Source organism: Nitrososphaerales archaeon, assembly GCA_032906765.1.
Taxonomy (GTDB): Archaea; Thermoproteota; Nitrososphaeria; order Nitrososphaerales; family Gagatemarchaeaceae; genus DASPPF01.
On sequence record JAJTZB010000007.1, the window covers coordinates 1 to 55,617 of the forward strand.

Genomic DNA, 55,617 nt, shown 5'->3' on the forward strand with positions numbered 1-55,617 from the left:
GCCGGGGTCGCCTAGCTCGGTAGGGCGCAGCTCTCTTGGGAGCGCAAGCCTGGAATCCAGCGAGCAAGCAAGCCTGTCTTGCGAAAGCGGGTCGAGGGTTCAAATCCCTCCCCCGGCGCTTTTTTACTAGTAATGCTTATAACCTCGGCAAGGTCACAGAGCTTGGATTGGTAGTCTCAAAGCGGCACCTGAAGGAGAGGGCGATCTACGTCTACCTCCCGTCGGTCGCATTGGCAAGCAAGTGGAAGAAGCTCGCTGCGAAGTCCGGCACCCCCGTCTCGAAGTTCGTGGTCGAGCATGTCGAAAACTCGCTCAGGCAGGAGGAAGGAGAGGAGGGCTTCAAAGCGCGCAGCGAGCTGGTTCGCGAGCTCAAGCAGCGGGATGAGGAGGTTGCTAGGCTGCAGACAGAGGTGAGGCTGGCGAGGGAACTCGCGGACAGGCTGGACAGGGAACTCAGGAGGCACCGGGTCCAACCATTTCTGGACGAGTCCTTCCAGGGCGTCAGGGCGTACGAAAAGCAGCTCATCGAGCTCTTCAGGAACGAGAAGGTAGTCGACAGCGACGACCTGCTCCGGAAACTCGGGATCGACCTGAACGAAGAAGAACTGATCAAGGCGATCGATAGGCAGATCTCCGGTCTGGAGGCATACGGGCTCCTTGAGGCCACGGCGAGGGGGTGGAAGTGGAAGGGTTGACGCAGGAACTTCACGCCGAAGAGAGGGTGGAACCGGCCCAACTTGCCCTTGCGTTCGTCCAGGACTGCAGGGACAGAAACCTCGCCCCCGGTACCATAGAGAGCTATTCACTCGCCGTCAAACACTTTCTCGAATTCCTCGAGCAGATGCGTGTCCATCCGTTCGAGGTCGACCGTTTCACACTTAAGGAATACCTTCGTCACAGGCGGTCTCAGAGCCTTGACCACAAGACGCTGGAGAACAACTTCACTGCCCTGTCGACGTTCTACGGATTCCTCGCCTTCGAGGGGCACGTCGGAGGGAATCCCGTCCTGATAGTCAGGAAGAGATTTCTCGCAGAGTACAAGGAGGGGACCAGCGACGAGTCGTCCCGTAAACTAATCTCCGTCGAGCAGATGTCGGCCCTCATCCACTCTATCCTGAATCCCAGGGACAAGGCAGTGGCGATCCTACTTGCCAAGACCGGTCTCAGGAGAGGGGAGCTGGTCTCTCTGAACGTCCAGGACATCGATTGGGCCGATGGCGCGATAACCCTAGAGAAGAAGAGGTTCAAGAAGAGAAGCGGAAGGATCGTCTTCTTCGACGACGAGTGTGCCGTTGTCCTGAGACGGTGGATATCGATAAGGGAGACTATGCAATTGCAGACCGACGCCCTGTTCGTCGGGGAGACCGGCCGGAGGCTGATGAGGAGTGGTATTTACAACATGATGGTGAAGTACGCAGAGAGGGCCGGGCTCCATAACTCGAAGTCCGCCAGCATCGAGGACCATTTCTCGACCCACAACTTCAGACACTGGTTCACAACGCACCTTCGGAGAGCGGGTATGTCAAGAGAGTTCATTCAGATACTTCGGGGCGACAAGAGGAGGGACGCGATCGACATCTATGACCACGTTGACAAGGAAGAGCTGCGCAAGGCTTACCTCACCTGCGTGCCCAAGCTCGGCATATAGAGACGCTGCGACTCATGGAAAAGTAGCAAAAGTAACAGATGTAGCAAATGCTTATGATGTCTGTTACTTCTGCTACTATCGTTCCGGCATGGAGAAATTGTTCTTCTGCCCCGCAACCTTTAACTTGTGGTAGGGCAAGCAACTTGTGGTGGAACAAGTAACTTGCTCTTTGACCAGAGGCCCAAGGACAACAAGAGAGACCTGTACGACACAGAGGAGGAGCTAAAGTCTCTCATCTCCGCCCTGAAGAAAGGAGTGCCGCTGGTGACAATCATCGGTCTGAGAAGGACCGGCAAGACTTCCCTTCTCCTGACAGCCTTGAATCAGACTGCTCAGCCTTCCATCGTGCTGGATATGCGTGCTCTAGCGAGCAAGCCCTATGCTACCAAAAAGGATCTGATTCAGGAGATTGAGCGCACTCTGAACGAGTTCTACAAGGCGCACCTGAGTTCCGGAAGGAGGCTCTTCAACTGGCTCAAGCGCGTGCAAGGCGTCGGCGTATCCAACGTTGGTTTGAGCATAAGCTGGGGAGGCAAGGAGCCCGCCCAACTCTCCACCCTGTTCGACGAGCTCAACGCCTGGGCCAAGCACGAGAAGACGAGGATGATCATATCCTTCGACGAAGCGCAGGAATTGAAGAAGGTAGCAGGTGTTGACATGGCAAAGCTGATCGCTCATGTCTACGACTACTGCCGCAACATTACCGTCGTCCTAACCGGTTCTGCTGTCGGCTTGCTCTACGACTTCATTGGGAGTCAGGACGCCAAAGCGCCCCTCTATGGAAGGCACATCACCGAGATACGTCTCCACCGCCTTCCCGAAGGGATGGCGAGAGACTTTCTTATGCGTGGATTCAAGCAGGCGAAGATGAAGATTGAGGAGGGGGTTATGGATGCCGCTGTGAAGAAGTTGGACGGAATAATTGGCTGGTTGACCCTCTTCGGCATCACGAGCATTAAGGCAGGCGCGATGTCAGAGAGTGCCATCGACCAGACTGTCGAAGTGGGCAAGTCGCTGGTCAGGCAGGAGTTCAGGAACTTTCTGAAGGGCAGGGAGGTTGGCACGCAACGTTACGAGGCAATCATCCGGCATCTGGCCAGAGCTCAATCTTCATCGTGGTCGACGACAAAGGGAGCCATGGAAGCCGCTGAAGGCAGGACCATCAATGACAGAAACATTACGGAGCTCCTGACCAATCTGGTCAAGGCAGGTTTCGTCGAGAAGGAAGGCGAGTCCTACAGTCTGACTGACCAGATGCTCGCTGAATCGTTCAGGCAAGGAGAATAGTAATCGCCGGTACAGATGGTATCTTGCAGCAGTACCGTTTGGGGAGTACGTCAAGGCGAGGATGTCAACCTAACCCAACAACTGTAGTCGTCTGTAGCAGTGTGAGAATGCGGACGATAATCAGCTTCGTGATTGATTGGCGATGGTTCGCCCTTCTTTCTTCTGCGTCTCCTTCTTGCCAGCCAACGCGCCGAGGCACTCCCGAAGAATCTCGCATGTTCTCTCCAGGGTACTCTTCACTTCCATGAACCTTAGCGCGTCCTTGAACGGTTCGCCCTTTGGAGCTTCAAGTCCGCCGACCACCCCCATCGCGCCGTCATACATCTTCAGGGCATGATTCACGGAGTCATTCCAGCCCTTCAAGGTCGCCTCCATCAGGTAATCCTCCGGATAGTTGCCCACCCCTGCGGGCGTGTACTTCAGCTCCGGGTCGTACTCGGGCAGCTCCATCCCTTCCTTCGACAGTCTCTCGGCCTCCCTTTCGGAACCTGCGAGCGGGCTCCACCCGGTCCCCTTCCTGTACCTTATCTCGTAGCGCCATCCTGGCCCGAAGACTTCACCAAGGAATTGATGGAGGTCGTTATCCAGCTGGACCAGGGCGTCTGACTGATGGGACAGTTCGGCGAACGACTCCCCCAGCTTCTTCCACTGGCCAGTCCTCCTCCACCGACTGACCTCCGCGTTGTACGAGCTCGTGACCCACGACAGGCCGGGGTACAGATGGATGAGGTACTTCTTCACATCGATCTGAATGGGGTCACACTTCGACGCCAGTTCGAGGACCGTCTCGAAATGCGTCTTCTTCCTTTCGCGAGAGGGCGCCTCGCGCCCCCTTTCGGTCAGCACATACCTGCCTTCGCTGTCCTTTGCAATCAGTCCCTTGTCCGACAGGTCGTTGAGCAGCTCGAGGAGCCTCTTCGGCGTGACGTCCGTCGCTCTGAGCAGGTCTGTCCAGCGCCGAGGGGACTTCGCCGCCTCGAGAATCTTGTCCCTGGCATTGCCTGCAGTAGTTCTCACGGCAGTATAGTAGGGGGGTAAACTATATAAGCGTCACGAGTTCCATAGTTTAGGGTGGGGCTAAAGTAGAGTGAACTCCAGGCAGACGGAAGATGGCGGGGGCGGTCGGGTCACTAAACCTGTCGATGATTCACCGGAAGCGGAGCAGCTCACGGCAGACCTCAAGGTCACCTCCATCCGCGAGCTGTCGGAGGTGGTAGGGAAGCTCATTGCCGTAAACAGGAACGGCGTGGCAGTCATCGAAGCCAGGCGCAGGTTCGAGATTCCGGTGGAAGGAGCGCCCAGCTCGCTCAGGAGCGCGGTGGGGAAGGTGGTGGGCGTCATGATCATCGACGGACAGGTCAGGTGGAGGCTTGTGAACGTCTCTACAAACCGAGGCCCAGGTGACAATGGACCAAATCCGTAGAGCGACGACCATTCTCGGGAAGGAGCGAAGTAACGATGGGTGTTGATCTATTCCTGTCCCCGATAACGTTCGGGGCTTTTCTGGCATACTTGGTGTGGGAAGTCACCACACAACTGACGAAGAAGAAGGCGGAGGAGATGGGCAGGAGGGTCCTTGCGATATCAGTGGGCTTCGTCTTTGCCACCTTCTCTCTGTCCACACTTTTTGCTCAGATTTCAGGTCTCGTGTCTTCGCCTTGGTTGGATGGGCCTGTCCTGTCCGTGATCTGGCTGGTTTCGATCTATCTCTATTTCAGTTGGGCGTTGGAGCTCTATGACCTGGCTGTTGCCCACTCGAATCGTGGCGAAGAAGCCGAAGCGAGCGTGGTTGACTACGCCCTGAAGCAACTCGAGACCCGTCTGGGGCCGTTAACGGGTGCTATCGCGACCGCGCAGGCGTCTGTCTCCGAACTTTCGGGCAGGGTCACCGAGTTAGGTGAGGAGACCGGCGAAATGGTCTCCATCGTAGAGAGCCAAGGCAAGGCGGTAAGGGCACAGACCCAAGTCGTAGAGAAGATTAGCAAAGATGAGGAACTCAGAGAGTCGGAGTACAAACGAACGGTGGCCGAGTACTATGATTGGTTTGAGAAGCGAGGCGAGTCGGCCAGAACAATCGCCGGGCTGATCAAGGGCACCGAGGGCATACTGGAGAAGTTCGCCATACTTTCGGAGCAAGTCGATGAGTACCTTGGTTCCCTTGCGCGAGGGCGTGAATCGCCGAAAGAACAGAGAGAGGACGCAGGTAACGGAGGCGATGGTGCTCAGGGACAGAAGGCAGCTCAGGAGGTCCCGAAGTCGCCCGCGGAGGTCGAGGCCCCCGCCCCGCAGACCGGCGGGAAGCTGACGAGGGAGGCGGGAATTGCAAACAGAGACAAGGGGAACCGCGCCCAACTCCAGTTCTCTGAGAACACGCTCCGGAATGCGGGTAAGATGCATACGTCCAGCTTGAAGGAGGGTGAACCAGACTTCATCTTCTACGGTTCTCCCGACAATGTGGTGAAGGCTGTCGGTGCCTTCAAGGCGTTGACCCTTTCTGAGGCCGGAACGAGGCAGAGATGGATACCCAGAGGGAAGCTCTTGGCGGAGCTCAAGACCGCGATAAAGTACGGCGTACCCCTAATCCTCTTCATCCTAAACCTGGCGAACGGCAGGATTTGGGCGAAGGTCATAGCGGTGGAAGAGGGGAAGAAGTTCGAGGGGATGACGACCCCGCTGATGTTGATTGGAGGTGACCCTGCCTCGGATAAGACGTGCAAGGAGACGCTGGATATGGCCCTAAAGCTCCTGTGAATGGGGGCCTTGCCATTAGCTCGCTATTGTCGCGCTAGAGCTGGAGTGCGCAGGACTGCACGGCGCCGCACCGCAGCGCACCTTTCTTATCATAGTGCCCTTGCCTTTTTCTTGAACGATTCTCTGCGACTAGCACGCTAGTCGCGTAACACAGCCAGTAAACAGCCACTCTGGTAATGGTTCTCGCTTCGGCGAAGTTCGTCCCCTAGTTTCTCCCTGCGAGTCAAGACGCCCAGGTCACCTCCAATGCCGGTTTCCGACGATGCCTCAATCTGCCTCGATGTCCATCCCCAGTTTTGATGCCTTCGACCGAGGCCGATCATTCCGCCGTTCACCACTTGAAAGCCTTTGACATTGTGGATGAAGGTTCGCGCACCTCCTGCAAGCCTTGAGCACTGACCCATCGGGTTCGATATCAACTATGTTCGCTAGGGTAACCTTCCCGGCCTGGTCCTCCGGCTTCACCACCTGCCCGCAGTACCGACACCTGTAGGTTAGCGGTCCCAGCGGGCTCGGTGAAGGAGGCTCATCTTTCTCCTGGTCTCTAGTCTCCACGGATATACACAAGCCCTTGCCTCATCGAAGCGAGGTCGCCATGAAGCTCCGCGATGCTGTGAGAGAGCCACGGTCGGTGGCGCTCTGTTGATTGAGGCGAGGGCCTCCAGCGTCACTTCGAGGCCTGAGCGAATGGAAGAAGCTGCGGATGTTCCGCCGACGTAATGACATCCTCGGACCTCCAAACATCGACCTTGAAATGGTCTCTCGAGAGATTTGCTCCGCACTTCTTGCACCTGAAGCCCAACGGCTTCAGGACGTCCGCTGGGTTCCTAATGCCAAACCCGGAGTAGAGTGTGCAACCGCACGCTGAACATGCAACCTGATATGTCAAGCCAGAATCGGCAAGGAAAATCAACCCGAACACGATATTAAGTGTTCCGAGCGAGCTCGATTGACCCGTAAGTAGGTCAGCAAGGACGGGAGACCAAGAAATCACGAATAACTGAAAACAAGGATTTCCCGCTGTCTGTCAAGCCAAGGGAGAGCGGCATGCAAGAAGTTTCTCGACGCCGAACTCGGTTTGGCTTGGGGGTCTACTATCAAGGGGAGGGTGGATGAGCATCCGCAAGGGTTCGTTCCGTGGCCGGAGGCAAGCCCACGCAGTACGTCCGCTCCTGCGCGGGCTCATGGATACTCCGAGGAAGAATTAGACGAGTTCGACGTCCTCGTGAGGCCAGTCACCGTTCTTAAGGAACCTTTGACGCCGAAGATCCCGCGAGAGCGAGGTACAGGACAGCGTGCGCCGAATGTGGTCGTGAGATTGAGGTGGGCCAGCGCATAACAATGTACAAGGACAAGTCGATACACGAGAAGTGCAAGCCGCTCGAATAGGCAACGATGGGCCCCTGTGGAATTCTTATAGGCGAATCCCGAGGGAAGACCCACGGAAATATATCAACCCGATGACCTGAGTTGACACGACTGCTCGTGTTTGTGAATATCTTCGTAGAGTCTCCATTGATGGACGAGGTGGTGCAGGCCCTTGGTAAGCTTGACGATCTCGTGGCGCTCTACGAGGTGACAGGCGAGTTCGATATCGTCACCCTCTTCTCGGCTTCAGATGTCGAGGAGTTCAGGGACGTCCTCGAGAACAAGATAATGAAGATACAAGGCGTGAAGCGCACTGTGAGTTCTATGGTGCTGAAGGTGCACAAGCTGCCAGGTAGGTAAATAGGCGCCGCCGAAGCAACCGCGAAGCACGGATGCGGAAGGGTTACCTCCAGAGCAGCCGGTCCAGTTATATTCGACGAAGGTGATACGCAGGGTATGAGCGCAGGCTCGTCACAATACGACCCCCAATTTGGCTGCGCTAAAGCTCATTAGTGGCTGTCGGGTCTCGTCACGAGCCAGGAGATAAATGAGCCGAATCTGCGTGATGACCGCCGACGGCAGGGCATACTACACCATAGTCTCGAAGCTGAGAAGCGCTGGCCTGCCGTTCCTGAGCCTCGTGCCCGGGGACAGGAGCGAAGAATGCGAGCTGGTGCTCACGACGAGGGCAGAGGCGGGGCTGTTCCACACACCCACGATGGCCTTGGAGGACTTGGATGCGAACTCCGACGTCGCCTCGGGCCAGATACTCGCCCGGCTGTCGGAGGGAGACAGGATGCTGCTGGTCGGGCTCGACCCGGGTTCAAGGATAGGGATGGCCGCCTTCCTCGGCGAGACGAGGATTGCCTCTCAGACATTCAACTCCAAGGTCTACGCCTGCAACGGAGTCATCAAGCTGGTGGAAGGGGTCTCCGTCAGAAGGTCTTTCGTGAGGATCGGCGACGGCGACCCAGTCATGGCGGCGTGGCTCGCGGACAACCTAGCGGCCAGGCTCCCGACGACCGTCGTGGAGGTAGTGGACGAGTCAGGGACGTCTAGGAACTTGCGAGTGAAGGGTCTGCAGAAAGATCAGGGCTCGGTCGCGAAGATAGCGTTCCGCAAGGGCTCGCCCTTTACGCATGACGACCGGACCTCAAGAAGTCCCTGACGATTTCTTGGACCTCCTCGGCCGCGAAGTCGCCGCTCCTGACGTCTTTCCGCAGCCATGAAGGCATCAGCTCTCTGACGAGGTGAGCCTCAGGGGGAAGTCCCCCACTTTCAGGACGGCCGAGGGCAGCCTCCTCTCGTAGGTGATTGACCTCCATGCGGCAGTTGAGCACGCGTTCAGAGCGAAGGTCAGGTTCTGCAGCCAGACTCCGCCGTGCTCCTCGGCTATCCTCCTGATGAGGGAACCCCTGTCGATGTACCATCCACCCGCCCTTCCCATCGCCGCTTCGACCTCCTGCTTGAGCGTCCGCAGCGAAGAGGCGGCCTCGTCCATCAGAAGGGTGTCCGCTTCGCTGATTGCAGCCTTGCCGTTATCTTTGCCGGTGACGCTTGGGCCGCTGTCTGAGGATTCTGTATTAGCGACTCCAGCTGCTTGACCGTCTGGTCGATCTGATCTCTCGGACGTCTCAACTCTTCGAGCGTGAACTTGACAGCTTCTTCGTTCACTTCCTCTTCGGTCATACCCGCTTCATCACGTCCACCGCCAACCTTTCAGTTTTACTTTCCACCTGTGGGCGCGGAGGGATGGTTGGAACCATGCCTGACGAACCGATCTTCCTTCCCTCCCTCCTGCTCGAAGGTGCTTACCCCAACATAGTCGTAGGCTGTAGTAACCTAATGGCTTTCTACACCCTGCCAACCAGTAGTTGAGAGCTAGGTCGCCGCGATAATAGTGGGCGCGACCCCTGCCACCCTCGATGCTTATCTAAGGCGAGAAACCACTTGGCATGAATGAATTACACCGAACCATACATCCCGACTCCGGAAGACATCATACCGAAGATGCTCACCTTGGCTTCTGTGATGCCAGATGAGACGGTGTTCGATCTCGGCTCGGGCGACGGCAGAATGGTGATAGCAGCGGCCAAGGACTTTCATGCCAGAGTGGTGGGGGTGGAGGTTCGGAGGCGCCTCGTGAAAGAATGCCGCAGAAAGGTGAAGGAGATGGGACTGTCCCGTCAGATCATGATATCGTGTCGCAGCTTCAAGAAGGTAAGCTTGAGAAAGGCCGACGTCCTTGCCATGTATCTTTCGAGCTATACCTTGAACTTGATGGCGCCCAAGTTCATGAAAGAACTGAGGCCTGGTGTCAGAATCGTAAATTTTGACTACCCGATTCCAGGTTGGACGCCTGCGCGTGAGATAGAGGTCACGCCTGCGGGCTGGAGGAAGCCTCATCCGATATACCTGTACGTGATGTGAACCGGACCGACCCGTCAGTCCTTGAGTGCCGGATGCAGCCAGCTCAGTGGCGGGTGGCCGAGCGCGGGCATCGGGAAATAGGTGAGGACACGAGTTGGACCTGAAGTTGTGCGTCCTCCCTATTTTACCGGCAAATTCAGGCGAGAATCCCATCCTCACTTTTAGGTTAAAAGCTGGAGTTTAAGGAAATTATCGTTCCCTTCTAAGGGGGCGCATTTCTGGTCAGCTACTACAAACCCAGCATTTTGTTAGAAGTGGGAGTTGTTGTCCTGGTGTGCAATTCGAAATGCTGACCTAGCGCAGGCAAGCCGCGATTCCCAAGTGATTCTAATAACTCTTCGGCGTTTGAGGATCATTTGAGATGCGCCTCATCTACCAATCAAGCCTTGCATGACCCGGCATGTTATCGGACCATTCCCGCCGCCATTAATGTCCTATATAGGCTGTCGAATCTTCACGCCTCCTCAATGCCCCAAACGAAGGCGATAGTAAGCATTGAGAACGTTGTCGCCTCTGCCTCGATAAATCAGAGGGTCGACCTCAACCTGATAACCAAGAACTTTGTCGACGTCGAGTATCATCCCGACCAATTCCCTGGACTGGTCTTCAGGCTGAAGAGCCCAAAGACGGCTACCCTGATCTTCAGCTCGGGGAAGATGGTCTGTACTGGCGCGAAATCGGAGGAGCAGTCAAGAAAGGCCGTGCAGGAGGTCGTCAGGAGGTTGAAGAAGGGGGGCATCCCCATCAAGAACGAGGCAGAGATAGTGATACAGAACATGGTGGCATCGGTGGACCTTGGAAGAAAGATTCACCTTGAGGAAGCGGCTAGACAGTTACCAAAATCGATGTACGAGCCGGAGCAGTTCCCCGGTCTCATACACAGAATGGCCGACCCGAAAACGGTGTTCTTGGTGTTCTCGTCGGGAAAGCTTGTCTGCACCGGAGCGAAGAAGGAGAGCGAGGTTTACAGGGCCGTGAACAACCTGCACGTGATGCTCGAGGAAAAAGGGCTCATGGTTTACTGACCCTTCCCGCGACCAACCTGACTGATGATGGCCTTCCTCTCTTCGACACCAATCGTCTCCTTGAAGTAGAGGATTTCGGTAACTTCAAGAATGTCAGTCAGCGAGTGAAGCGAGACGCCATTTCTCCAAGATTTTTTCATCTTTTCTGGCGCCCTCGAGTCTGTCGATCAGGACGATAGTATCCTCCACCTCGCCTCCCTCCGACCTAATCGCGCTTATCGCGGCGGTCGTCGAGCCTCCCGTTGCGATCACGTCATCGATCACCACGACGTTCCGGCCAGGTTTGATTATGCCGTCTTTGGTCTTCTGTCGCCCCTCGTCCTTGGTCTCCTTCCTGACGTAGATCATCGGCATTTTGTGGCCGATGCAACGCTCTAAAAGAGAATGGAGCAGGGAGAAGGCAGAGTCATCACACTACGATTACGAGCTTGGTCTTGACGCTGGGCTGAAAAGAATGAGTAAGGCGCTCTAAGTAGTCAGAATGATCTCTACCTTCACGTCCTCGGGAATCTCCAACCTCGTGATCTGCCTCAACGTCCTGTCGTCCGGCTGGACGTCGAGAATCCTCCTGTGAATCCTTAGCTGCCAGTGGTCGAAGGTGTGTGTGCCCTCTCCGGTCGGCGCCTTGCGGGTGGTGATCCTGAGCCTCTTAGTCGGAAGAGGCTGCGGGCCCTTTACCCTGACGCCCGTCTTTTCTGCGATCTCCCTGATGCTCTTCGCCACCCTCTCGAGCTGCTCCAGGTTCGCGCTCGTGAGCTTGATTCGGGCGTACTTCGGCGTTATTCTTCGTGGGCCGCTTCTTGACTGGATACTTAGGGATTCACTTACAGAAAACTGCTAATTCTTCTGTCATGCCGGAGGTATCCATCAATGTGGCTGCAGAAAAGGTGGTAGTTGCAAAGTGGAAGCTAGATGTCCAAGTGAAGAAGCAGGCGTCTCCAGATGATGGGTGAATCTAGTTGAAAACATCACGATGGAAACTGAAGCTGGGCGGTCACGCTGACGAGGTATGTCCCAGTGGTTCTGGTCGACCTCGGAACCAGGGACGTGCAAAGCCCGCCCTCTGGTGAACGCCACTCTCTACTGCGTCATCCCCTGCCCAGAGTCTGTTCCTTGGCCAAGACGACGGTCCCCTGGGGAACGCCGGTTTGCGCCAGCTCGTCCGCCGCTCGCCGTGTCGAATCAACTTTCTCCACCTTCCTGTCGTTCACAACGGGCCCATTCTCGACAAGAAGGTTCTTCTGGTAAGGGTCTCTAGGGTGTCTCTGCCCGCGACCTCTTCTCTTCGGCCGGCCATCGAATCGGCGTACTTTGAAGGCCGTAAGTTCTACGTGCTTCCTCTAGGAAAGATTGTCCTTGAACTAGTGCCGTACTCAGCTTGATGAACAAGTACATTCACCGGTGTAATTATTACAACCAATACAAACCAAAACAGGGCTTCCTTCAGTTCTCATCTCCACCGCTTTTTTTCTACATTTACTACAAAGAACCAACTCTACCACGCACCGCTTTACTGCCTTACCTGTAGAAAGGCACCCCGACCTACATCGCGAGTGTACGCCTCGAGAACCTTAAGCTGGACCTGCTGCTGGCTCGCGCCTTTATCACTGTCAGACAATCCTTATCTTCCTGTACCAATCATGAGTCGTCTCCATCAGATAGGTGTTGCTATGGTGGGCTTGCGAGTGCTAGCCTAGATGACATCTTTCATCGGTGCTAACTTGACGGACGTTCTAACTTAGTCCTAACCTTCGTGTCATGCTTAAACGTCTTTAGAAATTCAACCAGGTCAACGAAATCTGGGTTGTCATCTGCTTTGCGAAGTCGCACGCGGATGTCTTCCTTTCCCAAGTTCACCATGAACTCAGATTGATATGGAATCTTGGTGAAGAGAACAGCGGAGTAGTGTACCCTTCCCTTGAGCTCTTCTCGCACGATATCCTCCGTGTCTGGGAAATGTAATATTGTAAAGGCTATTCCGTCGATCCAATTGACGGTAGGGATGACTGGAATTTCTTTCGTCAGTATTTGCTTCACGACGTCTTCAAAGAAGATTATCTTGTTGTCGGACTCCAAGACTTGATGAATGACGACTTCCTCTGTCGGCATGTATGTAATCTTAGCCAAGTCTAACGTCCTCTCCTAACAGAACGAATTCTTGTCACTCTGAATTAAGGCTATCTGCTTATTCAGGAGACCAATCTATCTGAAAGACATAATTATGGCGCGACGACCTCGTTTCCGAAGTTGTCCGATTACGCGACAGAAGAAGAGAAACTGAGGAAGCTGTACGACCAAGCGCGCGCGCAAGGAAATAAGAAGAAGAAGAAGGAGTACAAGGAAAAGATTGCCGAACTGAACCGACTCCGCAAGTCCGTTCGGCGAGAAAGCAATAGGTCGAAAAGCTAGGGATTCGAACCTTCTAGTCTAGTCCTACTAGACCATGGGTCGCCTGCAGTACATGTTCACCACTCGCAGAGCGAGCCAAGGCTCAACACCGACGCGCATTTGCTACCGACGTTTCTGGATTGGAATTTGAGACTAGGCGCCCCGGCCGGGCCTTGTCAGTCTGTGTAGGCTCCCCTATGTGTGAGTGGAACCCGCGGGCGCAGCGGGTCTGACGGGAGTCGACAGGAAACCGTGCCAGAGAAGTAGACGAACTCATGCTTGTTGAATCGCGTAGGCGCAAACAAAGCGAGCACCCGCCCTGGGAAACCCATCTAAGAAGCGGACAGAAGCTCCGACAGCCTCTGAGTGAGCCTGCGCCGTACAGCCTTCCGTCGCTGTGACTTGCCCGCTATAGGTCGCCGCAACCGTTCCTGCAGCTCCCTGACCTCGGCAGCTCTAGACACGTCAGCCTCCTCGCTCTCCACCTTCACCTCGCGCTCCTGCTTGCGCATCAGCTTCCGACGCTCCCTGGAGTTGGGGAAAACCCACTCGTCGTGCAGCCGGCCGTTCTTATTAGCCCTTCGCAGGAACTCGTCTCCGTTCCTCTCCCAGTACTCGTTCCCATAGCGCTCATGGACACGGCTCTCGATGCCCATTAATGATGCCTCCGGTCAAGGCGAAGAGCAAGGACGATCCGAGCTCCTCACTCAGATGCAGCCAGCGGATCCGGAATCCATCCTCCCGGAGGGCCACGTCACGACGTAGCTGGATGGTCGACCACAATTGACACAAGGTCGTTGCTCCCCCGTCCAGATGAAAAGATGACATGGTTTGTCACGCTCTGGTTCGATTTGTCCCCTTCAGACCCTTTGTCCCCGCAATCAACGATGAATGGGGATTGCCAGTTGAAAAGAATTTAAGCAACGTCGAAGGTTACAATCACATGGCGAAATTGAAGAAGGTCAAGAAGAAGGCTACTAAAGGAAAGGCAACAAGGAAGGCGGCTCCTGCTACTCCTCAACCTGCAACCAAATAAAGCGCCCTTCAGGCGAGCACAACGACATCCCAGGGTTGAGAGCGGGCTGGTCCGCCTCCTACTTTTGTTACGTAGGAGATCATTACTCTCAGTCACCGCATTCCCCTCCTCGTGAGCCCAAAAACTCGGGGCGGTTAATACCTTCGTCAAAGTGCAAACTCGCGAATGGCATGATTAATGGGGCTGCTAAAGGTTACCAGCTTCGATCCGCCTCAGAGCTACTTGGCAACTCTTTCTACGCGGAACCTCTCGGTTCCCTCACGGGGCCTGGCTCGTTGAGCTTATAGCCATCTACCCGCCACATCGAGAAAGGGCATTCAGAGGGGATGAATGTGAGCGTCAAGAAGGAACGGCGGAAACAAAACAAGGCTACTGACGACTTGAGGGAAGAGGTCGAAATGCTCAACATCATGCTCTCATCATTGGTTGATGTTCTCGAAGAGAACCGAATCGTTGGCCATAAGGAATGGGAGAACAGAATAAAGGAAAGGCCGAGTTCGAAGTAAAGGGCGTGTCCTTGTCTGCGTCCCCGTACCTCACGTACTTCATGAAGCGCTTGATCACCATCTTGAAGTCGGCCACCGTCTCGGCCGAGTAGTGGCACCTGGTTTCGCCGTACGTTCAAAACAGGAGGAACGTCTGAAGGCGCAAGCCAATTCGCCGTCAGTCAAGAGAAACGTGTCGGCAGGAGTGCCGTGCCCTGGCTGCCTGTACCACGAATTGAAGCAGGGGCTCATCACATTGCGAGGGGGCCAGTAGAAGAAATTGGGGGCCTAACTAGAACTTAACAGTAGATTCTACTTAGGGGCATACCTTGTGATAACTTTTCTTCATTAGAAATCCTTTCCTTACTTCCTGACCCGCAGGAATTTCTTTACCACATTTTGCACAGTTGACCATCGCAATCGTCTCGGGTGACGAAGTTGCTTGTATTAAATCTGCTCATTAGCGCCTAATCGAGCTCTTTCGAGGCTTTAGCTCCTTATCGCCTAAACTTTGGCAGATTTCGCTTTAGCTACTGCTGAACCTCTTTTGTCCTGCCGTCTGATTGTCCGATGCCCCTTTACCCCTGCTCATGACACCCACAGTTGAATATCCGACCGAGGCAACATCGTCTCTTCCCGCATTCAAGGACGTGTTCAGCGGGCCTCAGATGGAGAACTTCATCAGCTACTTCACGGAGGCTTGATTCAGGTAGGCGTCGAAGTTCTTCAGGATGTCGTGGGGGCCTTTCCTTTCGGGTCGAGCGTAGAGGCCCCCGTAAGACCAAGCTCCGCGAGGGCCGTCCTAACGATTACCTCAGACTTCGGCATCATCTTGTCCCGAATTCCCCCCACAAGAGCGTAAACATCAAGCTCTTCGGTCGGCAATCCTCATGCGTTGCCCTTGATGGCCGTTTAAACATGAGCCGACGCTTGACGGAGGAGTCGGTGAGCCGCTATCTTGATAGTTCCTGCAGAACAGAGCGTATTCGGGTCAGAGAATTGGTGGAATCCGCTATATCTCCAGATGAACCTGAACCACGCGGTCGATCTGCTTTCCCGCCTTGGCCATCTTGAACTCTATCAGGAATATAGCTTTACGCACCTGAACGGAGTGATGAGGAGTAGTACGTATCTGGCGTTCGGTCTCTCCTCGATATGTCACCTTGACCCCTGACTTGGATTCGGTCTTCGACTTTATGGCTGCCAGACAGAGGCCATAGACGGTTCCTCTTGAAAAACCTAGTCTTTGATCAAGATATTCGAGGTATTCCTTTGAAGTCAGGTGTTCCTTCCTTGCGTCGGAGCTGTAACTCATATCTCCACGACTGACCTCTTCTTCTCGCTGCTGTTGGCTTTTCTTTCGCTAGTCAGTCTGAGGTAAAGCTTTGATGCTTCCCGTCTGGCTTTTGATGAGAGAAGAAACTCCGCTCTGAATGGGCATAACCTGTCCATTACAGGATGGTTCAGGTCTTCGTCGAAGATGACGGGATATAGTCTGCACCCCGATGGTCGATTTGGGTAGATTGTGCATTGCTCTCCATCGTGGAAGATGCATCTGCCGTTGTCGTTCCTGAGCTTCTTGAAGCCTCTGAATTCGACTGCGAAGTCTTCTTTGAAACCTAGGCTCACTATGCGCCGCACGTCATCCTCCAATAAGATCATCTCTGTCTTGTAGCAGCAACTTACACAGCGATGATTCCTACAAACATTCTTCGAAGACAACGCCTTGAATCAAGCGATTGCACGGAAGAGTGAGCGTGAACTTAACCCTTCCAAACCACCCTCTCTTGCTTACGATGACGCCATTGAGACTCTTCGGTGACACGCCAGCGGACAGAGCGGGAATCAAGGTCGACGGAGAGATCAGGTGGCTGGCTCTGATTCAGAATGCAAGCCGTCCTAAGGACGAGCCGACTTAGAAAAAGTGCCTGAGGATTTCGTAGGGGCTGTCGCGACTTTTGACCATGTCGAAGTGGTTCGTACAAACCCAGACCCATACTTCTCTCTTGCTACTCTTTTGCCTAAGCTGATACTGTGAGTGTGCCGACGCAGGAATCTGCTTGTTCCTTTCCAATCTACAAAGGCCACACTCGAAACTTTTCAGAGTGCCGTTCTTATTCCAAATCTCTTTGCGGAGGTCTTCCATGCCCCTCCTCAAACCATCACTGCCCTAAAAGAACGGGTCTCCCGACCTAGACCGTCCTGATTCGAGCTATTCTGGACAAGATAAGCTCGATTTGGGAGAACTCTGATTACCATGTTCTGTCAAGCTGGGGTTCGAACCCCACCGGATTTGAACCCATGACCACAGATGGCACGTGCCGAGATTTCCCAAACGAGTACCATGCCAAACTAGTACCGAAAACGGCGGTAAATGTGCCAATCGAGCACTGGGTCGGCGAATCCTTTCGGAATCATCGGCGCATCAATGCCCTAGTCACAATGACGTCTTGAGCATGGACCGAAACCGGCCGCCTAGAAACGTGCTAGGGCACTCCTCAAATGGTATGTCTACCAGACTAGCCGAGCGACTACTGTAGATCCCGCTTCCGCTGTTGCAATCCAGACAAATTTCACTAAAACAAAGATAGCGAGGGGTCGATATTGTCCGTCGCCTGCCCGTTGTTAAACGTCCACGCCCTCGATCAGGAAGTGGGTTGCGACCTCGAGGAGCTCCGCGGTGTCATCCGCCTCATCGAGGAGATGGACGCCTACTTTCCAAGGGTTGGATTGCTCCTATCGGCCCTTGGCAACTGCCCTGCAGCCGAAGTAACAATGCAGGATGTCGGTAGAACTTATTAGACGCGGGTCTAATTCGCATTTCTGCTCGCCGAATGGCATCCTACCGTGAGCGAAACGAAGAGAAGGAGGAGGTGAAGGGGCACAACCATCCGTTCAACGAGAAGTGTGGTCCGCATTGCCCCCGGAACGAGCACTACAAGGGGCCTGTCAGAAAACAGGGCTTTCGCCACGCGAATAGGAAGTAGCAGTCGGGTTTAGATGCAAATAGTGGGGCTGAGGATTCCCCTTTTGGATTCGAATCCCTTCCGACCCTTTACCTCGCTTTCTCGCTACAATTTACTAGTAAATGAGAGCTGAAATCCCTCCCCCGGCGCTTCCCGCTTTGGAGCGACTGTCCCGAGTGGTCTCTGCGTCCTCCGGCTCCCGTTGTCCAAGACTATGCGGCAGGCGCGCGGCCGAGCCGTGACTGACTGTGTGGATGAGCCCCTCTAGCCCTTCACCGAGCCCAACGTCAGCCCGCTGACATAGTACTTCTGCAGCAGGATCACCATGACTATGAGCGGCAGGGAGACCAGGACCGCGCCCGCGCTCACCGTGGCCCAGTTGATGCCCGTCGCCGATAGGAAGTTGGAGATGTACACCGTGACCCCTCTCGCACCCACCGGGACCTGACCGCTGAACACGGTGAGACCGAGGGTCAACGTCAGGAGGAACTCGTGCCAGCAATTGATTATCGCCAAGATTACCACGGCCACGATGCCAGGCTTCATCAGAGGAAATATCATCCTTGTCAGGATTCCGAGGGTGCCCAACCCGTCAATCCTCGCAGCATCGTCTATCTGCTTCGGTATGTCCTCCACGAAACCTATCAACAGCCAGACTGCTATCGGGATTGTGAAGATGAGATAGGTGGAGATCAGGGCGAACCAGGTGTTGTAGATGTGCGCTGTCCTGACCAGGAGGAAGAGGGGAATCACGAAGACGACGCTCGGCAGGCTGTTGACAATTATGTTCCAGGCGACAATCCAAGTCCCTCCGGTCTTGAAGCGCGATATGCTGTACGCTGTCGGAATGGCGAAGAGCAGGGTTATGATGACGACGCTGGCTGTCACCACAATGCTCGTCGTGATGTACCCTGACATCTCGTTCAGCGCGGCGGCCCAGCTTGAGAGGTCGATTGCGGACGGGAAGAAGATTGCACCTCCGCCCATGGGGAAGATCTCGTCGAACGTCTTGACGCTGGTAATCAGGAGCCAGTACACAGGGAAGAGAGCCAGAATCGCCATGAGGGAAAGGGCAGCGTAGGTCAGAGGCCTCCAGAGTCTTGTCGCCCACTTCCTGTCCCGCGGCGCGAAGACCACAGCCGCCCCCCTCGCTTTCCGCCTATGCACGCGGATGCGTGCCAGTCTCCTGTTCACCGCTGTGCCGAGCCTAGCCATCAGGCCGGGCTTCTCTTCTCCTGACCCTGGCTTCGCGAGACCCAGCCTTTCGTCGATTCTCATCACGCGGAGAAGGACGAAAGTCGGCACCAGCGCAATGAGCATGACCAGTGCGCTGAGCGCAGAGCCGTAGTCCTGGAAACTGGAGTAGAACGCGAGGTTGTACAGGTAGTAGGGGAGCGTCTGAACGTACGCGAACGGCCCGTTGATGGCAAACATGTACACTAGGTCGAAGCTCCTGAAGCTCGTCATCAAGGCGAGCAAGGCGGCGACCACGAGGGTCGGCTTTATCGTCGGGAGCACAACCCTGCGGACAAGCGAGAGACCTCCTAGGCCGTCGATCGACGCTGCCTCGTAGATCTGCTTCGGGATCCCTCTGAGCCCAGCGTAGATCACGATGAAGACAATCGGAGTCTCCTCCCATGAAGAGGCGAGTATCGCGCTGACCATTATCGTGCTCTGCTGCCCGACCCAGAACGGGCCCTGAATCCCGAAGAGCGATAGGAAGTAGTTCAGCGGACCGAACTGCGGGTCGAAGATCAGAAGCCAGATGACCCCCACAGCGACCGGGGAAATCAGCACAGGGATAGTGAATGCGAGTGTGAAGAAGCCGGCTCCCTTCTTCACTCTGTCAACCATCAGGGCGAGCCCTAGCCCTACTGTGAACTCTATCACCACAGCCCCGACAGTGAACACGCCCGTGTTGACGAGCGTCATGTCCATCTGCGGAAGGGAGAAGAGTGTGAACACCGCTCCAGACGATACGCCGATGTAGATGTTCGCGAGAATCGGGTAGACCGTGAACATCAGCAGGTACGCGACGACAGGGAGCACGAGGAGCCATTTCGTGTAACCACCCATGGCCTTCGAAGCTCGCAAGTTCAGCCCTTCTCTAGCTTGGACAGTCTAAAAAAAGGCGGGACCGCGCGTTCCTAACCATGCTTCACTATCGGTATCCACTGGTTAGCTGCTATTTGAAGCGCGGTCGAAATCTGCTGGGGTGTTGCCGCGTTTGGCGGGAGGACTGATGCGAGAGCGTTGTCGATGATCGGTATGAGAGCCCACGTCGAACTGATTATGTGGGGCTCTGCGCCTCCTGCTTGGACCATCGAGAGGGCAGACTGGAAGAACTTGGCTAGGTTCGGATGTTCACTGATCAGGTACTTGTAGCCTGAGAATGTCCCTGGCAGTGCGTGCTGGAGGTCGTACATCTTGACCTGCTCGGCCGGGGTCAGTGCGAATTGGAGGAACTTGAAGGCGAGCGTCGGGTTCTGCGAGTAGGCGTTGACCGCTGCGCCCGATCCTCCCTCCTGCGTGTGACCTCCCGGCAGAGCAGTGAAGGCGACGTCTCCGTTGAGCGTCTTGTTGACGGACGAGAACTGCGCCAGCCACGCGATGGCCATGGTGAAGTTCTTGCCCTGGAAGCCCTTCGTGTAGTACGAGACAAAGTTGTTGTAGTTGAATCCGCCATAGCTATTGACGAGCGAAGGCTGTGCGTTGAGCATCCTGGCCAGCGTCTCAGTTGCCTGGACGCCTGCCGTGCTGTTGAACGACGGAAGGAGTTTGTTCGTGAAGAGTATCCCGTACCCCGGCTTGGCTGGCCCCATGCTTGATTGCTGGTAGTAGTACGAGTAGACGTCGAGGTACGTGTTCCACAGCTCGTGCGCTGTGGCTGTCTCTACGAAAGCGCCGTAGGTGCCAGTGTTGTTGTACAGGTAGCCTTCATCGAAGATGAAGTTCTCCCAGGTGTTCAGCGGCTTCAGGCTGCTCTGGTACTGGTTCCAGATGCTCGGCCTGTAGTAGATGAACATCGTGTCGCTCATCATCGCGAGGGCCTTCGCTCGGACAGTCCCGTTCCCGAGGGCCACGTCGCCATTCGAGGACTGCATCGCTGGGATTATGTCCGACTTGTTGAGGTTGTACTGGGATATGTAGGGGTTGAGGTTCAGCGCGAACTGAGCAAGAGTGCCGATCATGCTTGGTGTCCCTGTGACTATGTCGACCGACGAGTCGTGGGCCTGGAGGAGCGTCTGCTCTTGGGCGAGGATGCCGCTAAATGGCGCCGTCAGGACCCTGACAGTCACACCGGGGTTCTGGGCCTCGAAGTCCTTCCCCACTGCCGTGTAGAAGGAATCGCTGAAGCCAGAGATTGACATGATGGTTAGCGTGTTGCCTGCCGAGGCAGTCGTGGTAGTTGAGGTGGTCGTAGGCGAAGTCGAAGTGCTGGAGGTCGGGCCTGGAACCGAAGAATAGAAGTAGACTGCGACTCCAGCGAGGACGAGAATTACGATGACAACACCCGCAACAGCTGCTGTGCTTACGCCGTTGCGGAGCTTCATTCTTTTTCGAATATCGGAAGCTTCTATGCTTTTTTAAGTGTATCTGGCCCGGTTCAACACGTCGACAGACTTCCCATACGATTAAAGGGGCGGGACAGGGCGGCTCTGCTGGACCCATGGCGGAGCTCAAGGTAGAGAACGTCACAAAACAGTTCGGCCATCACAAGGCTGTGGACGCCGTGGACTTCGAAGTGGGCGACGGAGAATTCGTCGTGCTGCTCGGCCCGTCCGGCTCCGGGAAAACGACCATACTGCGCATGATAGCCGGCCTTGAGACTCCCGACAGCGGGAGCATCTACATCGACGGCGAGGTCGTGAACGGCCTGTCTCCACGCGAGCGAGACATAGCGATGGTCTTTCAGAACTACGCGCTTTATCCTCACATGAAGATCTACGATAACATTGCTCTTCCGCTGAGGGTGAGGAAGCTGGACGATGTAGAGATTGGCAAGAGGGTCAGGGCCACGGCAGAGCTGCTGCAGATTTCTGGTCTCCTCGAGAAGAAACCGTCGCAGATAAGCGGGGGAGAGCAGCAGAGGGTGGCAGTCGCGAGGGCAGTCGTGAGGAACCCAAAGGTCTTCCTCTTCGACGAGCCGCTCTCCAACCTGGACGCGAAGCTGCGCGTCCTAGCGAGGGGGTTCCTCAAGAGACTCCAGAAGGAGCTGAAGGTGACGACCGTGTACGTGACCCACGACCAGGCGGAGGCCATGACCATGGCGGACAGGATTGCAGTCGTGGACAACGGCAGGTTGATTCAGATGGCCCACCCCATGGAGATCTACCAACAGCCCAGCGACCTGTTCGTCGCAGGCTTCATCGGCTCGCCACCCATGAACCTAATCGACGGCGAAATTACGAGGGCCGGCACGGCTGCATGCTTCGTGTCGGGGCCGATAAGGCAGAAGGTAGAGTTCGCTGCCCAGGGTGCAGAGGTGGTCGTCCTGGGTGTCAGGCCCGAGGACGTCACCGTGAGCGACGGGCCGAGGCCCGGCACGTTCAAGGTCAGAGTCTATGTGGCGGAGCCGATGGGAAGCGTCCAGTACGTCACCGTTGACGCGGACGGAATCAGGTTGCTGGCCCAGGTCGAGCCGTCTTACGATGCGACGATAAACAAGGAAGTGTACTGCGGCTTCAGGGAAGGGAACACCTACTTTTTCGACAGGCAGACTGGGAGAAGGTTAGCCTAGTCTAACTGCGCTCTGAGCAGGCTGCAGCGCTTTTCTGGCGGGTGGGACGTTTGAAGTTGATACAGGACAAGACGGGTCATGCTCCCATGGATGCACCAGTGCGGCGCGGAGGTCTAGAGCACCGCTGCTACTATTCGCCTGCCAGCCTCGTCAGGCCCGAGACGGGACGTGTCTATCCTGACGGCTCTGCCTGGAACCTCCTGTGTATGCTCCTCAGCTTGTCTGGCGGAATGGCTGCCCGCCTGGACGAGTTCCTCCTGAGGGCAGCCTCGAGGCCGCAAGCGATGTAGACCACATCGATTCCTGTGACATACTTCCGCAGCGCAGTTTTGGCCCTCGTCCTGTACTCCTCTCGCATGAATGTCCCGTCCAGGAGGACCGTGTAGCCATTACGAAGCGCCTCCCTAGCCACCGCGATGCACCCCTCATAGACGAACCTCGACTCCTCGCCCCCGAAGTCCGGGTGAGCGATCATCTCCCTCACAGCGTCTGTCTGAACGTGAATTGCTTTCGGGAGCGTCCCTGCAACTATCTTGGCCACAGTGGTCTTGCCGCTCCCTGGGATGCCGCAGAAGATCAGCAGTCTTCCTCGCAAGCGCTCCCAGGGAGGTGCGACGCGTAATTAAGACCAGCAGCATGACGAGTCCAAAACCCTATAAATCGATGGAATAACCCGAAGTCAAGTGAAGGGTCCCGATAACGGACTGAAGGTCGGCCTCACTTTCGACGACGTCCTGCTCGTCCCCAAGTTCTCCGACGTCATGTCGCGCAAGGACGTTGAAACACGTTCACGCTTCTCCAGAGGGATAGAGCTCAGCATCCCGATAGTCAGCGCCAACATGGACACTGTAACTGAGTCTTCGATGGCCATTGCGATCGCAAGCGAGGGAGGGATAGGCGTGATCCACAGGTTCCTGCCCGTGGAGGAGCAGGTCGCCGAGGTCGTCAAGGTGAAGCGCTCGGAAGGAGTCGTCATCGAGGACCCGATCACTCTCGGCCCGAAGAGGACTGCGAGCGAAGCTCTCGGCTTGCTGCGAGCGCACAACATCGGGGGCATAATGATAGTCGATGAAGAGCGCAGAGTCCTCGGGTTGGTCACGACCCGGGACCTCTCGCTCGAGGAAGACCTCGGGCGGAAACTGAGCGAGGTCATGACGCCGATGAAGGACTTGGTCACGGCGCCGAAGGGCGTGTCTCTGGAGAAGGCGAAGAAGTTGCTCAGGAAAAACAAGGTGGAGAAGCTGCCCCTTCTTGACAGAGGTGGCAGAATCGCTGGTCTCATCACCTCCAAGGACATAATGAAGCGAAAGCAGTTCCCATCGGCAACGAAGGACGCGAAGGGGCGCCTACGCGTTGCAGCGGCTGTGGGTGTAAAGGGGGATTACATAGAGCGTGCAGGCCGCCTCCTGGACGCAGGCGCGGACGCTCTTGTTGTCGACGTGGCCCATGGTCATTCTCTCAGGGCGATCGAGACAGTGAAGCGGATGAAGAAGGAGTTCGGCAGCGTCGAGGTCGTCGCAGGCAACGTGGCGACCGCGCGCGGTACACTGGACCTCATAAGGGCCGGCGCCGACGCTGTGAAGGTCGGGGTGGGCTCTGGCAGCATCTGCGTCACTAGGGTCGTCACGGGATTCGGCGTCCCGCAGCTGACCGCGATCATTGACAGCGCCAGAGCTGCCAGCGACAGTGGCGTCCCCGTAATCGGCGACGGGGGCGTGAGAAACCCGGGGGACGTGACAAAGGCGCTGGCAGCTGGTGCCTCAACCGTCATGATTGGGAGCTTGTTCGCGGGCACAGAAGAGAGCCCGGGCCCCACGATACTGAGGGAGGGCGCACGCTACAAGCTCACGAGAGGCATGGCTTCGCTGACCGCGTCGATTGACCGTCGGGTCAGGGAGGGTGCTCGCCAGCAGCCGAGAGAGGAGGAGCTTGTCGAGGAAGTGGTTCAGGAGAGCGTGCCCGAAGGGGTCGAGGGCTTCATCCCGTATAAGGGGAAAGTGGCCGACGTCGTCAGGCAGCTCGTCGGAGGCCTCAGGTCTGGGATGAGCTACTGCGGCGCAAAGACCGTCGTCGAGTTGCAGAGGAAAGCAGAGTTCATGAGGATTACCTCCGCGGGCTACAAGGAGAGCCTCCCCCACGACATCGAAAGGGTCGTCTGAAGTGGGGAACCTCTCCGTCGTCGGTCTCCAGTGGGGCGACGAAGGCAAGGGAAAGCTGGTGGACTACCTCGCTGACAGGTTCGAGGCTGTGGCCCGCTACAACGGCGGCAGCAACGCCGGGCACACGGTCGTGATAGGGCGGAAGAAGCACACGTTCCACCTCATCCCATCTGGCGCGTTCAAGGCGAAGTCGCTTCTCATCGGGGCCGGCGTCGTCCTCGATCCAATCGTTCTGTCGGAGGAGCTGCGGTTGCTCAATAAGGAGGGAGCGAAGTCAAGGCCTGTTGTCGACGGCAGGTGCACCCTCGTGTCTCCGATGGAGAGAGAGTCTGACCGCCTGCTGGAAGAGATGCGAGGCTCGACCTCAATCGGGACGACGGGTCGCGGGATCGGGCCTGCGTACGCGATGAGGGCCTTTCGCCTTGCGCCAAGGGTTTCGGATGTTCTTTCTGGCTTCGACTTCGGTCCGATGAAAAGGTTCTACGCCGCCCTTGGAATCGACGGCAGCAAGCTCGAGTCGTGGGCGAAGGAGGCGAGGCGTCTGCTTCGGGGGCTCGTCGGCGACGTCAGCACAAGAATCGAAGAGATTAACTCTGGAGGCGGCTCAGTTCTTTACGAGTCCTCGCAGGGTACCCTCTTGGACATCCTCCACGGGAGCTACCCTTTCGTTACGAGCACCCACACCGTCGTAAGCTACATTCCGGCCAGCCTCGGCATCCCGCCATCAATGGCCGGCGAACCCCTCGGTGTGATGAAGTGTTACACGACCAGGGTCGGCGCCGGCCCGTTTCCCACCGAGGTCTCCGGAAAGCTCGGCGAATCCATAAGGAGGGTGGGCAACGAGTACGGGGCCACGACCGGGAGGCCGCGAAGGGTCGGCTGGCTGGACCTCGTGGCACTGAGGTACGCCATCAGGCTGAACGGCGTGAAGAAGGTGGCTCTCTCGAAGATTGACGTTCTGGCGAGGATCAAGGAGTTCAAGGCCTGCGTAGCCTACAGGCGCTTGGGCTCGGAGAGCGCTGACTTCCAGAAGTCGCTCGGCCACCTCGCCGAGGTGGAACCGGTCCTCGCGTCTCCCTTCTCCATCCGGGGCGCAGCGTTCGGCCGAACGCTCCCCAGCGGTGCTAGGAAGCTAGTCGATTATGTCGAAGCCGAACTCGGTGTCGATGTCAAGCTCGTCTCCTTCGGCGAGGAGAGGTCGAGGACCATTGAACTATGACGCACTGTCGCCAGTAGACGGCAGGTACGCGCGCGAGAGCGCCCCCCTCGCCCGGTATTTCTCTGAGCGGGCGTTGGTAGGGCAACGAATGCGTGTTGAACTCGAGTATCTCGGATTGCTCGTCGAGCTTGGTATTGCTCCGAAGCGGAAGGTCCCGAGCATCTCTCTCCAGATGCGCGAGGTGAAGAGACTCGAGGAGGCGCTTGGGCACGACGTCAAGGCCGTGGAGGTCTTCATCCGGAGGTCTCTGAAAGCGAAGGGAGCCGGTTCACTCGCACCCTTCGTCCACCTCGGACTGACGAGCGAGGACACGAACAGCGTGGCGTACGGCCTCCTGCTGAAGGATGCCCTCAGAGAAGTCATGGTGCCAGAGTATTCGAGGCTCGCGAAGCAGCTGGCAGAGCTGTCGAGGCGGGAGGCCCGAACCGTGATGGTCGCTAGGACGCACGGAAGACCCGCTGTCCCAACCACCTTCGGCAAGGAGGTCGCAGTCTTCGCCGTCAGGCTTGCAGAGAGGGTATCCGCCCTCGGCTCCATGAGACCCATGGCAAAGCTCTCGGGTGCAGTCGGCACGTACGCCTCCTTCACATTGATGCGGGACCTCGACTGGCCCAGGGTCCTCGGGGACTTCGTGAAAAGGCTGGGCCTCGACTACGCCCCGTACTCCACCCAGGTCGTCCCAGGAGAGAGGCTGTCGGACATCCTCCACTACGTGATCAACATCAACCAGCTGATGCACTCCCTCGCAATGGACCTCTGGCTCTACCAGACGCTGGACTACGTCCACATCTCCAGGGCGGGCAAGGTCAGCAGCTCAACAATGCCCCAGAAGGTGAATCCGGTCGACCTTGAGAACGCCGAGGGTCAGGCTGAGGTCTCGAACTCTCTGTTGTCTCTCCTCGCGTATCGGCTCCAGACGACGAGGATGCAGCGAGACCTCTCCGACTCTGTGATCAGGCGGATGCTGGGCCAGGCGTTGGTACATTCGCTCATCGCCTGCAGGAGGCTGGAAGGCTCTGTGTCGGCCCTGGTTGTTGACAGAAAGGCCATGGCAGGCGACCTCGCAAGCCACAGGGAGGTCCTAGCTGAGGCAGTCCAGGTTGCGATGAGGCTCAAGGGCGACGAGCGCGGCTACGAGAGGGTGAAGTCTGCGCTGGAAAGGGGCAAGTTCGCGTCCCTGGCTGGGTACCTGAAGGGGACAGACGGCTACCTCGGCCTCGCGCCACGGCTGGCCCTAGACTGTCCGAGAGAGGTCGCCAGGCTACTCCGGACTAGGACTTGAAGACCCAGCTTAGGTCCGGCGGGTAGCTGCGCTTGGTCACGGTCTCGTTCATCGCATGGACGACGATCGGGAGCGCGAGGGTTATGTCTGCGTACAGCGTGGCCCTCTTCGACTTGGGCGCTATCTTGCCCCAGCTGATGGCCTCCTCGAGCGTGCAGCCGGACAATCCTCCCCACTGAGGGCTGTCAGCCGTTATCTGGATTGCGTACTCGTGGGGCGTCTCCTCCTCGCCTCCAGTTGAGAGGGACTTTATGATCGTCGAGAGCTGTATCGTATCCTTCGGCACGCCGCCTCCGAGGTAGACCACCCCCGTCCGCCTCGTCTTCTCGGCTATCTGGGCCAACTCCTCCATGTCCTTCGTCTGGTCCAGCCGGATCAGCTTGCCCTTCTCCCTGCGAAGGAGGCTGAGGGCCACCCCGTACCCGCTGTCTATGAGGCCCGGGGAGTAGACCGGGACCTTGCTCTCGTATGCGGCAGCGACGATGCTGTCTATCCCGCGCTTGGAGAGGTACTCGCCGAAGAGGTAAAGGAACTCCCTCGTGGAGTAGGTCTTCCTCTCGTCCAGCGTCCCTGCGAACTTCTTGATCGTGTCCTCGAGCCTGCGGTACTGGTACTCGTCGGCGTAGACGTCGTAGAACCTGTCTATCCTGAGTTTCAGGAGCTCCTCGTCGTCCGCGAGCCAGGTTCCCTGGTAGTAGTGGTACCCCAGTGCCTCGAGTATGTCCTCGGAGATGTTCGCGCCCGTGCTGACTAGGACGTCGATGTACCTCTTCTCTATCAGCCATCTGATTATCTTCCACTGGCCTGTCGTGCTCAGCGAGCCAGAGATGCCGAGGAATATCGTGAGGCCCTTCTGGCGCGCCATGTCCGACCAAATGTTCGCGACCTCGCCGAGCTTCTTGCCTTGGAAGCCTGTCTGAGCCATCTCATTGAGCAGGCCGGAGACGCTCTTTCTTCCGACCTCGATTGTCCTTACGGGTTTGGAGAGGACCTCTTTCTTGGATACCACGCGTCTCCGTTCCCTCCTTGCACTTAATTGCTTTGCTCATGGCGGCGTCGACATTCGCCGGCCGCGCCGGAATCCTACTTTACTGTGACCGACTTCGCCAAGTTGCGCGGGTAGTCCGGGTCGTTCCTCTTGGCGACGGCTGTGTGATACGCGAGCAGCTGCAGCGGGATGGCTTCGACGATTGGCATGTACTTCGGCTGGACCTTCGGGACCTCGACGAAGTGCATGTAAACCGAGTCTTTCGCGTCTGACACACCGATTACGTCTGCGCCCCTCGCCTTCAGCTCTTCAGCGTTGGAGAGGGCGTCGTCGTGGGTATCGCCCGAAGGGTTGACGACTACGACCGGCGTCCCCTTCTCGATCAGGGCTATTGTGCCGTGCTTCAGCTCGCTGGCGGGCATCCCCTCAGCGTGGATGTACGACAGCTCCTTCAGCTTGAGGGCGCCCTCGAGCGCCACAGGGTAGTGGAAACCCCTCGCGACGAAGTAGAAGTCTGGCTTGGACTTGTACATGGCAGCAAGCCCGACTATCTTGTCATCAGTCTTCAACGCGGCCTCCACCGCCCTAGAAAGTTCGTCCAACCCGTTCTCCCGCTTCCTCCCGAGCACTGCGTCGACGACGAGATTCGCCACGACCACCTGGGCTGTAAAGCTCTTGGTAGCAGCGACGCCGACTTCAGGCCCGCAGTTCAGCAGCAGGACGACGTCGCTCTCCCTCGCGAGCGAGGACCCCGCCGCGTTGACTATCGAGAGTATCGTAGCGCCCTTCTTCTTTGCCTCCTTGACAGCTTCCATCACGTCCGCTGTCTCCCCACTCTGGGAGAGGACAATCACTGCTGAGCCTCTGCCCACGAAGTCCGAGTGCTCCTTGAATTCCCCTGCGAGGATCGCGTCGCACCTAATGTTCGCCTCCTTGTTCAGCCTGAACTTCATCAGCAGCCCCGCGTGGTAGCTCGACCCGGCCGCAGTGATGGAGAGGGACTTCGCCCTCCTGATCGAAGCAGCGAAATCCGAGAGCTTCCTCTCGTCCTGCATCGCAGCGCTTACGACCGTCCTCGGTTGCTCGTTAATCTCCTTCAGAGTGTAGTGGGCGTAGTCCATCTTTGAGATGTCCGACAACTCCCAAGCGACCTGGGTCGGCTTCCTCCTTACCTCCTTCCCACTCGGCCCAAAGATCCTCACCCTATCCTTCCTAATCTCTGTCACCTCCAGATTGTCCAGGAAGATGGTCCTGTCCGTGTACTCTATGAACGCCAAGACGTCGCTCGCTATGAAGTTCTTCCCGTCGGCCAGCCCTATGATGAGCGGCGCGTCCTTCCTTGCGCCGACAATCACGTCCGGCCTCCCTTGGAACATCACGGCCATCGCGTACTGCCCCTTCAGCATCTTCGCCGCTGCCATCGTCGCCTTCACGGGGTCCTTCGTCCTTGCGTACTCCTTCTCGACTAGGTGCGCTATGACCTCCGTGTCCGTCTCGCTCTTGAAGACGTGCCCCTTGGCGATTAGTTGCTTCTTCAGAGGAAGATAATTCTCGATTATGCCGTTGTGGATGACAGCGACCCGCTCTTTGCACGAGGTCTGGGGATGGGCGTTCGCGTCAGTCACGCTTCCGTGAGTCGCCCAACGAGTGTGAGCCATTCCGGTGCTGCCCCGGAGCGCAGAGAGACTGTGCTTCCGCTCTATCTCGTCCACCCTCCCCGCCCCCTTCCTCACGTTCAACCCTGTCTCAGAGATCGTGGCCATGCCGGCGGAGTCGTACCCCCTGTACTCGACCCTGCGCAACCCTTCAAGGAGCATCCCGGCGACGGGCTCGCCGCTGACGCAGCCTATTATCCCACACATAGCACGGTCACCTAGCGGGGCGGTATTAAGGGCCGCAAAACCGTTTCCCCGACAATGCAAGACGTACATTGCATGCTCTCTCCTCGATGGCTTCCTACTCCCCGCCTACCATGCAAAACATCTTATTAGTGGTCGCAGCGGACTGATGCCATGGCAAAGGAGCGGCTCCTCTTCGACCCGAAGTCCGCCGACCGCTTGGCGAAGAGGGTCCTCGCCTCAGACGACCCCGACGATTTCCGTCCCGCCTTCGGGAGAGTAGGGCGGAAGATACTGCGCGTTCTAGCTGCAGGTCCGAGGTATCCCGCTGACATAGCGCGAAGCCTCGGCACGCACCACCAGACCGTCTACTACAGCATCAAAAGGCTGGAGAAGGCTGGACTAATCACGAGGGTGAAGAGTGAGGTCATCCGGGGCGGTGAGGCGAATCTGTTCGCCCTCTCCTCCGACGGCTACGCAGTCGAATTCGCGGTCAGGGGAGAGAAGCTCCCCACCCTCCCCTCCTCTTCTCGCTCCAAGGCTTTCGGCCGTTTCTTCAGGGAGTTCGTGAAAGACGGCGTGCTGGACGGTTGGGTAGTCGTCGGCTCCCCGACACCGCACGGCGCTGGCGGAACGCAGGCCAGGGACGGCCACTACGCGGTCCAGCTAGGGTTCGCCCTCGGCCAGTTCGTCTCGCTCCCCGACCGCTTCCCAGTGAAACTTGACGTGGACGTGAAGTCGGAGAAGCTCGAGGGTTCCAACCTCATCGTCGTCGGTGGCCCCAGGACGAACATCATCTCCGAGGAGTTGAACCCGCACATGCCGGTCAGGTTCAAGCAGGGAGGCTTCTGGGGCTCTGTGGAGGACGGGCAGGGGAGGAGCTACACGTCTGAGCTCGACTGCGTCGTGGTCAAGATGAGGAACCCATGGAATCCTGAGAGGACGTGCGTCGTCGCTGCAGGACTGACGGGCGCTGGCACCAAGGCCGCAATAGTGGGTGTCTGCAACTTCGCAGACACGCTTTTCCAGAAGTACAGGTCTGGAGACTACGCATGCGTGCTGCGGGGAGTCGACAGGGACGGTGACGGGAAGGTTGACTCTATCGAGCTTCTCAAGCAGGCGTAGGGCTTAGGCCCTCCTTCCCCTTCTTCCACCCTTCTTCCTCGTAGTGTCGTGCGGGATGGGCGTGGCGTCCTCTATCCTTCCTATCTTGAACCCTGCCCTCGCTATCGCCCTGATGGCAGCCTGCGCACCCGGCCCCGGCGTCCTGGGTCCTGTGCCGCCCACGGCCCTCACCTTGATGTGAACGGCAGTGATCCCCTTGCTCTTCGCGACGTCCGCGGCAGCCGATGCGCTCCTCATGGCTGCGTAAGGCGACGACTCGAACCTGTCTGCCTTCACGTGTCTCCCGCCGGAGGAGAAAGATATCGTCTCTGCGCCCGTGAGGTCAGTCATGTGCACTATCGTGTTGTTGTAGCTTGAGTAGATGTGTACGACGGCCCACTTGTCTTTGAGAACCTCTTCTTCAGTTGCCACTTGGAATCACTCCGGAGCGGCCGCCTCGACCTCTTGCGGCTTTTCTTCCTTCTGTCCCTCCGCTTCAGCTAATGCGGTGGGCTCTTCCATCGGCGCTGGCTGGGCCGGTGGAACCTGCGCCTTGACGCCCGTGAGCTTGACCGTTCCCTCCTCGTCCCTGCTGACTCCGTATCCCGGGATGGTTATCGTCCGACCTCCGACCATCACGTGGCCGTGGACTATCAGCTGCCTGGCGTGGGGCGCCGAAAGCGCCATCCCCTTCTTGAAGACCATCGTCTGCAGTCTCCTCGCGAGCACGTCCTCGACCGTGAGATTGAGGATGTCGTCCAGCGCTGCATTCTCCTCCACCAGGCCTCGCCTGTAGAGACTTGCGAGAAGTTTCCTCTCTTCCCTTAATCTCACCTGCTCGGTCGCAGCGAGAAGTGTCCTTGCCTGCTTCCTCACCGAGCTGAGGTGCGTCTCCGCCTTCCAAAGCTCCCTCTTGTTCCTAAGTCCGAAGGTGCCGAGGAGGTAGAGTTCTTGCGCGAGCTGGTCTGCGCGCCACGGGCTCCTGGGCCTGCTGTAGGTTTTCCGTGCTTTCTTGGGGTCTCCCAACTATTTCTTCTCTTCCTTGCCCGCTGCTGCTGCCGCCGCCTTGGCCGCTTCCTGCAGAGCAGCCTTTCTGACTCCCACAGTCCTGCCCTTCCTACCCGTCGTCCTTGTCCTCTGCCCCCTCACCTTCAGACCCAGGGTGTGCCTTATCCCTCTCCAGCTCTGGACATTCTTCTCCTTATCCATGTCACCCTTGATGACGAAGTCCAAGTCTGACCCGAGGAACTGCTTAGTCTCGCCTGTCTCCGGGTCGTTCCTTCTGTTGTAGTACCACTGCGGCAGGGCAGAAGTAGCCGCGTTCTGCAGCGCCCGCTCCACCTCGTGGACCTGCGCCTCCGTCAAAGTCCCTACCCTCACCCTCGGGTCGATGCCTAGCTTCTTGACTACAGAGGCCGCGAAGTTGTCGCCGACACCCTTGACGTCGGAGAGAGCAACGACCAGCTTCTTGCTCCCGTCTAGGTCCTTGCCTGATATCCTGACGAGGTGCCTGAATTCCTGGGGCGTCGACATTGGCCAGACGTGCCCGCATGTTTTGGGTTATAAGGTTTGAAGGCGTTGCTAGTGGCGGACAGAAAGAATCGGCCGACGGGCTATTTCTGCGGCCAAAGCTTTTTAACCACAAATCCTCGCGGAGCCGAGAAACGTGTCCGTCCGATGGCATATGAGATAGCTCCAGCCGGTGTTGCGATTGGTTAAGGTCAAGGTCCTAGAGGAGAAAGGGAACTCCGTCGTGCTTCAGCTCGAAGGCGTGGACAGGAGCTACGCCAACGCCGTCAGGCGTTTCTGCATCTCAGAGGTCCCATCCATGGCAATCGACGACGTGGTAATCCTGGAGAACTCGTCCGTCCTCTACGACGAAATCCTGGCCCACAGGCTTGGGATGGTACCGATCAAGACGGACCTGGAGAGGTACGTGCTGCCCGAGAAGTGTGATTGCGGGAGCCCGCTCGGCTGCAACAAGTGCCGCGTACTCTTCGTCCTCGAAGCAACGGGGAAGGAGAAGGTCTCCACCGTCTACTCGGGCGACCTGGTCTCCGAGGACAGGGAGATTCGGCCTGTGAGCGAGAGCATTCCCCTGGTCAAGCTGGCCCAGGGTCAGACAGTGAAGCTCGAGGCCTACGCCCGGCTGGGAAGGGGTAAGGAGCACGCGAAGTGGCAGCCCTGCACAGTCGCGGTCCTCACCGACGGGAAGACGGAAGGGACGTTCAACCTCATGGTGGAGTCGGCAGGCGGGTTGCCGGCGAGGCAGATAGTGTTGAAGGCGATTCAGATTCTCGAGGAGAAGCTCAAGGAGATCCAGGTCTCGGTAGGGGGCAAGGCGGAATGACCTCGACGAACCCTCTTCTGAGGCGTACAGCAGTGATGCTCGAACGCGCGGGTAAGGAGCACAAGGCGGCAATTTGGGAGAAGGCGTCGCAGGCACTCAGAAGGCCCACCTCTGGCAAGGTCGAGGTGAACTTGGGGAGGATTTCAATGCTCGCGGAGAGCGGAGAGGCGCTCTTCGTACCGGGCAAAGTCCTTGGCTCTGGCCTGATCGACAAGAAGCTCTTCATCGGCGCCTTTGCATTCTCCGCTTCCGCAAGGAAGAAGATTGTTGCGAAGGGGGGCTCGGCGATGACAGTGGAACAGTTCCTGAAGAAGTATCCAAAGGGGGGAGGAGTGACAATTGTCGAGTGAGGGGACGGTCTACGTGGACGCGACGAATCAAATCGCGGGGAGGCTCGCGTCTAAGGTGGCCAAGCTCATTATCTCCGGCAGGAGGGTGGTCGTGTTCAACGCGGAGAAGTCACTTCTGTCAGGTTCCAGGCAGTCCGTTCTGACGGAATGGCAGAAGAAGCTGGAGATCAGCAGCAGGGTCAACCCGATCTACGGCCCGATTCATCCGCGAAGGCCCGACAACATCCTCCGCAGGATGGTCAGAGGGATGGTGCCGAGGAAAAAGCCAAAGGGCGCAGAGGCGATGAAGAGGCTCAGGGTCTACATCGGCGTCCCGTCGGGAGTGGAGGCTCAGAAGATGACCGAGTTCGGCGACACCGCTGCCACAAGACCCATCCCGGTCTACGTGACGCTGTCGGAGCTTTCGAAGAACCTAGGGTGGAGCGGGTAGGAGTGCCAAGTCCTACAGCGAAGCAGCAGGCCAAGAAGGCACCAAAGCTCTACTCGGGCGCCAGGAAGACCGCGAGGGCGACTGCAGCCATCTTCGCGGGAGCGGGGAGGATCAGGATTAACGGCAGGCCGGTCGAACTCTGGGAGCCGGAAGTTGCACGGCTTCACCTTCTGGGGCCGGTGTCGATAGCGGGCGAGCTCAGGGACAAGTACGACCTAGACGTCAGCGTCGCAGGGGGCGGTTTCATGGGTCAGGCTGACGCTGCAGCCATGGCGATAGCCAGAGCCTACGTCGACCAGGTGAGGGGGAGCGAGCTGAGGGAGAGACTCAATGCATTCAATAAATACCTGCTATCGGGGGACCCGAGACAAGCTGAACCCAAGAAGTTTGGAGGCCCTGGCGCGAGGAGAAAGCGCCAGAAGAGTTATCGCTGACGTTGGTGCTTAAGGTTGATTTCTACCCTGGCCTTTTGGGATTCAGAAGTGAGAAGGTTTCCTGCTTCGAGGGACCTTGTCGTGGAAGCTCTCGCCAGAAGCGGGAGTTTTGGAATGGCAAGCAACAGAGTCGGTGTCTCGAAGTCCGCTCTCCTCGAATTGATGCAGCAATACCGAATCGAGGCTCCGAAGTCGTGGGGGAGTCCATCTGCTTCCGAGTCAAGACATCGACGGCCAGTTCCCTTTGTCGTGATTGGCACTGAGCAGGATCGAGTGTTCGTTGGAACTCTGATTGGGACAGAGGGTGCCACGACATGCAGATACGAGCCGAAACAACGAAAGACAGCCCTCCTGGTCGTGGTCGAGATGACCGACCGAGATTACATCGCCAGGTTCGCAGAAATCGTCGGGTTGAGTCAACCGATGTCGGCGGGGCGGCTGACGCTTCCCGGACACAAGCCCAAGTTCAGGAGGACGTTGATGGGGCTACGAGCGCTCCGCGTACTCCGCGAGGTCCTTCCCTTCATGTATGGTGTCAAGAAGAGGGAAGCTCAGAGAGCAATCGATTTCTTCTCTCCGACAGGCTACAGGGAAGGGCGCATTGCACCTGATGAGATTTGGGGCGCGATTCGCGATTCGCGTGATGCGAAGTCAGAAAGGTATATCCACGGTCCTATTCAGGCTGATTCGTCATGATGATTCCAATCAGGTGCTTCACGTGCGGGAGCCTCGTCGGAGACAAGTTCGTCTCTTTCCAGTCTAGGGTGAAGGAGGGCGAGGACCCGGCGAAGGTCCTCGACAACCTGGGAGTCAAGCGCTACTGCTGCCGGAGGATGCTCATCTCGTCCGTGGACGTCATCGACCAGGTCTTGCCCTTCTACAGTAGGAAGGCAGACAGCTTCTAGCCCCGGAGCTCAGATGACCATGTCGCAGTTCGAGGACGACGAAGCCGGCTCCGCCGACAAGATGCTGTACCCGCAGCTCTCAGAGAAGGCGCTCCTCGCAACAGGCATCAGAATCGGCACTCCTGTCAGGACGAAGACCATGGAGCAGTTCACGACCCAGCCAAGGCCGGATGGGCTGCACATGATCGACTACGTCAAGGCGTTGGCCCGGATCGACGTGGCTGGCAAGTTCATCGCCTTTGTAGGCGCGCAGAACACTGTGGTCTACACGAGCAGGGAGCACGGCACGACCGCAGTCGAGAAGTTCTGCGAACTGACAGGCGCATTGCCACTGATAGGGAGGTTCATGCCAGGAACGTTCACCAACCCGCTCTTCCCCGGCCACCTCGACGCCGAGCTGGTGCTCGTGGCCGACCCCATGTCAGACACGCAGGCGTTGGTGGAGGCGGGGAGCCAAGGCTTGCCGGTGATCGCAGTATGCGACACGGACAACGTGACCGACGACATTGACCTGGTCATACCAGGGAACAACAGGGGGAGAAAGGCAATCGCAGCCATCTTCTGGCTCCTAGCCAGGACGACGCTCACTCATGCCGGGCTGCTCGCCGCGGACCAGCCGATGAAGTACTCCATCGAGGACTTCGAGACGAAGATGGAGGAAGAGCCGAAGGCAGAAGAGGCGGAATAAGCGTAAATCGAACCGAGTCTGTCTTCAGGTCGAATGCAAGTCAGAAAGCCGGCCGTGGCGGGCTCGTTCTACCCGGCCGAGAGGGGCGAGCTCGAGAAGATGGTCAGAGATTCGTACGTCCATCCGCTCGGCCCTGGGAGGCTCCCGCCCTCGCCCAACAGCATCAGCGGTGTCGTTGCCTGCGTCGTCCCGCACGCTGGCTACGTCTATTCGGGCCCTGTGGCAGCGCACAGCTACCTGCACGTGTCCTCCCTCCGCAAGCCTGAGCTGATAGTCATCGTGGCGCCCAACCACTACGGTATCGGGAGCGGAGTCTCGGCCTACAAGAGCGGTGAATGGGAGACGCCGCTGGGAAGGATGAGGGTGGACGAGGCAGCGGCCGAGGCGATTGCGAAGTCGACTGGCATCGTCGATTTCGACCCTGCGTCTCATCTGATGGAGCACTCCCTCGAGGTGCAGCTCCCCTTTCTTCAGATGATCTACGGGGACGCGGTCCCCTTCCTACCCATCTCCATCTCGTTTCAGGACCTGGGCACCACGCGGACGCTCGCGGCAGGCGTCGCGGACATGGCCAGGGGAAGGAGGGTTGTCCTCATCGCGTCCTCTGACCTGACCCACTACGAACCGGAGCAGGTTGCGAGGGAGAAGGACATGGCGCTGATCAAGGAGATCGAGCGGATGGACGAGGATGCGTTCTACTCCACACTCCAGAGGCTCGAGATAACCGCGTGCGGCTTTGGTGCAATCTCGACGGTGATGCAGGCCGCCAAGTTGCTCGGATTCAAGAAGGGAGAGCTGTTGAAGTACGCGAGCAGCGCTGATACCACAGGGGATAAAAAGCAAGTCGTAGGCTATGGGTCACTAAGATTCGTGTAGATCTTGAAGGCATCAGCCGAAGCACCCTGCAAAGCAATCATCACCGGGGAACACTTCGTCGTCCACGGCGCCTGGGCCCTCGCTGCGGCACTAAACAGGAAGGTCCGAGTCGACGTGAGCGAGTCAGCCAGGTTCAACGTGCGGTCTGAAGGGTTCAGGGTAAGGAGGAACGCTGTCCTTCCCCTGGCCGCAGTCGTCGAGGCCATGGCCCGTGAGTTCTCGTTCAAGCCCAGCCTAGACATCCACGTCAGCTCCGGAGTCCCGGACGGCGCTGGGCTCGGTTCGTCGGCATCCACGATGGTCGCGCTGGCCGCAGCACTGTCCAAGATGCGGTCCCTCAGGCTAGGGGTCGAAGAGTTGGTCGACTTCGCCATGCTCGGGGAGAAGGTGGTCCACGGCCGGCCTTCCGGTGTGGATGTCAACATCTGCGCCCGAGGCGGCGTCATCCTCTTCAAGATGGGGGAGAGACCGAGACGAGTCTCACTGAAGCGTCCAACGAGTTTCATCGTCGTCTTCTCGGGCAAGAAGAGGAGCACGCGTGCGCTGATCAGCAGAGTATCAAGCATGAAGGAGAGGTACGCTGGCCTGTTCATGGGCCTGACTGAGGCAGCGAGCGAGATCAGCAAGCTTGCGGCTGCCAAGCTGGCCGAGGGGGACATGGAGGGTCTCGGGAGCCTCCTGACCTTCAACCACGCAGTCCTCTCAGCCGTCGGGGCGTCCAACAGCTACCTCGACGGGCTCGTGGACACCCTACTCACCATGGGCTGCAGAGGGGCGAAGCTGACCGGAGCCGGGGGAGGGGGGAGCGTCATCGCAGTGCCGCCGAGGGGAAAGGAAAAAAGGACTGTATCGGAGCTCAGGGCGCGGGGTTTTGAGGCATTTGAAGCGAGGATGCCAGTCGAGGGTGTGCGCAGCTGGCTAGGACGATAGTCGCCAAGCTCGGAGGGTCCGTAATCACCGACAAGTCCAAGCCCTTCTCCTACAGGTCTGACGTCGCATCAGCTCTCGCCGAGGAGATAGCCTCCTCTGACGAGAAGGTGGTTGTGGTCCACGGCGGCGGTTCCTTCGGCCACACCGTCGCGAAGCAGTACGGCCTGACGTCCTCCTCGGCCACAGGCAGCTCTGTCGGCGTCCCGCAGACAAGGAACGCGATGTATGAGCTGAACCACCTGGTCTGCAAGACGATGATGGAGTTCAAGGTCAGTCCATATCCATTCGCTCCGTTCGACATGCTCACGCGGGCGACGAAGAGCGCCACAGCCAACTGGCTGAAGGGTCTGCTGAAGGCCGGACTGACACCGGTCACCTTCGGAGACGTCTCGCTCCTCCCCGGCGGCTTCAAGGTTTTCTCAGGCGACGCAATAGTCCAGGAGCTCGCCCGGATACTGAAGCCCGACTGGTGCGTTTTCGCGCTCGACGTCGACGGAGTCTACGAAGAGAATACGAAGGTGATAATCCCAGAGCTTACCCCAGCCAAGATCAGGAGGATGAAGGTCGGGAGGGGTGAGGACGCCACGGGCGGGATGAGGGCGAAGCTCGAGGTCGCAGCAAAGGTCGCGGCAGGGGGAACACCTGTCTCCTTCGTATCGGGTTACAGAAGGAACGAGTTCTCCAAAGCCTTAAGGGGTCTTGACTTCTACGGCACAGTCGTAAAACCCTGATTCCCCAGGGCCAAGGTTGGCGCAGCAATTGATTGACCTTCAGAAGGAAATGGCAAGGGTGAAGTCGAGAGTGGACGGGGTTATCTTGAAAGAGCTCCTCCCAAGGTCGAACCCGATACCCGAGGTGGACCTGCTCTACAAGATGATGCGCGACTACCCGGCGAGGACCGCCAAGGGCCTGAGACCTTTCCTATGCGTCGTCGCCTGCAAGGCGACGGGCGGCACAGAGGAGGACTCGCTCCTCACCGCCGCCTCCCTGGAGATGTTCCAGCACTGGATACTGATACACGACGACATCGAGGACGAGTCGGAGCTCCGCAGGGGGGAACCCACGCTCCACATGAAGTACTCAAAATCGCTTGCACTCAACGCGGGCGACGCACTCCACGCGAGGATGTGGGGCGCCCTCGCCCTGAACGAGAAGAGGCTGGGCCAGGAACGCACGCTGCGTGTGATGGACGAGTTCTCCAGAATGGTCAACGCGACGACCGAGGGCCAGCACATGGAGCTCGTCTGGGTGCACGAGAAGAAGTGGGACCTAGACGAGTCGGACTACTACGAGATGTGCACCCGGAAGACCTCGTGGTACACGACCGCGAGCCCCTGCAGGTTAGGAGCGATTGTAGCCGGCGCGAAAGCCCCAGTCCTTGAGAAGCTCCTCAGGTTCGGCCTCAAGCTCGGCGTCGGGTTCCAGATACAGGACGACGTGCTCAACCTCGTCGGCGACCAGTCCAAGTACGGCAAGGCGAGGTCGGACGACATCCTCGAGGGCAAGAGGACCGTAATGCTCCTGAAGCTGCTCGAACTCGCCACTAGCGCCGAGAGGGCAAAGGTCGTGGCAATAATGAACAAGCCCAGGGAGAGGAAGAGCTCAAGGGATGTAGAATACGTCGTGTCCATGATGAGGAAGTATGACACGATTGGGTACGCCAGCGGGAGGGCGAAGGCGCTGATGAACGAGGCTCTCCTGATAGCCGACACCGTGGCTTGGGAGGGGGACAAGTCGGCTGTGCAGCTGCTGAAGGCTGTCGCGAGGTTCACAGTAGAGCGACAATGGTGAACGAGAAGTCCGCGGTACTCTCACAGGCAGCGCTCGACGCTCTCGAGAGGAACGCCCTTGTCAACGCCTCGCGCCACGGCGGGAAGGCGGAGGTGGGTGCAATCGTGAGCGGGGTGCTGGGTGAGTTCCCCGAACTCAGGTCGAGGGCCGGGGACGTCGCGTCGGTGGCCCGCAGCGTGGTCGGGAAGGTCAACGCGATGGGGGAGACCGAGCAGCTGGAGCTACTCACGAAGAAGTATCCAGAGCATGTCCAGCAGAAGAAGAAGGAGGGGCGGGTTGGACTCCCACCGCTCCCCAACGCAGAGAAGGGTAAGGTGGCCTTCCGACTCCCCCCGGAGCCCTCAGGCTTCATGACCATCGGCCACGCGATGGCGTTCACGATCAACCACCTCTACTCCGAGATGTACGACGGAGAACTCTGGCTGAGGTTCGAGGACACGAACCCGAAGAAGGCTGCCAAGAGATACTACGAGAGCTTCAGGGAGGGAATCGCATGGCTCGGCATCAAGGTCGACCACGAGAAGAACGTCTCCGAGGACAACGAGATGATTTGCGACCACGGGACTCGGCTGATACGGGAAGGGAAGGCCTACACCTGCTCCTGCGACCAGCCGAAGGTCAAGAAGCTTAGGTTCGAGGGGACAGTTTGCGAGCATAGGGGCAGAGGTCCGGACGAGAACATGCGCGTGTGGGAGGAAATGCTCGGCAGGAAGCACGGGGAGGGTTCGTGGGTCGTCAGGCTGAAGGGCGACATGGGGAACCCTGACTACTCGCTCAGAGACCCTAACATCTTCAGGATAATCGAGCACAACCACCCCGTCACGGGTTCGAAGTACGCCGTGTGGCCGACCTACGACCTTGCCAATACGATAGAGGACGAGGTCTGCGGGATAACACACATTCTAAGGAGCTCGGAGTTCCATACTGCGCTCCAGCGGCTCATCAGGGAGACACTCTCGTTGAGGAGGGTCGAGGTCATCCAGTTCTCCAGGTTCAACTTCAAGGGCACGCCTGTCCAGAAGAGGCTCCTTAGGCCCCTCGTTGAGAATGGCCTCGTCTCGGGCTGGGACGACCCGCGTATGCCCACTGTTGCAGGTGTCAGGCGGCGAGGGATAATCCCCGAAACCATCAGGCAGTTCACACTCCAGGTAGGGTACACAAAGTCTGAGCACGAATACGACTGGAGCCTGCTCTTCGCAGTCAACAGGAAGCTCCTCGACCCAGTCTCGAGAAGGGTCTTCTTCGTTCCGAATCCGGTAGGGCTGCGCGTCGAAGGGGCGCCGAGAAAGAAGGTCACCATCAAGTTCCACCCGGAGAAGGACCTCGGGGAGAGGACTGTGGATACCTCTGGCGAGTTCTTCGTGCCCGGCGACGACGCGAAGTCGCTCAAGAAGGGATCGGTCTTCAGACTGATGGAACTCTTCAACGTCGAGCTTCTCTCGACGGAAGGCCGTCTGACCGCCAAGTACACCGGTGACGAGCTCGTTCAGGACACAAGGAAGGTGCAATGGGTAACACCCGACCACGTGGAGGCAAAGGTGCTCGTGCCAGGTGCGCTCTTCAACGACGCCGGCGAATTCGACCCTGAGAGCCTGACCGAGGTGAGCGGCTACGGCGAGCGGGCAATGGCAAGCCTGAAGGAGGGCGAGATAGTCCAGCTCCCCAGGTTCGGATTCTGCCGCCAGGACTCTCCCCACACTCTCATCCTAACTCACAAGTGAACTACCGACAAGGTTCTGGGCCGCGAGTCGAGAGCTCCCGACAGCAAGTCTGTCACACCAGAAGCTGACCTTCTTCTTCGGAACCGTTTATATCCCAGCCCCGAAGGGCGAAGGTGGGCGAATTTTTGATGACCCCAAAGCCGTATTACGTGAAGTTCGAGACGCCAAAGGAAGTTTCGGAGGCAGCCTACGAGGTTCTCAGACAGGCGTCGAGGAGCGGCAAGGTAAGGAAGGGTACGAACGAGGCGACGAAAGCGATAGAGAGGGGCCTCGCAAAGCTCGTCGTGATTGCCGAGGACGTCCAGCCTCCAGAGGTCGTCGCTCACCTCCCGATACTTTGTGAAGAAAGGAAGATTCCGTACGTCTTCGTCCCCTCGAAGGACCAGATAGGCCCCGCAATCGGCATCGATGTCTCGACCGCTTCGGCTGCAGTGCTCGACGCGGGGGAGGGTGCCCAGATTCTTGAGCAGGTCACCCAAGCACTGGCGAGGCTGAACAAGCCGACATGAGTTCGAAGAAAGAAGTAGAGACGCTAACCCCGGCCGAGGTCGTTCAGATCGTGTCGAGGACGGGTGTGGCTGGAGAGATCACACAGGTGAGGGTCAAGATACTCGAGGGGAAGGAGAAGGGGAGAATCCTGACCAGGAACGTGAAGGGGCCTATCAGGCTGGCAGACGTGCTAATCCTGAGGGAGACGGAAAGAGAAGCCAGAAAGGTGCGTTAAGTCTTCATACCGGCCGGTGCCCTTGGCCTGATGCTTGCCGTCAGGCTTGCAGTGATTCACTAGCACCTCGTTCGGGTTCGGTTCGAACACGACTGCTCCACCTCTGCACCGCCTCAAACGTGAGGATGATTCCGAACTCGTCTAGTATCCTCTCAGAAATCTTGGGAATAGACAATCCCCCTCGTCGCGCTTCCGATATTCTCTCCCTTATCTCCACAGGAATCCGCTTGCCACGTTGGATATGCGCTGCGTTGGCAAGCTTCACGAATCGCTCATAGCGGGCCGTTCTTAGAAGAGGGGAGAACGCGGGTATCGTATACAGATTGACTACCTGTCTTCTGGCTACAGAAAGGGCTTCGCGGTTGCGAAACGAACTAACTCCGAAGGTCAGAAGGAGCCGTTTCACGAAGTCCCAGTTAGGGCCAATCCAAAATTCGACAGTCTGCGAGGCAATACTTACTGAACCATCCGACTCTGCCAACCCCTGCACGAGTCCCCGTCTGAAACCCTTGGGTGCTCTCAGCGCCCAATCCATCCTGACAGAATCATACGTCGTCAATTCATCGTCTGTCAGACCGAGGCACACGTTGTATAACCAGTCTACAAGCGCGGTGGACTGCGATCGCCAGACGTAGAATCCGCGAGGTTTGTTGCCGTACGGGGCCCGATCTGACACCCTCTCCATCCTCACCCCGATTCCACGCGCGCATTCACTCGTGAAGTCGCCTATCATCACGCTTGTATCATATCGTTTGCTCAGTACGAGTTCTAGGTGCCTGTGCCACTCCGCCTGTCTCTTCTTGGCAGCATCCCCTATCATCACCCCTAAGAGGAAGCCAAACCCGTATGGACTCGAAGCCTCTTCGCGCGGCGTGCCAATTGGCTGTAGTTGGCCAAGGACGAACTGCACGTCCTTCCAATCTCCTATTACTCGCGGGACTTGAATGAAGGGGTCCAAGGGAACCGCGTGACCCGGGGTGTTGTTGATGCTCAGCCAGACCCAACCCTTCTTGGGTCTTCCCAACTCCAGGAATGATTTCAGGTAGTGTGCCAATTTTGGCCTATGTCTGAATCTAGCCCAGCTCTCGACAGACCACTCTCCAACCCCAGCCTCCAAAGCGGTAGCTCGCCTGGTTGCTCCCTCGGACGCGAGAAGCAACACTTTGGCATACCTTGAGAACCGCTTGATTTCGTACTCGTTGGGTTCGCAGTTCTTCCAGAAGAAATTCGTGAAGCCGAGGTCGGCCCCGCGCTTGAGCAGGTACTCCATCACTCTGCGGTTGGCAATTGCCTCGGCCCGTCTTCGAGACGCATGCTTCGGCAACGAGCTTCAACTGGAAGGTTCGATTTAGCGGCAAATTCGACGCGCCCTTTATATTCCAAGCAGTGAAGGGCAGCGAAAGTCACGAGGCTGATGGCATGAAATGTATGTTCCAAAACGATGTGCTTTCTGCGGCAAGGAGGTCAGGCTCGGCATGGGAATCCTCTACGTCAGGAACGACGGCTCGACAAAGTCGTACTGCTCGTCGAAGTGCAAGGTGAACGACCAGAAGCTTCGCAGGGACCCCAGGAAGTTGAAGTGGGCCAGAAGGAACAAGCAGCAATGAGCTCCACATCAGAGGACACGCTGATAGTACTGAAGCCGGACTCGGTCAGGCGGGGCCTGATCGGTGATATCATCTCGAGGTTCGAAAGGAAGGGATTCACGGTCAAGCGGCTCGAGATGCTGACAATGTCGAAGGCCCAGGCCGAGGAGTTCTACAGCGTCCACAAGGGCAAGCCCTTCCTCGGCGAGCTCGTCTCGTTCATCTCCTCCGGCCCAGTCGTGGGCGTGGTCCTTTCGGGCAGGGACGCAGTGGCCACCGTCCGGAGGATGGTCGGAGCCACAAAGAGCTGGGAGGCTGCTGCGGGGACGGTCAGGGGCGACCTCTCGCTCGGCTACACAGACAACGTCATCCACGCTTCTGACTCGGCAGATAGCTTTTCAAAGGAGAGCAAGGTCTTCTTCCGCAGGTAGAGGGTGCCACTGAGCACGAATAGAGAGGCTCGAATGTCATGTCAGAATTCCGGAACCATCTGCGGCAGCCTGTGGTCGTCGTCCTCGGCCACGTGGACAGCGGCAAGTGCGTTAGTGGCGACACTCTGATTCAGCTTGCCGACGGAAGGATTTGCCCGGCCGAGCGCGTCTTCGAAGAATTCAAGGAAGGAGAACCAACCCGCAGACCTGACGGGGATGTCTTCGAGGCAAGGGACCTAGATGTGCTGTCGGTTGGACCCGGTGGCAGGGTTCTGCCGAGGAAGGTCTCGCATGTTTGGAAGCTCCACACTGACCGGCTGGTCAGCGTCGAAACCAAGGCAGGCTATCGCGTCAAATGCACCCCGGAACACAAGTTTCTCGTGATGTCGCCAGAAGGGGAGACGAAATACATCGAAGCGGAGAACCTGCGACTCGGCGACCATCTTCTTCTGCCCTCTAGAGTGCCAGTCGTCCAGAGCCCGCTGGACCGCGTGAAGGCGGAGATACTCGCGAGGCTTTCTGACGACTTCCTCATCCGAGCGTCCTCCAGGCTAAATGACCAGGTCAAGTCATTCTCGAAGGGAAAGAGTCAGAAGGTGGGGGATGAGGTCGGAGACGGCCAGTTCCTCTTTCACATCTTCAAGGGCTACTACCGTGCTCCGGTCTTCCGTCGACTCACGGATGCCCTCGGACTGCCGCTAGGCGAGGCATACGACCAGGTCGAAGCGATAAAGTTCGCTTCCAAGAAGCAGCGTGCCTCACACGTGTCACCCTGGGTGAAGCTACCCAGAAGCAGGCAGGGTTTCGAGGCACTCACGTATCTAGTGGGTCTCCTCTACGGAGATGGAATAGCGCGGACAGGCCATCTGGCAAACATCTCGGACGACATCATGGACGTCTTCTCGAATTGTCTCTTGACGGCGTTCGGGGTGGGGGCCACTAAAGCCTGGCGACGGACGAGCTACGTTGTGTACCACAAAGGTGGCAAGTCTCTGGCAAGGTTCCTCACGGAGGTCTTCGATTACCCAGTCTCGGACAAGACGAGAAGCCTGCGAGTTCCGGATGTAATTTCGCGGATGCCCGACGACCTGGTGGCAGCGTTTCTCCGCGGGTTCTTCGACGCAGAGGGTTTTGTCCAAGAAGGGAGGAACATAGGGGTCGGCTGCCAGAGCCGTGAACTGATGAGGCAATTGCCCATGCTCCTCCAGAGGTTCGGTTCTCTGGCGTACTTTGGGAAGAGCCACTCCCATGAGATCTTCATCAGCGGAAGGGACCACGTCGCAGCATTCGTGAAGCACGTCGGCTTCAGGGATAGGGAGAAGATGCTTGCCACAAAGAGGCGGTTGCTGGATTCCGGGATGAATCGTGTCTTCGACCTCACTCCGATTCCGGGCGGATTCCTGACGTCCGTCAGGAGATCCAATGAAGTCGTCTGGGACAAGAGCTTCCAGCTTACGAGCTTCGAGCCCTACCAAAGGCTCAGCAAGCACGTCCTCTTGAGGCTACCATCTGTAGTACCCGCCTACAGGAACGAGGCGCTTCAGGTGGCGTTGAGCAACTTCGCCATGGTCCAGGTGACTAGGCTGGAGGTACTCGACGGAAGCTGGGAGGTCTACGACTTCACAGTCGACGACTTTCACAACTTTCTCGCCAACGGTCTAATCATCCATAACACCAGCCTACTCGACAAGATAAGGGGCACAGCCGTCCAGGCCAGAGAGGCAGGAGGCATCACGCAGGAGATTGGTGCGAGCTTCTTCCCGTTGGAAACACTCCGAGCCATCAGCGGGTCCCTACTGGACAAGGCAGGGGGCGAGCTCCAGGTACCAGGCCTTCTCGTAATCGACACGCCTGGCCACGAGATCTTCTCGAACCTACGGCTCAGGGGAGGCTCAGCGGCTGACATAGCGATAGTCGTAGTCGACGTCCTGAAGGGACTGGAGAACCAGACGCTCGAGAGCATAGACATACTGAAGCAGCGGAAGGTCCCATTCCTAGTCGCGCTCAACAAAGTCGACATGATCAAGGGCTGGAGGAAGGGAAGCGTGGGGCCGCTGCTCCAGCTACTCAAGGAGCAGCCGCCCGAGTGGAACGACGAGCTCGAGGAGAGGCTCTACAACGTAGTCGGCGGGCTCTCGAGGCTCGGCTTTCAGTCCGACGCTTACTACAGGGTGAAGGATTTCCGCCAGCAGGTCTCGATCGTGCCCGTCTCGGCAAGGTACGGGGTGGGCGTCCCCGAGCTCCTAGCGATGCTGATCGGGCTGGCCCAGCAGTTCCTCAAGGGGAAGCTGCAGTTGATCGGAGAGGGGCACGGCGGCAGGGGCATCATCCTCGAGATGCAGGAGGAGGTCGGGATAGGCGAGACGGCCAACATCATTTTGACTGAAGGGAGGCTGAGGGTCGGCGACAGCATAGCACTCGTCAGGAAGGACGGGGCCTTCAGGTCGAAGGTCAAGGCGCTCTTCATGCCGAAGCCTCTCGACGAGATGAGGGACCCCCGCGACAAGTTCACGACTGTCCACGAGGTCTACGCAGCGGCAGGGGTGAAGCTAGTCTCTGCTGACCTGGCGGGAGTAGTCGCAGGCACATCTGTCGCCTCGTTCGGCAGCGAGACGGAGTTCCAGTCGCTGAAGCCGGAGATGGAAAAAGACCTGACGAGCGTCCTAGTGAGGACAGACAACATGGGAGTGATAGTGAAGGCGGGCTCTGTCGGCGGGCTTGAAGCGTTGCTAATGATGCTCGAGGAGAGGGGGATACCCGTGAGGCAGTCTGACATAGGTGACATCTCGAAGAACGACATAATCGACGCAGAGGTCGTCGGCGAACACGACCCATACCTCGCCGCCATCCTGGCGTTCGACTCGAAGGTCCTCCAGGACGCGAGAGAATTCGCTGACCGCGTGGCAATCTTCACTTCGAAGGTCATCTACGAGGTGATAGACAACTACTCCGAGTGGGCCTCGAAGAAGAGGGAGGAGGACGAGCGCTCCGCCCTCTCGACCATCACGCCGCCGTGCAAGCTGAGGGCGATACCGGGCGACTTCTTCCGGAACAAGGACCCTGCAGTCTTCGGCGTCGAGATCTTGGCAGGCAAGCTGAGGCCGAAGCTGAGGCTGATGGGCAGGGATGGGGCGGAGCTCGGGACAATAGAGCAGATCCAGGACAAGGGAAAGAGCATGGCTGAGGCAAAGATGGGGGAGAAGGTGGCGATCTCGGTGAAAGGCCCGACACTCGGGAGGCAGATCAAGGAGAACGACGTGCTCTACACTCTGCCTAAGAGCCACGAGGCGAAGCTACTGAAGGGCAAGTTCCTCGCAGCCCTCTCACAGGACGACCTGGAAGCGCTGAACGAGATTATGGGAATCAGGTCAGCGTCGGACCCGCTCTACGGATTCTAGGGTTCTGTTGACTCTTCGGGACAGAGCCAACTTCCATCCATCTGCTCAGGTGATTGCCCACGTCCTCCTGCGTCTGGGGTTCCCCGTCACGACTTCCCCTGGGTGGCCGAGCCTGCGGAACCACGCAGGCCATGACGTTCTTGCTCGCCAGCACGTCCCTATCCCATGTCTTGTCGCACTCAGGACAGAACAACTTCCTGTCTGCCAAAGGAACGACGCGGGAGCCACAGTCAGGGCAGTTACGGGATGTGCCTCTTGGATTAACGTAGGTGACAGGGATTCCTTCCCACCTGGCTTTGTACTCAATCTGTCTCTGGACCTCGTGGAACATCCACGAGTTCATCCTTCCCCTGAATGACCTCCCCTGTCCATTCCCCTTCCTGTAGAGCTTCCTTATTCCGGTAAGCCTCTCCATCTTGATGCCGAAGCCTTTGTCTTTCGCGTGATTCACAATCGCTATGCTGATCTTGTGGAGCTTCTGGATCGTTCGGTTCCTCTCCCGTCTGCCGCACTTGGCGAGGAGCTTCTGCTGAATCCGCCTGTCCCTCTTGGTCTTCTGGGCAATCTTTGCCCTGTTCTCTCGGTATCTCTCCTTGATTTCCGCCACGTCAGACGTATCGACTTGTTCAGTTTGAGGCGTTGAGTCGGACCAAGTTACATTCCTCTCATTCACATCGATGCCGATTTGCCCGTGGGGCTCAATCTCGGCAGTCTCTTTCGAGAAGGCGATGCTCAAGATGCGACCCGTGAGCGTGATTGAGCCCCGCTTCAGGCTCGGGTCATCGACGAACGAGAGGTGATAGTCCGAGGCTTGAAGGGTCAGATAGATGAACTCCCTCGGCTTTGTAGGTATTCTAAGAATCAGATGGTCGAGAGTGTAGGACTCATTGTCGAGCTTGATGAACCCTCGCTTGATGTATGGGTCGCTTTTTCGGTTCTTGTTTTGATAGACCGAATAGGCGACCTCGCAAGCCGAGAGGATGTAGTGGGTGTGGAGGCCATATTCCTTAAGGCGGGGATACGCGAGTTCTTGCAGCTTGAATCTGCTCCTAACCTTTTCGCCCGTTTCCCTCTCGTGGCCGAGAACAACTCGGATTGCGTCGTTGCACATGAGACGGAAGACCTCAAAGAGCGAATCGAGTTCGTTGGAGGCTTTGTATCGGAAGCGGACCGCCTTTACGAGTCGCATATGCAGAGAGCTTCAATTTCCATATAACCGCCATGTCCCTAAGAGTTAGCAGGGCCGTTTCTAGTTCTGTTTATAACCACCTGACATTCGGAGGTCCGAGAATGGCCCAGTTCAAACTGGTCGTGTCGGACTCCAAGACGAGGAAGGCCGAGTCCAAGGAGGTCAAGGACGCTGAGGCCCAGCCTTTCGTCGGGAGGAAGTTGGGGGAGGTGGTCGACGCCTCGTCGATCGGTCTGGGCAAGGTCAAGATCACTGGAGGAAGCGACAGGGCCGGCTTCCCGATGCGCTCCGACGTGCTGGGGGGAGGGAAGAAGTACGTCCTTCTCACCGCGGGAGTGGGTTTCCATTCCGACGTGGAGGGCGTCAAGAAGAGGAGACTCGTCCGCGGCAACACAATAACCGAAGAGATATACCAAGTGAACGTGAAGAAGGTAGAAGAACAGGAAAGACAGTCCTAGAAACCAGCGATAATTGCGCCTAAGCCGCCAGATTCCTGAAGATTAAAATACGTCCATTTTGCAAGAATTTCACGGGGTGTTGCATCTCTGAGCAAGCTTGACGAGACAGACATGAAGATTCTCTCTGCTCTCTACGCAGACGCCTCCGTATCCGTTCCGAACCTCAGCAAGCAGCTCGGGGTCAACCTCTCAGTGACGTACAGCAGGATAAAGCGGCTGCAGAAGAGGGGCATCATACAGAAGTTCACGATTCAGGTAAACGAGGACAACCTGGGGTTGAGGGCCTCGGCCATCGCTGGCCTCAACATCGACCCCAAGCTGAGGGAGCAGGTGGTGTCTGAGATAGAGAAGATCGAAGGGATGAGGCTCATTCGCGAGGTCACCGGCAGGTTCGACATCATAGCGAACCTGAGAGGGAAGTCTCTCGACGAACTCCACAAGACCGTCTACGATGTTCTCGGCAAGCTGCCAGGCGTGATGCACGCAGAAATCTTCATGGAAGTCTCGCGCCAGACGCCTCCAGTGACTTTCAAAATAGTCGACTAAGTCCGAAACTCTTAAGGACGCGACGGGGCTCGGAAATTCGTGAACCCTTTGGTGGTTCTCGAGCAGGCCGAGGCGCAGGGGAAGCTGCCGAAGCCAATCGCCAGAAGAGTCCGCAAGAGGATGAACTTCCTCGCGGGCGCTGTAGGCAGGGTCGAGCGGGCCAGCGGTCTTAGGTATCCGCCCTACTACGTCGAGCCAGTCCTGCCCGTGTCCAGGAGCGGCGTCGAATTCGGCCAGATGGGCGTCCTGTTCGCGCGCGTGATCCCGACAACGGCCACCGGCAAGCTATCCATCATAGTTCAGTTCACGGCCGCGCTCGTCGCTTTCGCGAGCAAGGGGACGCTGGAAGCCGTGGCCGCGCACGAGTTTACTCACTACGTCGACCTTGTCAGGAGGCTCAGCACCACCAACGTGGTCAGCGACGAGAAGGCGAGCACGCTCTTCGAGGCTTCGTACGCGGACAGCGAGAGGACTGTCCCTCCTTCGCTCCTGTTCAGCGAGAGGTCGCTCGTCAGCCTCGTGAAGAGGAAGTTCAAGGACGGGCTCTCAGACGAGAGCCTGAACAAGAAGGTGGACGAAGGCTGGATATCCAAGAAGATGCCGATGAGACTCGTTGCCCCAGACGAGAACGTCGTAAGAATCTCGATGGGCGGAGTCGTCTCGTCGGCCTTTGACGGGGGAGTGTTGCGGAAGATAGCCCAGATTGAAGAGAGGGTGAAGCGTTGAGACTCGACCAAGCGGAGAGAGAGGCTCTACGGTCTGTCGCCTCCTCGCTCGTGGACCCGAAGTCCGTCGTAGCCGTCTGCGGATACGGTTCGAAGGTCGCAGGCTACGCGAGGCCCGACTCCGATTACGACCTGATCGTGGTCGCCAAGAGGTTCGGCGCAGGCGTGAGGTACAGGTACGTCAAGGAGCCGGTAGAGGCGTCGGCCCTGATCGTCGACGAGGATCTGTTGCTGCGCGACGCTCGGACTTCGTACCTCGGGGAGTTCGTGGTAGGGCGCCTCCTCAATGTCTACGAGCCTGTGGTCAACGAGCAGCTCCTGAGGAGGGCCGAGGTCGAGTATAAGGAACGCGTCGTTGTGGAAGCTCTCTTCGAGCTCTCTTCGGACTACGGCGAATTCGCCGGCCACTTGACGGTCCCCTACGACTACTTCCTCTTCGACAAGCTGCGGAAGAGGTCGGCAGTCTATCCTCCGGCTCTCTACAGCTACGTCAGGACGTACACCTGCACCCTCGGGAAGGAGAACAGGGCGTTCTCCGTGGCCGGGTTCAGGGAGGCGGCCGAAGCGCTCGAGCCCAAGGGCTTCCTAGATGCGGCCGACGGCGGCGTCCGCATCTTTCCTGAGAAGATGAAAGGGGACTCCTTCACCAAGGTACTCTCCCTCTTTTCCCTCACCGCAAGGGGCGTGACGCATTACGCAGTCCACGGCTACGCCGGGAGGGTGGGGCTGGGCGTCTTCCGCAGGGAGGCCCTGTCGAAACTGAGGAGGATGAGGGAACGGCCGGAACCGCCGATGGAGCTCGAGAAGCCGAGGAGCCTCCTGACCCTCGACGCGGGTGTCTTCGTCCCCAACGCCTCCAAGCTCAACCAGGAGCTGGCTAGAATAGCGGGCTTCGAGGACTTCAAGGTCACGGAGCGCGACCTGGGCGAGCCCTACTCGACGACGCACGCTTTGACGTTCAAAAGTGCCGGGCGCGAACGCTCCTTCGTCGTGAAGAACTTCTCCGACGTCAGGTCCCTCAAGTGGGCCCTTCTCGGCGTATGGGCTGTGGCCGCTCGCAAGTTCAACATGAGCCCCCTTGCGAGGCTGGGAAGGGAGTACCAGTCCTCGATGCTGTTGAGAGGGAAGGGCGTGAAGACGCCGGCGATCGTCGCCGTTGCGCCCGACGAAAGGGTCCTCGTGAAAGAGTTCGTCGCCGGGCCCCCGCTCTCCAAAATCATTGACGGCCTGCTGAGGGGCAGCGGCCAGGGACTGAAGAGCGTCTCATCCTACGGGGAGCTGCTTGCCAAGGTCCACGCCGCGGGAGTCGCCCTCGGAGACGCGAAGGCCAGCAACGTGGTCGTGTCCGACGACGGCCTCTACCTCACGGACCTAGAGCAGACTATCGAAGGAGGCGACAAGGCGTGGGATTTGGCGGAGTTCCTCTACTACACCGCGAAGCTGTCTCTGAAGGAGGAGAGGATGAGAGAAGTCGCGGACGCGTTTCTGAAGGGGTACGCGGCGAAGGGAGAAAGGGACGCTTTGACAAGGGCAGGTAGCGCGCGTTATCTCGGGCCCTTCAGACCATTCCTCTCGCCGGGGATGACGAAGATGCTCAGGGACCTAGTCGCCGCGTACACTTAGGTCTTCGACGGGTACGTGGTGTAGCCGCAGTTCCCGCAGGTCAGTCTGTTGTTGTGCTGCGCCATGAAGTATCCCCTCCCGCACCTGGGACACTCTTTCCTGAGCCTCGTAAGCGAGCCGCCTTCGACCTTGTACAGCTTGTGGACCTGTATTCTTCTCTTGGGCGCCTTCGGCTTCTCCTTCTTCTCCGGCTTCTTCTCCTCCGCAGGCGCGGCCGGAGTGGCAGGAACTGGCGCGGGTGCAGGAGCCGGTGCCGCAGGTTGCTGTTTCGACATGCTTACTTCTTCTTCTCCTCAGCTGGGGCTGGTGTAGCCGCCTTCTTCTTCTCCTGCTTCAGCTTCTCCCTCTCCTCCTTGGTGAGCATCCTCACCTCGAGGTGCTTGGGGTGCGTCCGCTTCTTCGAGGCGGCCGAGCCGTATACGTAGAACTTCCCCAGGACATCCGTGGTGCCAGACTGCTCCTCAAGCCTCACGAGCCCGACGTTCTCTGCAGGCACGTTCATCTCCTTAGCCAGCAGCTCGATTGCTTCCTTCCTAGTTACGTGCCCGGCCTTGCCACCGATTGAAAACTCAACGTAGGTCCTGTCCAGCAACTTTGACTCGGCTTTCTTCTGCACTTGCAACTGTCGCAGCCCCGATTGAAGGCGCTAATTAAGTTCGCCTCGGTCGCTACATTATGGCGGGGGCTCCCATCTTCGCCAGCAGAGCCCTGTCCCTCGCCTTCGCAGACGCGTCCGCCCTGACCATCACGATCCCTTCCCCCGGCTGGCCGTAGAAGACGTCCGCATGGAGCGGGGCCAGAGCTACTGCGGGTATGGCGAGCAGGTCCTCCTCCCCATCAACCAGCACCCTGGCAGGCTTCTTCCCCTCGAACGCCCTCTTGATCCCCTCTATTGCCTCGGCCGTTATGTAACCAGCAGGGTTCTTCACTCGTATCAGGCGCCCGTGCGGGACGTCCGGCGGCTCCCTCGCCTTCCTGTTCTCCCTCGCGTCGACAATCTGGACATCTGGGACCCTGCCCATCTCTCCAAGCACCTCCGTCACCCTGTCCCCGACTGAGACGACCATGCCCGAGTTTCTTACAGCCTTGGCGAACACGCCCGACTCGATCTCCTCACGGCTGAAGAGCCTGCCGAGAGGTCTCGCGAGCTTCTTGCGCAACTCCTCAGGGAGTCTGTATTGCCCGCTGGTTCTGTCAAGTCGTCGGGGCATGAACCCAACTCCTCAACTTGGAGGCATCAGCTCCGAGGATTACCATCCTCGTCATCGGGTTCCCCTTCACGGCTTCACTCGCCTCCCGCTCCCGTGCGAACCACACACGGACATCCTATTGGGGCGAATTGCCACCCAGAGGGCATGGGCAATTCGATTGCCTTTCAGCGGCTGAGGCATAACCGACGACCTCTCACTTGCGGTTCGCATTTAAGCACCAATGTCCCGATAACCTACCAGAGCCCGCCCGCTCAATGCGGCTAGCTTACCTTCAGAGCGTACCTGCCCTTCTTCGTTATCCCGAGCGTCTTCGCGACCTGGGACTTCTCGGGGTTGATTATGATTATCAGGCCGGACCATTCGTTGCTGAGCTCCGTCGACCCGTCGTTTGGGCACGTCTTCTCGTTGGTGAGCATCTTGCACTTCCTACACGCAAGCTCCTTCAATGCCCCACTACCTACTTCTCGGCCCGCTCCTCGGCCTTCTTCTGCTTCTGCGCCTTCGTGATCTCGTCGTCGATCCACTCGAGCGCGCCGAGGAACGGCTGCCTGCACGTAACTCCTATCTTGCCCATGGAGATTCCGCGGCCAAGGCTGACCGCCGTAATCCTGACGCGCACCTTGCTGCCCACCTTGAGCGTCTTCTTGCTCTGGGAGGCTGTGATTATCCCAGACTTTACGTCGCTTGTCAGGTAATCGTCCATGATCTGGCTGAGGTGGAGGAGGGCGTCTGCCGGTCCGATCCTCACGAAGGCGCCGAAGTCCGTCACCTCGACTATCTCGCCCTCAACGAGCTCCTGTTTCAGGGGGAAGAAGGAGAGCACCTCGAACTTGACCTTATGGTACGTCGCGCCGTCGCCCGCTATGATCTTGCCCACCTTGTCCACGTCCACCTTTGTGACTAGGATGAGGTACCCATAGTCGGGGTTGATTGTGCTCTCGTACTTCAGCTTCAGCAACTCGAGCGCGACCTGCTCTAGTTGGGATCCAAAGCGATCTGGGGGAACGCGGACGACGTCGTCTAGGTTCACAAGCTCAAACATGAATGGTCAGGAACGGGCCACCGCTTGAAGTGGGCGATATTAATCTTTAGAAGGCGAGGAGCCCACTTGGCTAATAATCGTCCAGAACAAGGCAGGGTGGGCGTACTTGACCTCTATCGTTCGCCCGCGTAGGACGGGGCTAATCGTCTTCGCGGCTAGGATAATCAGCGTCTTCACAGGCCTCATCTTCCTCGTCATGATGACGAGGTGGCTCGCGCCCGCGCAATTCGGCCTCTGGGAGGTGATCACGACGATAGTCGCGTTCTCTGCCTATCCAGTCGGCGTGGTCACGTACTGGGCGACTCGGGAGGTGGCTAGGGGGTCCGCAGTCGCGAAGACGACGCTCGTCATTAACCAGCTCGCGAGCCTGGTTGGCGTCGTCATCTATCTTGCGTTCGCGCTTCTCAGCTACGACGTCCTCCGTACGAACCTGGCCGCATTCGTGCTCGCGATCGTACTCGTGCCCCTAGCTTACTGGACTCAGGCGACCGGTGCTCTGCTCGCAGGCTACGACCCTGCAGTCAACGGCTACTCGCTCCTCCTTTCAGAGCCGACAAAGCTGATCGTGGCGTATCCTCTCCTCTTCCAATTCAAATTGGGGATCTACGCGATAATCATAGCGATAGCGGCCTCTTATCTCGTCCAAGGCCTCTACACGACGTACAGGCTGTGGCCCGTGGCGGCGGGAAAGCTCGACCTCTCGCTCGGAAGGAAGTGGCTCGGGCTGTGGCACGTCCCGTCGCTCGGGACGCTGACCTACCTCCTCGGGATAGCTGACACGTTCGTTGCATCGCTCGCCCAGGGGGCTACGATTCTCGCCGGATACTACCAGGCAGCCTTCCAGATATCGACCGTGATAGCTTACGGCCAGTACCTCTCGGTCGCCCTGTACCCAGCCCTCCTCAGGAGACACTCGGACAAGCTCGCGGGAGAGATACTCGAGTTCTCCATGCTCTTCGGAGTCCCGATGGCCGCGGGAGTGATCTCGCTCGCCCCCCAGATCCTTTACCTCTTGAGACCTGAGTATGCCTCCGTCAGCTTCGCACTTGTGATCCTCGCAATCTCTTCCTTGATCATGCTCTTCTCCAATGTGATAGACCAGACGCTGACTGGGAGGGAGACTGCGGACCTCGCGCAGGAAGGCAGGGCGGGGCGCATCATCAGAAGCGACCTGATGTTCGTGCCAGTGACAAACCTCGTATTCGTTTGTGGTTACGTTGCTGTCGTCTTCGTGCTGGGGCTCCTTGGAAGAGGAGGTCAGGTCCCACTGAGCCTGCTCGCAGCTTACTGGGCTCTCGCCCAGCTAGGGGCATGGCTGCTGATGGTGGCTGTCAAGTTCGAAAGGCTCAGAAGCAGGGTGGCCTTCACCTTCCCGAGGCCGATTCTTGCATACGTCGCCGTCGGAGCCCTGATGGGCGTCGTCGTCCACTTCGCGGGAGTGGCGGTGCTCCCGTCGGGGCTCGGAGGCCTCGAGTACGGAACTAGGCTCCTCCT

The 55,617-nt window shown here is 58.0% G+C and carries 65 protein-coding genes and 1 tRNA gene (1 of these 66 only partly in view); 41 read left to right on the top strand and 25 right to left on the bottom strand.

Annotation, left to right across the window (positions count from 1 at the left end; translation table 11 throughout):
* The 4 genes from LYZ69_07905 (at position 1) to LYZ69_07920 (ending at position 2,935) form a co-directional block, all read left to right on the top strand.
* Positions 1-118 (top strand) — tRNA-Ser (locus LYZ69_07905).
* A 49-nt stretch (positions 119-167) separates the two neighbouring features.
* Positions 168-695, top strand: coding sequence for a hypothetical protein (locus LYZ69_07910; protein MDV3278370.1), 528 nt, complete (start codon positions 168-170; stop codon positions 693-695).
* Positions 677-1,648 (top strand): tyrosine-type recombinase/integrase, encoded by a 972-nt coding sequence (locus LYZ69_07915; GenBank protein MDV3278371.1) that lies wholly within the window; start codon positions 677-679, stop codon positions 1,646-1,648. Before LYZ69_07910 ends, LYZ69_07915 begins: the two co-directional genes overlap by 19 nt.
* A 162-nt stretch (positions 1,649-1,810) precedes the next feature.
* Positions 1,811-2,935 (top strand): ATP-binding protein, encoded by a 1,125-nt coding sequence (locus LYZ69_07920; protein ID MDV3278372.1) that lies wholly within the window; start codon positions 1,811-1,813, stop codon positions 2,933-2,935.
* A 120-nt stretch (positions 2,936-3,055) separates the two neighbouring features.
* Here the strand turns inward: LYZ69_07920 and LYZ69_07925 are convergent, their stop codons facing one another.
* Complete coding sequence (locus LYZ69_07925) at positions 3,056-3,952, bottom strand: winged helix-turn-helix domain-containing protein (protein MDV3278373.1); 897 nt, start codon at positions 3,950-3,952, stop codon at positions 3,056-3,058.
* Between the two features lie 70 nt (positions 3,953-4,022).
* Here LYZ69_07925 and LYZ69_07930 point away from each other — a divergent pair, with 70 nt between their 5' ends.
* The 4 genes from LYZ69_07930 (at position 4,023) to LYZ69_07945 (ending at position 8,222) form a co-directional block, all read left to right on the top strand.
* Entirely contained in the window at positions 4,023-4,358 is a 336-nt protein-coding gene (locus tag LYZ69_07930; GenBank protein ID MDV3278374.1) for a hypothetical protein, read from the top strand.
* A gap of 35 nt (positions 4,359-4,393) precedes the next feature.
* Positions 4,394-5,686, top strand: a complete 1,293-nt coding sequence (locus tag LYZ69_07935) for a hypothetical protein (GenBank protein ID MDV3278375.1) — start codon at positions 4,394-4,396, stop codon at positions 5,684-5,686.
* A 1,485-nt stretch (positions 5,687-7,171) separates the two neighbouring features.
* A complete protein-coding gene (locus tag LYZ69_07940) occupies positions 7,172-7,414 on the top strand; it encodes an Lrp/AsnC ligand binding domain-containing protein (GenBank protein ID MDV3278376.1) in 243 nt (80 codons plus the stop codon).
* Between the two features lie 187 nt (positions 7,415-7,601).
* Entirely contained in the window at positions 7,602-8,222 is a 621-nt protein-coding gene (locus tag LYZ69_07945) for a hypothetical protein (protein MDV3278377.1), read from the top strand.
* Positions 8,223-8,288: 66 nt separating this feature from the next.
* Here LYZ69_07945 and LYZ69_07950 read toward each other — a convergent pair whose 3' ends face one another.
* Together LYZ69_07950 and LYZ69_07955 are read right to left on the bottom strand one after the other, a co-directional pair.
* The gene (locus tag LYZ69_07950) at positions 8,289-8,555 is read right to left on the bottom strand and encodes a hypothetical protein (protein MDV3278378.1); all 267 of its coding nucleotides are present in this window, start codon (positions 8,553-8,555) and stop codon (positions 8,289-8,291) included.
* On the bottom strand, positions 8,555-8,743 hold the full coding sequence (locus LYZ69_07955; GenBank protein MDV3278379.1) for a hypothetical protein: 189 nt from the start codon (positions 8,741-8,743) through the stop codon (positions 8,555-8,557). The genes LYZ69_07950 and LYZ69_07955 overlap by 1 nt, the downstream gene beginning before the upstream one ends.
* A gap of 270 nt (positions 8,744-9,013) precedes the next feature.
* On the opposite strand from LYZ69_07955, the gene LYZ69_07960 reads away from it, so the two are divergent.
* Entirely contained in the window at positions 9,014-9,484 is a 471-nt protein-coding gene (locus LYZ69_07960) for a methyltransferase domain-containing protein (protein MDV3278380.1), read from the top strand.
* A 467-nt stretch (positions 9,485-9,951) separates the two neighbouring features.
* The gene (locus LYZ69_07965; protein MDV3278381.1) at positions 9,952-10,509 is read left to right on the top strand and encodes a TATA-box-binding protein; all 558 of its coding nucleotides are present in this window, start codon (positions 9,952-9,954) and stop codon (positions 10,507-10,509) included.
* Between the two features lie 93 nt (positions 10,510-10,602).
* On the opposite strand, the gene LYZ69_07970 is transcribed toward LYZ69_07965, so the two are convergent.
* The 4 genes from LYZ69_07970 to LYZ69_07985 form a co-directional block, all read right to left on the bottom strand.
* The gene (locus LYZ69_07970) at positions 10,603-10,857 is read right to left on the bottom strand and encodes a hypothetical protein (protein ID MDV3278382.1); all 255 of its coding nucleotides are present in this window, start codon (positions 10,855-10,857) and stop codon (positions 10,603-10,605) included.
* A gap of 120 nt (positions 10,858-10,977) precedes the next feature.
* Positions 10,978-11,232, bottom strand: a complete 255-nt coding sequence (gene rpsJ, locus LYZ69_07975) for a 30S ribosomal protein S10 (protein MDV3278383.1) — start codon at positions 11,230-11,232, stop codon at positions 10,978-10,980.
* Positions 11,233-12,225: 993 nt separating this feature from the next.
* On the bottom strand, positions 12,226-12,636 hold the full coding sequence (locus LYZ69_07980) for a hypothetical protein (protein MDV3278384.1): 411 nt from the start codon (positions 12,634-12,636) through the stop codon (positions 12,226-12,228).
* A gap of 593 nt (positions 12,637-13,229) precedes the next feature.
* Positions 13,230-13,553, bottom strand: coding sequence for a hypothetical protein (locus LYZ69_07985; protein ID MDV3278385.1), 324 nt, complete (start codon positions 13,551-13,553; stop codon positions 13,230-13,232).
* Between the two features lie 242 nt (positions 13,554-13,795).
* Here LYZ69_07985 and LYZ69_07990 point away from each other — a divergent pair, with 242 nt between their 5' ends.
* Both LYZ69_07990 and LYZ69_07995 read left to right on the top strand, forming a co-directional pair.
* Positions 13,796-13,933 (top strand): hypothetical protein, encoded by a 138-nt coding sequence (locus LYZ69_07990; GenBank protein ID MDV3278386.1) that lies wholly within the window; start codon positions 13,796-13,798, stop codon positions 13,931-13,933.
* A gap of 332 nt (positions 13,934-14,265) precedes the next feature.
* On the top strand, positions 14,266-14,439 hold the full coding sequence (locus LYZ69_07995) for a hypothetical protein (protein ID MDV3278387.1): 174 nt from the start codon (positions 14,266-14,268) through the stop codon (positions 14,437-14,439).
* A 705-nt stretch (positions 14,440-15,144) separates the two neighbouring features.
* Here the strand turns inward: LYZ69_07995 and LYZ69_08000 are convergent.
* The 3 genes from LYZ69_08000 to LYZ69_08010 form a co-directional block, all read right to left on the bottom strand.
* Positions 15,145-15,303 (bottom strand): hypothetical protein, encoded by a 159-nt coding sequence (locus LYZ69_08000; protein ID MDV3278388.1) that lies wholly within the window; start codon positions 15,301-15,303, stop codon positions 15,145-15,147.
* A gap of 127 nt (positions 15,304-15,430) precedes the next feature.
* On the bottom strand, positions 15,431-15,733 hold the full coding sequence (locus LYZ69_08005) for a hypothetical protein (protein ID MDV3278389.1): 303 nt from the start codon (positions 15,731-15,733) through the stop codon (positions 15,431-15,433).
* Positions 15,730-16,071, bottom strand: a complete 342-nt coding sequence (locus LYZ69_08010; GenBank protein MDV3278390.1) for a YkgJ family cysteine cluster protein — start codon at positions 16,069-16,071, stop codon at positions 15,730-15,732. The genes LYZ69_08005 and LYZ69_08010 overlap by 4 nt, the downstream gene beginning before the upstream one ends.
* Positions 16,072-17,022: 951 nt before the next feature.
* Between LYZ69_08010 and LYZ69_08015 the strand changes: the two genes are divergently transcribed.
* Together LYZ69_08015 and LYZ69_08020 are read left to right on the top strand one after the other, a co-directional pair.
* Positions 17,023-17,220 carry a hypothetical protein gene (locus LYZ69_08015; GenBank protein MDV3278391.1) on the top strand — a complete coding sequence of 66 codons (198 nt, stop codon included), beginning with the start codon at positions 17,023-17,025 and terminating at the stop codon, positions 17,218-17,220.
* 32 nt (positions 17,221-17,252) lie between these two features.
* Positions 17,253-17,405, top strand: coding sequence for a hypothetical protein (locus LYZ69_08020; GenBank protein MDV3278392.1), 153 nt, complete (start codon positions 17,253-17,255; stop codon positions 17,403-17,405).
* A 243-nt stretch (positions 17,406-17,648) separates the two neighbouring features.
* On the opposite strand, the gene LYZ69_08025 is transcribed toward LYZ69_08020, so the two are convergent.
* Complete coding sequence (locus tag LYZ69_08025) at positions 17,649-19,478, bottom strand: ABC transporter permease subunit (protein MDV3278393.1); 1,830 nt, start codon at positions 19,476-19,478, stop codon at positions 17,649-17,651.
* Positions 19,479-19,531: 53 nt separating this feature from the next.
* Complete coding sequence (locus LYZ69_08030) at positions 19,532-20,938, bottom strand: extracellular solute-binding protein (GenBank protein MDV3278394.1); 1,407 nt, start codon at positions 20,936-20,938, stop codon at positions 19,532-19,534.
* A gap of 116 nt (positions 20,939-21,054) precedes the next feature.
* On the opposite strand from LYZ69_08030, the gene LYZ69_08035 reads away from it, so the two are divergent.
* On the top strand, positions 21,055-22,125 hold the full coding sequence (locus LYZ69_08035) for an ABC transporter ATP-binding protein (protein MDV3278395.1): 1,071 nt from the start codon (positions 21,055-21,057) through the stop codon (positions 22,123-22,125).
* A 172-nt stretch (positions 22,126-22,297) separates the two neighbouring features.
* Here LYZ69_08035 and LYZ69_08040 read toward each other — a convergent pair whose 3' ends face one another.
* Positions 22,298-22,720 carry an AAA family ATPase gene (locus tag LYZ69_08040; GenBank protein MDV3278396.1) on the bottom strand — a complete coding sequence of 141 codons (423 nt, stop codon included), beginning with the start codon at positions 22,718-22,720 and terminating at the stop codon, positions 22,298-22,300.
* A gap of 88 nt (positions 22,721-22,808) precedes the next feature.
* On the opposite strand from LYZ69_08040, the gene guaB reads away from it, so the two are divergent.
* From guaB to LYZ69_08055, 3 genes are all read left to right on the top strand, one after another.
* Complete coding sequence (gene guaB, locus LYZ69_08045) at positions 22,809-24,284, top strand: IMP dehydrogenase (protein ID MDV3278397.1); 1,476 nt, start codon at positions 22,809-22,811, stop codon at positions 24,282-24,284.
* Between the two features lies 1 nt (position 24,285).
* Entirely contained in the window at positions 24,286-25,503 is a 1,218-nt protein-coding gene (locus LYZ69_08050) for an adenylosuccinate synthetase (GenBank protein MDV3278398.1), read from the top strand.
* An 88-nt stretch (positions 25,504-25,591) separates the two neighbouring features.
* Positions 25,592-26,785 carry a hypothetical protein gene (locus tag LYZ69_08055; GenBank protein ID MDV3278399.1) on the top strand — a complete coding sequence of 398 codons (1,194 nt, stop codon included), beginning with the start codon at positions 25,592-25,594 and terminating at the stop codon, positions 26,783-26,785.
* Here LYZ69_08055 and LYZ69_08060 read toward each other — a convergent pair.
* Positions 26,775-27,794: a deoxyhypusine synthase gene (locus LYZ69_08060; GenBank protein MDV3278400.1), complete on the bottom strand. Its 1,020-nt coding sequence runs from the start codon at positions 27,792-27,794 to the stop codon at positions 26,775-26,777. The two genes, LYZ69_08055 and LYZ69_08060, sit on opposite strands and share 11 nt — an antisense overlap.
* A gap of 74 nt (positions 27,795-27,868) precedes the next feature.
* A complete protein-coding gene (gene glmS / locus LYZ69_08065) occupies positions 27,869-29,635 on the bottom strand; it encodes a glutamine--fructose-6-phosphate transaminase (isomerizing) (GenBank protein MDV3278401.1) in 1,767 nt (588 codons plus the stop codon).
* 150 nt (positions 29,636-29,785) lie between these two features.
* On the opposite strand from glmS, the gene LYZ69_08070 reads away from it, so the two are divergent.
* Complete coding sequence (locus LYZ69_08070) at positions 29,786-30,736, top strand: helix-turn-helix domain-containing protein (GenBank protein ID MDV3278402.1); 951 nt, start codon at positions 29,786-29,788, stop codon at positions 30,734-30,736.
* A gap of 3 nt (positions 30,737-30,739) precedes the next feature.
* Here the strand turns inward: LYZ69_08070 and LYZ69_08075 are convergent, their stop codons facing one another.
* Genes LYZ69_08075 through LYZ69_08085 form a run of 3 tightly spaced genes read right to left on the bottom strand, consistent with a single transcriptional unit; the run spans position 30,740 to position 32,248 of the window.
* A complete protein-coding gene (locus LYZ69_08075) occupies positions 30,740-31,147 on the bottom strand; it encodes a 30S ribosomal protein S11 (GenBank protein ID MDV3278403.1) in 408 nt (135 codons plus the stop codon).
* Between the two features lie 6 nt (positions 31,148-31,153).
* Positions 31,154-31,741: a 30S ribosomal protein S4 gene (locus LYZ69_08080; protein MDV3278404.1), complete on the bottom strand. Its 588-nt coding sequence runs from the start codon at positions 31,739-31,741 to the stop codon at positions 31,154-31,156.
* The gene (locus LYZ69_08085) at positions 31,742-32,248 is read right to left on the bottom strand and encodes a 30S ribosomal protein S13 (protein ID MDV3278405.1); all 507 of its coding nucleotides are present in this window, start codon (positions 32,246-32,248) and stop codon (positions 31,742-31,744) included.
* Positions 32,249-32,426: 178 nt separating this feature from the next.
* Between LYZ69_08085 and LYZ69_08090 the strand changes: the two genes are divergently transcribed.
* The 14 genes from LYZ69_08090 to LYZ69_08155 all read left to right on the top strand — a co-directional run bounded on the left by LYZ69_08090 (position 32,427) and on the right by LYZ69_08155 (position 41,914).
* Positions 32,427-33,065, top strand: coding sequence for a DNA-directed RNA polymerase subunit D (locus tag LYZ69_08090; GenBank protein MDV3278406.1), 639 nt, complete (start codon positions 32,427-32,429; stop codon positions 33,063-33,065).
* Between the two features lie 35 nt (positions 33,066-33,100).
* Positions 33,101-33,415: a 50S ribosomal protein L18e gene (locus tag LYZ69_08095; protein ID MDV3278407.1), complete on the top strand. Its 315-nt coding sequence runs from the start codon at positions 33,101-33,103 to the stop codon at positions 33,413-33,415.
* Complete coding sequence (locus LYZ69_08100) at positions 33,405-33,845, top strand: 50S ribosomal protein L13 (GenBank protein MDV3278408.1); 441 nt, start codon at positions 33,405-33,407, stop codon at positions 33,843-33,845. Before LYZ69_08095 ends, LYZ69_08100 begins: the two co-directional genes overlap by 11 nt.
* Before the next feature lie 2 nt (positions 33,846-33,847).
* A complete protein-coding gene (locus LYZ69_08105; protein MDV3278409.1) occupies positions 33,848-34,279 on the top strand; it encodes a 30S ribosomal protein S9 in 432 nt (143 codons plus the stop codon).
* 114 nt (positions 34,280-34,393) lie between these two features.
* The gene (locus tag LYZ69_08110; GenBank protein ID MDV3278410.1) at positions 34,394-34,975 is read left to right on the top strand and encodes a hypothetical protein; all 582 of its coding nucleotides are present in this window, start codon (positions 34,394-34,396) and stop codon (positions 34,973-34,975) included.
* Positions 34,972-35,184 (top strand): DNA-directed RNA polymerase subunit N, encoded by a 213-nt coding sequence (locus LYZ69_08115; protein MDV3278411.1) that lies wholly within the window; start codon positions 34,972-34,974, stop codon positions 35,182-35,184. Before LYZ69_08110 ends, LYZ69_08115 begins: the two co-directional genes overlap by 4 nt.
* Before the next feature lie 19 nt (positions 35,185-35,203).
* Entirely contained in the window at positions 35,204-35,872 is a 669-nt protein-coding gene (locus tag LYZ69_08120; protein MDV3278412.1) for a 30S ribosomal protein S2, read from the top strand.
* A gap of 33 nt (positions 35,873-35,905) precedes the next feature.
* A complete protein-coding gene (gene amrB, locus LYZ69_08125; protein ID MDV3278413.1) occupies positions 35,906-36,748 on the top strand; it encodes an AmmeMemoRadiSam system protein B in 843 nt (280 codons plus the stop codon).
* A 3-nt stretch (positions 36,749-36,751) separates the two neighbouring features.
* Positions 36,752-37,678, top strand: a complete 927-nt coding sequence (gene mvk / locus LYZ69_08130) for a mevalonate kinase (GenBank protein ID MDV3278414.1) — start codon at positions 36,752-36,754, stop codon at positions 37,676-37,678.
* A 23-nt stretch (positions 37,679-37,701) separates the two neighbouring features.
* Positions 37,702-38,409 carry an isopentenyl phosphate kinase family protein gene (locus tag LYZ69_08135; protein MDV3278415.1) on the top strand — a complete coding sequence of 236 codons (708 nt, stop codon included), beginning with the start codon at positions 37,702-37,704 and terminating at the stop codon, positions 38,407-38,409.
* A 28-nt stretch (positions 38,410-38,437) separates the two neighbouring features.
* Positions 38,438-39,469 (top strand): polyprenyl synthetase family protein, encoded by a 1,032-nt coding sequence (locus LYZ69_08140; protein ID MDV3278416.1) that lies wholly within the window; start codon positions 38,438-38,440, stop codon positions 39,467-39,469.
* Positions 39,466-41,190: a glutamate--tRNA ligase gene (gene gltX / locus LYZ69_08145; protein MDV3278417.1), complete on the top strand. Its 1,725-nt coding sequence runs from the start codon at positions 39,466-39,468 to the stop codon at positions 41,188-41,190. The genes LYZ69_08140 and gltX overlap by 4 nt, the downstream gene beginning before the upstream one ends.
* 128 nt (positions 41,191-41,318) lie before the next feature.
* On the top strand, positions 41,319-41,699 hold the full coding sequence (gene rpl7ae, locus LYZ69_08150) for a 50S ribosomal protein L7Ae (GenBank protein ID MDV3278418.1): 381 nt from the start codon (positions 41,319-41,321) through the stop codon (positions 41,697-41,699).
* Positions 41,696-41,914 carry a 30S ribosomal protein S28e gene (locus LYZ69_08155; GenBank protein MDV3278419.1) on the top strand — a complete coding sequence of 73 codons (219 nt, stop codon included), beginning with the start codon at positions 41,696-41,698 and terminating at the stop codon, positions 41,912-41,914. The genes rpl7ae and LYZ69_08155 overlap by 4 nt, the downstream gene beginning before the upstream one ends.
* Positions 41,915-41,954: 40 nt before the next feature.
* Here LYZ69_08155 and LYZ69_08160 read toward each other — a convergent pair whose 3' ends face one another.
* On the bottom strand, positions 41,955-43,238 hold the full coding sequence (locus LYZ69_08160; protein MDV3278420.1) for a hypothetical protein: 1,284 nt from the start codon (positions 43,236-43,238) through the stop codon (positions 41,955-41,957).
* A 100-nt stretch (positions 43,239-43,338) separates the two neighbouring features.
* Here LYZ69_08160 and LYZ69_08165 point away from each other — a divergent pair, with 100 nt between their 5' ends.
* Genes LYZ69_08165 through infB form a run of 3 tightly spaced genes read left to right on the top strand, consistent with a single transcriptional unit; the run spans position 43,339 to position 47,329 of the window.
* Positions 43,339-43,521 (top strand): 50S ribosomal protein L24, encoded by a 183-nt coding sequence (locus tag LYZ69_08165; GenBank protein ID MDV3278421.1) that lies wholly within the window; start codon positions 43,339-43,341, stop codon positions 43,519-43,521.
* Positions 43,518-43,931, top strand: a complete 414-nt coding sequence (gene ndk, locus LYZ69_08170) for a nucleoside-diphosphate kinase (GenBank protein MDV3278422.1) — start codon at positions 43,518-43,520, stop codon at positions 43,929-43,931. The genes LYZ69_08165 and ndk overlap by 4 nt, the downstream gene beginning before the upstream one ends.
* Positions 43,932-43,969: 38 nt before the next feature.
* Positions 43,970-47,329 carry a translation initiation factor IF-2 gene (infB, locus tag LYZ69_08175; GenBank protein ID MDV3278423.1) on the top strand — a complete coding sequence of 1,120 codons (3,360 nt, stop codon included), beginning with the start codon at positions 43,970-43,972 and terminating at the stop codon, positions 47,327-47,329.
* On the opposite strand, the gene LYZ69_08180 is transcribed toward infB, so the two are convergent.
* Positions 47,295-48,518 carry a transposase gene (locus tag LYZ69_08180; GenBank protein MDV3278424.1) on the bottom strand — a complete coding sequence of 408 codons (1,224 nt, stop codon included), beginning with the start codon at positions 48,516-48,518 and terminating at the stop codon, positions 47,295-47,297. The genes infB and LYZ69_08180 overlap by 35 nt on opposite strands.
* Positions 48,519-48,619: 101 nt before the next feature.
* Between LYZ69_08180 and LYZ69_08185 the strand changes: the two genes are divergently transcribed.
* The 4 genes from LYZ69_08185 to LYZ69_08200 all read left to right on the top strand — a co-directional run bounded on the left by LYZ69_08185 (position 48,620) and on the right by LYZ69_08200 (position 51,870).
* Positions 48,620-48,976 carry a 30S ribosomal protein S6e gene (locus tag LYZ69_08185; protein ID MDV3278425.1) on the top strand — a complete coding sequence of 119 codons (357 nt, stop codon included), beginning with the start codon at positions 48,620-48,622 and terminating at the stop codon, positions 48,974-48,976.
* 111 nt (positions 48,977-49,087) lie between these two features.
* Positions 49,088-49,522: an Lrp/AsnC family transcriptional regulator gene (locus tag LYZ69_08190; protein ID MDV3278426.1), complete on the top strand. Its 435-nt coding sequence runs from the start codon at positions 49,088-49,090 to the stop codon at positions 49,520-49,522.
* Positions 49,523-49,561: 39 nt separating this feature from the next.
* Positions 49,562-50,248, top strand: coding sequence for a hypothetical protein (locus LYZ69_08195; GenBank protein ID MDV3278427.1), 687 nt, complete (start codon positions 49,562-49,564; stop codon positions 50,246-50,248).
* Positions 50,245-51,870 (top strand): hypothetical protein, encoded by a 1,626-nt coding sequence (locus LYZ69_08200; GenBank protein ID MDV3278428.1) that lies wholly within the window; start codon positions 50,245-50,247, stop codon positions 51,868-51,870. The genes LYZ69_08195 and LYZ69_08200 overlap by 4 nt, the downstream gene beginning before the upstream one ends.
* Here the strand turns inward: LYZ69_08200 and LYZ69_08205 are convergent.
* The 5 genes from LYZ69_08205 to LYZ69_08225 all read right to left on the bottom strand — a co-directional run bounded on the left by LYZ69_08205 (position 51,867) and on the right by LYZ69_08225 (position 54,123).
* Positions 51,867-52,145: a 30S ribosomal protein S27ae gene (locus LYZ69_08205; GenBank protein MDV3278429.1), complete on the bottom strand. Its 279-nt coding sequence runs from the start codon at positions 52,143-52,145 to the stop codon at positions 51,867-51,869. The genes LYZ69_08200 and LYZ69_08205 overlap by 4 nt on opposite strands.
* Positions 52,146-52,147: 2 nt before the next feature.
* Positions 52,148-52,486 (bottom strand): hypothetical protein, encoded by a 339-nt coding sequence (locus tag LYZ69_08210; GenBank protein ID MDV3278430.1) that lies wholly within the window; start codon positions 52,484-52,486, stop codon positions 52,148-52,150.
* Between the two features lie 52 nt (positions 52,487-52,538).
* Entirely contained in the window at positions 52,539-53,081 is a 543-nt protein-coding gene (locus tag LYZ69_08215; protein ID MDV3278431.1) for a DUF359 domain-containing protein, read from the bottom strand.
* 260 nt (positions 53,082-53,341) lie between these two features.
* Complete coding sequence (locus LYZ69_08220; GenBank protein ID MDV3278432.1) at positions 53,342-53,527, bottom strand: DNA-directed RNA polymerase, subunit E''; 186 nt, start codon at positions 53,525-53,527, stop codon at positions 53,342-53,344.
* Between the two features lie 11 nt (positions 53,528-53,538).
* Positions 53,539-54,123, bottom strand: coding sequence for a DNA-directed RNA polymerase (locus LYZ69_08225; GenBank protein ID MDV3278433.1), 585 nt, complete (start codon positions 54,121-54,123; stop codon positions 53,539-53,541).
* A gap of 106 nt (positions 54,124-54,229) precedes the next feature.
* On the opposite strand from LYZ69_08225, the gene LYZ69_08230 reads away from it, so the two are divergent.
* Positions 54,230-55,617 carry the 5' portion of a hypothetical protein gene (locus LYZ69_08230; protein MDV3278434.1) on the top strand. The gene runs 130 nt beyond the window's last position, so only the first 1,388 of its 1,518 coding nucleotides appear in the window; its start codon is at positions 54,230-54,232; its stop codon lies off the right edge, out of view.

Coding starts and splice junctions, on each gene's coding strand:
- LYZ69_08035 (MDV3278395.1), top strand. CDS start 21,055: ATGGCGGAGCTCAAGGTAGAGAACGTCACAAAACAGTTCGGCCATCAC.
- LYZ69_08020 (MDV3278392.1), top strand. CDS start 17,253: ATGGCATCCTACCGTGAGCGAAACGAAGAGAAGGAGGAGGTGAAGGGG.
- LYZ69_08085 (MDV3278405.1), bottom strand. CDS start 32,248: ATGTCGACGCCCCAGGAATTCAGGCACCTCGTCAGGATATCAGGCAAG.
- infB (MDV3278423.1), top strand. CDS start 43,970: ATGTCAGAATTCCGGAACCATCTGCGGCAGCCTGTGGTCGTCGTCCTC.
- LYZ69_08095 (MDV3278407.1), top strand. CDS start 33,101: ATGCTCGAACGCGCGGGTAAGGAGCACAAGGCGGCAATTTGGGAGAAG.
- LYZ69_08155 (MDV3278419.1), top strand. CDS start 41,696: ATGAGTTCGAAGAAAGAAGTAGAGACGCTAACCCCGGCCGAGGTCGTT.
- LYZ69_08180 (MDV3278424.1), bottom strand. CDS start 48,518: ATGCGACTCGTAAAGGCGGTCCGCTTCCGATACAAAGCCTCCAACGAA.
- LYZ69_07960 (MDV3278380.1), top strand. CDS start 9,014: ATGAATTACACCGAACCATACATCCCGACTCCGGAAGACATCATACCG.
- LYZ69_08115 (MDV3278411.1), top strand. CDS start 34,972: ATGATGATTCCAATCAGGTGCTTCACGTGCGGGAGCCTCGTCGGAGAC.
- ndk (MDV3278422.1), top strand. CDS start 43,518: ATGAGCTCCACATCAGAGGACACGCTGATAGTACTGAAGCCGGACTCG.
- LYZ69_08055 (MDV3278399.1), top strand. CDS start 25,592: ATGCGTGTTGAACTCGAGTATCTCGGATTGCTCGTCGAGCTTGGTATT.
- LYZ69_07970 (MDV3278382.1), bottom strand. CDS start 10,857: ATGATCTACGTCAGGAAGGAGACCAAGGACGAGGGGCGACAGAAGACC.
- LYZ69_08215 (MDV3278431.1), bottom strand. CDS start 53,081: ATGCCCCGACGACTTGACAGAACCAGCGGGCAATACAGACTCCCTGAG.
- rpl7ae (MDV3278418.1), top strand. CDS start 41,319: ATGACCCCAAAGCCGTATTACGTGAAGTTCGAGACGCCAAAGGAAGTT.
- glmS (MDV3278401.1), bottom strand. CDS start 29,635: ATGTGTGGGATAATAGGCTGCGTCAGCGGCGAGCCCGTCGCCGGGATG.
- LYZ69_07935 (MDV3278375.1), top strand. CDS start 4,394: ATGGGTGTTGATCTATTCCTGTCCCCGATAACGTTCGGGGCTTTTCTG.
- LYZ69_07945 (MDV3278377.1), top strand. CDS start 7,602: ATGAGCCGAATCTGCGTGATGACCGCCGACGGCAGGGCATACTACACC.
- LYZ69_08120 (MDV3278412.1), top strand. CDS start 35,204: ATGTCGCAGTTCGAGGACGACGAAGCCGGCTCCGCCGACAAGATGCTG.
- LYZ69_08190 (MDV3278426.1), top strand. CDS start 49,088: ATGAAGATTCTCTCTGCTCTCTACGCAGACGCCTCCGTATCCGTTCCG.
- LYZ69_08030 (MDV3278394.1), bottom strand. CDS start 20,938: ATGAAGCTCCGCAACGGCGTAAGCACAGCAGCTGTTGCGGGTGTTGTC.
- LYZ69_07965 (MDV3278381.1), top strand. CDS start 9,952: ATGCCCCAAACGAAGGCGATAGTAAGCATTGAGAACGTTGTCGCCTCT.
- LYZ69_08185 (MDV3278425.1), top strand. CDS start 48,620: ATGGCCCAGTTCAAACTGGTCGTGTCGGACTCCAAGACGAGGAAGGCC.
- LYZ69_08005 (MDV3278389.1), bottom strand. CDS start 15,733: ATGAGTTACAGCTCCGACGCAAGGAAGGAACACCTGACTTCAAAGGAA.
- LYZ69_07955 (MDV3278379.1), bottom strand. CDS start 8,743: ATGACCGAAGAGGAAGTGAACGAAGAAGCTGTCAAGTTCACGCTCGAA.
- LYZ69_07985 (MDV3278385.1), bottom strand. CDS start 13,553: ATGGGCATCGAGAGCCGTGTCCATGAGCGCTATGGGAACGAGTACTGG.
- LYZ69_08205 (MDV3278429.1), bottom strand. CDS start 52,145: ATGTCGAAACAGCAACCTGCGGCACCGGCTCCTGCACCCGCGCCAGTT.
- LYZ69_07950 (MDV3278378.1), bottom strand. CDS start 8,555: ATGGACGAGGCCGCCTCTTCGCTGCGGACGCTCAAGCAGGAGGTCGAA.
- LYZ69_08070 (MDV3278402.1), top strand. CDS start 29,786: ATGGCAAAGGAGCGGCTCCTCTTCGACCCGAAGTCCGCCGACCGCTTG.
- LYZ69_08110 (MDV3278410.1), top strand. CDS start 34,394: ATGGCAAGCAACAGAGTCGGTGTCTCGAAGTCCGCTCTCCTCGAATTG.
- amrB (MDV3278413.1), top strand. CDS start 35,906: ATGCAAGTCAGAAAGCCGGCCGTGGCGGGCTCGTTCTACCCGGCCGAG.
- LYZ69_08165 (MDV3278421.1), top strand. CDS start 43,339: ATGTATGTTCCAAAACGATGTGCTTTCTGCGGCAAGGAGGTCAGGCTC.
- LYZ69_08225 (MDV3278433.1), bottom strand. CDS start 54,123: ATGTTTGAGCTTGTGAACCTAGACGACGTCGTCCGCGTTCCCCCAGAT.